This is a genomic window from Asticcacaulis sp. AC402 (genome assembly GCF_000495835.1).
GTDB lineage: Bacteria > Pseudomonadota > Alphaproteobacteria > Caulobacterales > Caulobacteraceae > Asticcacaulis.
The window spans coordinates 1-56716 of the sequence record NZ_AWGC01000022.1 but is presented as its reverse complement, the minus strand read 5'-3'; the positions used below and the strand labels follow the sequence as shown (position 1 = coordinate 56716).

52 protein-coding genes (1 of these 52 cut by a window edge) are annotated in these 56716 nt (G+C 60.9%); 33 read left to right on the top strand and 19 right to left on the bottom strand.

What is annotated here, in order from left to right:
* Positions 1 to 140, bottom strand: the 5' end (the start) of a protein-coding gene (locus ABAC402_RS33550) for a UrcA family protein (protein ID WP_023450221.1). It extends 220 nt beyond the left edge of the window; only the first 140 of its 360 coding nucleotides appear in the window; its start codon is at positions 138 to 140; the stop codon falls past the left edge of the window.
* A gap of 182 nt (positions 141 to 322) precedes the next feature.
* Positions 323 to 670: a UrcA family protein gene (locus tag ABAC402_RS33545; protein ID WP_023450220.1), complete on the bottom strand. Its 348-nt coding sequence runs from the start codon at positions 668 to 670 to the stop codon at positions 323 to 325.
* 239 nt (positions 671 to 909) lie between these two features.
* Between ABAC402_RS33545 and ruvX the strand changes: the two genes are divergently transcribed.
* The 3 genes from ruvX (at position 910) to ABAC402_RS33530 (ending at position 3560) form a co-directional block, all read left to right on the top strand.
* Entirely contained in the window at positions 910 to 1383 is a 474-nt protein-coding gene (gene ruvX, locus ABAC402_RS33540; protein ID WP_023450219.1) for a Holliday junction resolvase RuvX, read from the top strand.
* A 109-nt stretch (positions 1384 to 1492) separates the two neighbouring features.
* Complete coding sequence (locus tag ABAC402_RS33535) at positions 1493 to 2431, top strand: AEC family transporter (protein WP_023450218.1); 939 nt, start codon at positions 1493 to 1495, stop codon at positions 2429 to 2431.
* Positions 2432 to 2516: 85 nt separating this feature from the next.
* On the top strand, positions 2517 to 3560 hold the full coding sequence (locus ABAC402_RS33530) for an NAD(P)-dependent alcohol dehydrogenase (RefSeq protein WP_023450217.1): 1044 nt from the start codon (positions 2517 to 2519) through the stop codon (positions 3558 to 3560).
* Between the two features lie 18 nt (positions 3561 to 3578).
* Here ABAC402_RS33530 and ABAC402_RS33525 read toward each other — a convergent pair whose 3' ends face one another.
* Positions 3579 to 4391: an isocitrate lyase/phosphoenolpyruvate mutase family protein gene (locus tag ABAC402_RS33525; protein ID WP_023450216.1), complete on the bottom strand. Its 813-nt coding sequence runs from the start codon at positions 4389 to 4391 to the stop codon at positions 3579 to 3581.
* Between the two features lie 69 nt (positions 4392 to 4460).
* Here ABAC402_RS33525 and ABAC402_RS33520 point away from each other — a divergent pair, with 69 nt between their 5' ends.
* The 3 genes from ABAC402_RS33520 (at position 4461) to plsY (ending at position 7531) form a co-directional block, all read left to right on the top strand.
* Positions 4461 to 5444: an aspartate carbamoyltransferase catalytic subunit gene (locus ABAC402_RS33520; RefSeq protein ID WP_031235752.1), complete on the top strand. Its 984-nt coding sequence runs from the start codon at positions 4461 to 4463 to the stop codon at positions 5442 to 5444.
* Positions 5445 to 5565: 121 nt separating this feature from the next.
* Positions 5566 to 6864: a dihydroorotase gene (gene pyrC, locus ABAC402_RS33515; RefSeq protein WP_023450213.1), complete on the top strand. Its 1299-nt coding sequence runs from the start codon at positions 5566 to 5568 to the stop codon at positions 6862 to 6864.
* A 16-nt stretch (positions 6865 to 6880) separates the two neighbouring features.
* Complete coding sequence (plsY, locus tag ABAC402_RS33510) at positions 6881 to 7531, top strand: glycerol-3-phosphate 1-O-acyltransferase PlsY (RefSeq protein WP_023450212.1); 651 nt, start codon at positions 6881 to 6883, stop codon at positions 7529 to 7531.
* A gap of 32 nt (positions 7532 to 7563) precedes the next feature.
* On the opposite strand, the gene ABAC402_RS40940 is transcribed toward plsY, so the two are convergent.
* The gene (locus ABAC402_RS40940) at positions 7564 to 10356 is read right to left on the bottom strand and encodes a calcium-binding protein (protein ID WP_023450211.1); all 2793 of its coding nucleotides are present in this window, start codon (positions 10354 to 10356) and stop codon (positions 7564 to 7566) included.
* A 221-nt stretch (positions 10357 to 10577) separates the two neighbouring features.
* Here ABAC402_RS40940 and dprA point away from each other — a divergent pair, with 221 nt between their 5' ends.
* From dprA to rnr, 3 genes are all read left to right on the top strand, one after another.
* Positions 10578 to 11711, top strand: a complete 1134-nt coding sequence (gene dprA / locus ABAC402_RS33505) for a DNA-processing protein DprA (protein WP_023450210.1) — start codon at positions 10578 to 10580, stop codon at positions 11709 to 11711.
* 240 nt (positions 11712 to 11951) lie between these two features.
* Positions 11952 to 14570, top strand: coding sequence for a type I DNA topoisomerase (gene topA / locus ABAC402_RS33500; protein ID WP_023450209.1), 2619 nt, complete (start codon positions 11952 to 11954; stop codon positions 14568 to 14570).
* Positions 14571 to 14795: 225 nt separating this feature from the next.
* On the top strand, positions 14796 to 17174 hold the full coding sequence (rnr, locus tag ABAC402_RS33495) for a ribonuclease R (protein ID WP_023450208.1): 2379 nt from the start codon (positions 14796 to 14798) through the stop codon (positions 17172 to 17174).
* 344 nt (positions 17175 to 17518) lie between these two features.
* Here rnr and ABAC402_RS33490 read toward each other — a convergent pair whose 3' ends face one another.
* Genes ABAC402_RS33490 through ABAC402_RS33480 form a run of 3 tightly spaced genes read right to left on the bottom strand, consistent with a single transcriptional unit; the run spans position 17519 to position 19430 of the window.
* Positions 17519 to 18079, bottom strand: a complete 561-nt coding sequence (locus tag ABAC402_RS33490) for a hypothetical protein (protein ID WP_023450207.1) — start codon at positions 18077 to 18079, stop codon at positions 17519 to 17521.
* 26 nt (positions 18080 to 18105) lie between these two features.
* A complete protein-coding gene (locus ABAC402_RS33485) occupies positions 18106 to 18933 on the bottom strand; it encodes a helix-turn-helix transcriptional regulator (RefSeq protein ID WP_023450206.1) in 828 nt (275 codons plus the stop codon).
* Positions 18930 to 19430: a cupin domain-containing protein gene (locus ABAC402_RS33480; RefSeq protein WP_023450205.1), complete on the bottom strand. Its 501-nt coding sequence runs from the start codon at positions 19428 to 19430 to the stop codon at positions 18930 to 18932. The genes ABAC402_RS33485 and ABAC402_RS33480 overlap by 4 nt, the downstream gene beginning before the upstream one ends.
* A 177-nt stretch (positions 19431 to 19607) precedes the next feature.
* On the opposite strand from ABAC402_RS33480, the gene rpmG reads away from it, so the two are divergent.
* Both rpmG and ABAC402_RS33470 read left to right on the top strand, forming a co-directional pair.
* A complete protein-coding gene (rpmG, locus tag ABAC402_RS33475; RefSeq protein WP_006274996.1) occupies positions 19608 to 19775 on the top strand; it encodes a 50S ribosomal protein L33 in 168 nt (55 codons plus the stop codon).
* 175 nt (positions 19776 to 19950) lie between these two features.
* The gene (locus ABAC402_RS33470; protein ID WP_023450204.1) at positions 19951 to 20406 is read left to right on the top strand and encodes a hypothetical protein; all 456 of its coding nucleotides are present in this window, start codon (positions 19951 to 19953) and stop codon (positions 20404 to 20406) included.
* 221 nt (positions 20407 to 20627) lie between these two features.
* On the opposite strand, the gene ABAC402_RS33465 is transcribed toward ABAC402_RS33470, so the two are convergent.
* Together ABAC402_RS33465 and ABAC402_RS33460 are read right to left on the bottom strand one after the other, a co-directional pair.
* Positions 20628 to 21995: a PleD family two-component system response regulator gene (locus ABAC402_RS33465; protein ID WP_023450203.1), complete on the bottom strand. Its 1368-nt coding sequence runs from the start codon at positions 21993 to 21995 to the stop codon at positions 20628 to 20630.
* 3 nt (positions 21996 to 21998) lie between these two features.
* Complete coding sequence (locus tag ABAC402_RS33460; protein ID WP_162148526.1) at positions 21999 to 22364, bottom strand: response regulator; 366 nt, start codon at positions 22362 to 22364, stop codon at positions 21999 to 22001.
* 250 nt (positions 22365 to 22614) lie between these two features.
* Here ABAC402_RS33460 and ABAC402_RS33455 point away from each other — a divergent pair, with 250 nt between their 5' ends.
* On the top strand, positions 22615 to 23082 hold the full coding sequence (locus tag ABAC402_RS33455) for a RidA family protein (RefSeq protein WP_023450201.1): 468 nt from the start codon (positions 22615 to 22617) through the stop codon (positions 23080 to 23082).
* Here the strand turns inward: ABAC402_RS33455 and ABAC402_RS33450 are convergent.
* Complete coding sequence (locus tag ABAC402_RS33450) at positions 23079 to 24092, bottom strand: hypothetical protein (protein ID WP_155847413.1); 1014 nt, start codon at positions 24090 to 24092, stop codon at positions 23079 to 23081. The two genes, ABAC402_RS33455 and ABAC402_RS33450, sit on opposite strands and share 4 nt — an antisense overlap.
* 118 nt (positions 24093 to 24210) lie before the next feature.
* Between ABAC402_RS33450 and ABAC402_RS33445 the strand changes: the two genes are divergently transcribed.
* From ABAC402_RS33445 to ABAC402_RS33425, 5 genes are all read left to right on the top strand, one after another.
* On the top strand, positions 24211 to 25914 hold the full coding sequence (locus tag ABAC402_RS33445) for an Hsp70 family protein (RefSeq protein ID WP_023450199.1): 1704 nt from the start codon (positions 24211 to 24213) through the stop codon (positions 25912 to 25914).
* Positions 25911 to 27611 carry a hypothetical protein gene (locus ABAC402_RS33440; RefSeq protein WP_023450198.1) on the top strand — a complete coding sequence of 567 codons (1701 nt, stop codon included), beginning with the start codon at positions 25911 to 25913 and terminating at the stop codon, positions 27609 to 27611. The genes ABAC402_RS33445 and ABAC402_RS33440 overlap by 4 nt, the downstream gene beginning before the upstream one ends.
* Before the next feature lie 85 nt (positions 27612 to 27696).
* The gene (locus tag ABAC402_RS33435) at positions 27697 to 29121 is read left to right on the top strand and encodes a M20/M25/M40 family metallo-hydrolase (protein WP_023450197.1); all 1425 of its coding nucleotides are present in this window, start codon (positions 27697 to 27699) and stop codon (positions 29119 to 29121) included.
* Entirely contained in the window at positions 29105 to 30253 is a 1149-nt protein-coding gene (locus tag ABAC402_RS33430; RefSeq protein WP_031235749.1) for a GNAT family N-acetyltransferase, read from the top strand. Before ABAC402_RS33435 ends, ABAC402_RS33430 begins: the two co-directional genes overlap by 17 nt.
* A 16-nt stretch (positions 30254 to 30269) precedes the next feature.
* The gene (locus ABAC402_RS33425) at positions 30270 to 30602 is read left to right on the top strand and encodes a DUF962 domain-containing protein (RefSeq protein ID WP_023450195.1); all 333 of its coding nucleotides are present in this window, start codon (positions 30270 to 30272) and stop codon (positions 30600 to 30602) included.
* 85 nt (positions 30603 to 30687) lie between these two features.
* Here ABAC402_RS33425 and ABAC402_RS41130 read toward each other — a convergent pair whose 3' ends face one another.
* Positions 30688 to 30810, bottom strand: coding sequence for a hypothetical protein (locus ABAC402_RS41130; protein ID WP_255346313.1), 123 nt, complete (start codon positions 30808 to 30810; stop codon positions 30688 to 30690).
* Between the two features lie 100 nt (positions 30811 to 30910).
* On the opposite strand from ABAC402_RS41130, the gene ABAC402_RS33420 reads away from it, so the two are divergent.
* From ABAC402_RS33420 to ABAC402_RS33385, 8 genes are all read left to right on the top strand, one after another.
* The gene (locus tag ABAC402_RS33420) at positions 30911 to 31864 is read left to right on the top strand and encodes a DeoR/GlpR family DNA-binding transcription regulator (protein ID WP_235079975.1); all 954 of its coding nucleotides are present in this window, start codon (positions 30911 to 30913) and stop codon (positions 31862 to 31864) included.
* A gap of 459 nt (positions 31865 to 32323) precedes the next feature.
* Entirely contained in the window at positions 32324 to 35137 is a 2814-nt protein-coding gene (locus ABAC402_RS33415; protein WP_023450191.1) for a TonB-dependent receptor, read from the top strand.
* 73 nt (positions 35138 to 35210) lie between these two features.
* Entirely contained in the window at positions 35211 to 35849 is a 639-nt protein-coding gene (locus ABAC402_RS33410; RefSeq protein WP_023450190.1) for a sulfotransferase family 2 domain-containing protein, read from the top strand.
* Positions 35846 to 36469: an aspartyl/asparaginyl beta-hydroxylase domain-containing protein gene (locus tag ABAC402_RS33405; RefSeq protein WP_023450189.1), complete on the top strand. Its 624-nt coding sequence runs from the start codon at positions 35846 to 35848 to the stop codon at positions 36467 to 36469. Before ABAC402_RS33410 ends, ABAC402_RS33405 begins: the two co-directional genes overlap by 4 nt.
* The gene (locus tag ABAC402_RS33400; RefSeq protein ID WP_023450188.1) at positions 36466 to 38382 is read left to right on the top strand and encodes a sulfotransferase; all 1917 of its coding nucleotides are present in this window, start codon (positions 36466 to 36468) and stop codon (positions 38380 to 38382) included. The genes ABAC402_RS33405 and ABAC402_RS33400 overlap by 4 nt, the downstream gene beginning before the upstream one ends.
* Positions 38383 to 38385: 3 nt before the next feature.
* Positions 38386 to 39354, top strand: coding sequence for an aspartyl/asparaginyl beta-hydroxylase domain-containing protein (locus ABAC402_RS33395; RefSeq protein ID WP_023450187.1), 969 nt, complete (start codon positions 38386 to 38388; stop codon positions 39352 to 39354).
* A gap of 38 nt (positions 39355 to 39392) precedes the next feature.
* Positions 39393 to 41057: an alkaline phosphatase family protein gene (locus ABAC402_RS33390; protein WP_023450186.1), complete on the top strand. Its 1665-nt coding sequence runs from the start codon at positions 39393 to 39395 to the stop codon at positions 41055 to 41057.
* Between the two features lie 158 nt (positions 41058 to 41215).
* The gene (locus ABAC402_RS33385; protein ID WP_023450185.1) at positions 41216 to 41548 is read left to right on the top strand and encodes a DUF962 domain-containing protein; all 333 of its coding nucleotides are present in this window, start codon (positions 41216 to 41218) and stop codon (positions 41546 to 41548) included.
* 85 nt (positions 41549 to 41633) lie between these two features.
* Here ABAC402_RS33385 and ABAC402_RS33380 read toward each other — a convergent pair whose 3' ends face one another.
* From ABAC402_RS33380 to crcB, 4 genes are all read right to left on the bottom strand, one after another.
* Entirely contained in the window at positions 41634 to 42368 is a 735-nt protein-coding gene (locus ABAC402_RS33380; protein WP_023450184.1) for an ATP12 family chaperone protein, read from the bottom strand.
* Positions 42361 to 43023 (bottom strand): HAD-IA family hydrolase, encoded by a 663-nt coding sequence (locus ABAC402_RS33375; RefSeq protein WP_023450183.1) that lies wholly within the window; start codon positions 43021 to 43023, stop codon positions 42361 to 42363. The genes ABAC402_RS33380 and ABAC402_RS33375 overlap by 8 nt, the downstream gene beginning before the upstream one ends.
* An 83-nt stretch (positions 43024 to 43106) precedes the next feature.
* On the bottom strand, positions 43107 to 44111 hold the full coding sequence (locus ABAC402_RS33370) for an RluA family pseudouridine synthase (RefSeq protein WP_023450182.1): 1005 nt from the start codon (positions 44109 to 44111) through the stop codon (positions 43107 to 43109).
* Entirely contained in the window at positions 44108 to 44494 is a 387-nt protein-coding gene (crcB, locus tag ABAC402_RS33365; protein WP_023450181.1) for a fluoride efflux transporter CrcB, read from the bottom strand. The genes ABAC402_RS33370 and crcB overlap by 4 nt, the downstream gene beginning before the upstream one ends.
* Before the next feature lie 83 nt (positions 44495 to 44577).
* Here crcB and ABAC402_RS33360 point away from each other — a divergent pair, with 83 nt between their 5' ends.
* From ABAC402_RS33360 to ABAC402_RS33345, 4 genes are all read left to right on the top strand, one after another.
* Positions 44578 to 45006 (top strand): HIT family protein, encoded by a 429-nt coding sequence (locus ABAC402_RS33360; RefSeq protein ID WP_023450180.1) that lies wholly within the window; start codon positions 44578 to 44580, stop codon positions 45004 to 45006.
* Positions 45007 to 45636 (top strand): histidine phosphatase family protein, encoded by a 630-nt coding sequence (locus ABAC402_RS33355; protein ID WP_023450179.1) that lies wholly within the window; start codon positions 45007 to 45009, stop codon positions 45634 to 45636.
* 161 nt (positions 45637 to 45797) lie between these two features.
* On the top strand, positions 45798 to 47933 hold the full coding sequence (locus ABAC402_RS41125; protein ID WP_023450178.1) for an EAL domain-containing protein: 2136 nt from the start codon (positions 45798 to 45800) through the stop codon (positions 47931 to 47933).
* 49 nt (positions 47934 to 47982) lie between these two features.
* Entirely contained in the window at positions 47983 to 49695 is a 1713-nt protein-coding gene (locus tag ABAC402_RS33345) for a DUF4153 domain-containing protein (protein ID WP_023450177.1), read from the top strand.
* Here ABAC402_RS33345 and ABAC402_RS33340 read toward each other — a convergent pair.
* Complete coding sequence (locus ABAC402_RS33340) at positions 49692 to 50693, bottom strand: LLM class flavin-dependent oxidoreductase (RefSeq protein WP_023450176.1); 1002 nt, start codon at positions 50691 to 50693, stop codon at positions 49692 to 49694. The genes ABAC402_RS33345 and ABAC402_RS33340 overlap by 4 nt on opposite strands.
* A 219-nt stretch (positions 50694 to 50912) precedes the next feature.
* On the opposite strand from ABAC402_RS33340, the gene ABAC402_RS33335 reads away from it, so the two are divergent.
* The gene (locus tag ABAC402_RS33335) at positions 50913 to 51350 is read left to right on the top strand and encodes a hypothetical protein (RefSeq protein WP_023450175.1); all 438 of its coding nucleotides are present in this window, start codon (positions 50913 to 50915) and stop codon (positions 51348 to 51350) included.
* A 36-nt stretch (positions 51351 to 51386) separates the two neighbouring features.
* Entirely contained in the window at positions 51387 to 52295 is a 909-nt protein-coding gene (locus ABAC402_RS33330; protein ID WP_023450174.1) for a hypothetical protein, read from the top strand.
* 195 nt (positions 52296 to 52490) lie between these two features.
* On the opposite strand, the gene ABAC402_RS41120 is transcribed toward ABAC402_RS33330, so the two are convergent.
* Complete coding sequence (locus tag ABAC402_RS41120; protein WP_255346312.1) at positions 52491 to 52616, bottom strand: hypothetical protein; 126 nt, start codon at positions 52614 to 52616, stop codon at positions 52491 to 52493.
* 106 nt (positions 52617 to 52722) lie between these two features.
* Positions 52723 to 52875, bottom strand: coding sequence for a hypothetical protein (locus ABAC402_RS40275; RefSeq protein WP_023450172.1), 153 nt, complete (start codon positions 52873 to 52875; stop codon positions 52723 to 52725).
* Between the two features lie 492 nt (positions 52876 to 53367).
* On the opposite strand from ABAC402_RS40275, the gene ABAC402_RS0120445 reads away from it, so the two are divergent.
* The gene (locus ABAC402_RS0120445; RefSeq protein WP_023450171.1) at positions 53368 to 53595 is read left to right on the top strand and encodes a hypothetical protein; all 228 of its coding nucleotides are present in this window, start codon (positions 53368 to 53370) and stop codon (positions 53593 to 53595) included.
* A gap of 109 nt (positions 53596 to 53704) precedes the next feature.
* Positions 53705 to 54007 carry a hypothetical protein gene (locus tag ABAC402_RS33325; protein ID WP_155847412.1) on the top strand — a complete coding sequence of 101 codons (303 nt, stop codon included), beginning with the start codon at positions 53705 to 53707 and terminating at the stop codon, positions 54005 to 54007.
* A gap of 183 nt (positions 54008 to 54190) precedes the next feature.
* Here the strand turns inward: ABAC402_RS33325 and clpA are convergent, their stop codons facing one another.
* On the bottom strand, positions 54191 to 56509 hold the full coding sequence (clpA, locus tag ABAC402_RS33320; protein WP_023450169.1) for an ATP-dependent Clp protease ATP-binding subunit ClpA: 2319 nt from the start codon (positions 56507 to 56509) through the stop codon (positions 54191 to 54193).
* Positions 56510 to 56716: the final 207 nt, after the last annotated feature.

The following is a 56716-nucleotide window of genomic DNA, read 5'->3' as shown; positions in this document are numbered from 1 at the left end:
TCGCGCAGGTCGTTGTGATCGATAGAAACGGTTTTGACCGCGTGACCGTTTTTGATGCGCAGTGTCTCGGCGCTGGCCGAAACTGCGGAGAAGGTCAAGGTGGCCAAAGCCACAGTGGCAAGGATCGAATAGGCTTTCATGTTGGGCTCCTGTGCAAGTGTAAAACTCTACTTCCTCACTCATACACAAGTATTAAATTGAATAAAACATGATTTTTCTTAAATATTCTCCATATATTTAAAGTATTTAATGAACGACATTTAATAAAAAAAGAGCGCACCGTGCAAGGTGCGCTCTTCACTTCATCGGCGGATCAGACAGCTTATCTTTGCGACGTTACGGTGCGAACAGCCGCCACCTGGGTTGCTTCGGCATTAACTGCGTCGAGGCGGGCCAGTTCCTGGCTGCCGATCTGACCGACGGCCTCGCTGACGGCATCCTTGTCGCAGGTGCGGCTTTCGCCGACACAGACACGGGCCGCGGCGTATTGCAGGCTGCGGTAGAAGGCCCTGGCCTGCGCCGGGTTGTCGAGATTGACGCCATCGACGCTGATCACTTCCTGGCGGGGGCTATCGTCGCCCATGGTGACCTGGAAGCCACCGGCGAAGGCGGACGTCGCGGTCAGGGTGGCGACAGTGGCAAAAGCGAGCGCGGTAAAGGTGTGGGACATGGTGTAAATTCCTCAGTTGCTTGATGGTGGGTACTGAAGTCTGAATACACAAGCGTTCAAGCAAATGCACGATGATTATTATTAAATCGACTTCATATATTACAATCATTACAGACATTAACTTGCCGTAATGAATTAAATTATCGTAACATCAAGTAAAGAGATTGCTACTGCAATAATTGCACTTGCCGCCGGCCGCATTGGTTGACTCGGCTGGGGCTTGGCGTCAAACCGGCGCCATGGCCGTTATCGACATCACCGAACTAAGAGCCGCCCTCCCGCCGCGCCGCGCCCTGCTGGGTCTGGACCTGGGTGAAAAGACCATCGGCGTCGCCGTGTCCGATATCTCGCTGACCCTTGCCTCGCCCCTGGAGTTGATTCGCAAGACGAAGTTCACATTGGAGGCCGAGCGGCTCTTCCACCTGATGCAGGTGCGTGAGGTGGATGGCCTCGTTATCGGCCTGCCGGTCAATATGGACGGCAGCGAAGGCCCGCGCGCCCAGTCGTGCCGGGCGTTCGCGCGGAACCTCTTGCGCCTTCGTGACATCCCCATCGCTTTCTGGGACGAACGCTGGTCGTCCGCAGCAATGAACCGCTTTCTGATCGAAGAAGCCGACCTGTCGCGCGCCAAACGCGCCGAAGTCATCGACCGCAACGCCGCTGCCTATATATTGCAGGGCGCGCTGGACCGTATCAGAGGCGGTGAAGCATGAAGATGCTGAACCTGTTAACAGCGCCCACCAAAAGAACGTCCTGGGCGCCGGCGATCGTTCGCCGCCCCCGCGGAGGCGTGAGCGAAGCGAACTGCGGTGAGGGCAAACAATGACGCTGATGACGATCCTCAACGGGATTGTCCCGGTCTTCCTGCTGATCGTATTGGGTTATGGCCTGAAAAAGTCGGGTTTCCTGCCATCGAATGTATGGAGACCGATCGAGAAGTTCGCCGTCTATGTCCTCTATCCCGGCTTTCTGATCCCGGCCATCTGGCATGCCGACCTGGGCGGATTTGCTGCCGGTCCTGTCAGCCTGGCCGTCGTCGGCGCGCTGTTGATCGGCTCGGCCGTGGGCTTCGGTTTGAAACCCATCCTCAACCTGCCGGGTCCGACCTTCACCAGTGTCTTCCAGGGGCTGATCCGCTTCAATTCGTTCGTCTTTATTCCGGTGGCCGCTGTCATCTTCGGTGACCGCGCCACCGCCATCGCCGCCGTCGCTATCAGCGCGCTGATCCCGGCATCGAACATGATCAGCATCCTGGTCCTGGCCCAGTGGGGTGAGCCCGAAGGCGATCCGCCGGCGCGGACGCCGTTGTGGATGGCCAGGACCCTGATGACCAACCCGATCTTTGCCTCCTGCCTGATCGGCTTGAGCTTCAACGTCCTGAAGGTGCCATCGCTCCCGTTTGCCGAACGTTCGCTGACCATGCTGGGCCAGGCGGCCATTCCGACCGGGTTAATCCTTGCCGGGGCAGGCTTAAGCTTCGGCTATGTATTCCGTAAGCCCATCCTGGTAACCTCGGTATCGTTGTTCAAGGTCCTGGTCATGCCGGTCCTGGCCTGGGGCATCTGTTACGCCTTGGGCGGCGATGCCCTGGCGCAGGGTGTGGCTCTGGCGTGTGGCGCGGCGCCATGTGCCGCGGCGGCCTATGTTCAGGCGCGCCATATGGGCGGAGACGCCCCGCTGATGGCCGGCATTGTCGCCATGACCACAACTCTAAGCGCCTTCACCCTGCCGCTGCTGCTGACGGTGTTTCACCTGCAATAAATTCACAGCAAACTGCAACCGCCACCCTGACAAAGTGGCGCAGCCACACCATATGCGCGGAGTCCGAACACAAGGATCTCCCCATATGACAACCGCCAAAGCCTATGCCGCGCTTTCCCCCAAAGCGCCGCTGGAACCGTTTAGCTTCGAACGCCGCGCCCCCAACGAAGACGATGTCGTCATCGATATTCTCTACAGTGGCATCTGCCACTCTGACATCCACCAGGTCCGCGATGAGTGGTTCCCCGGCATCTACCCGATGGTGCCCGGCCATGAAATCGTCGGCAAGGTCCGACAGGTCGGCGCCAAGGTGTCGCGCTTCAAGGAAGGCGATACGGTCGGCGTCGGCTGCTTCGTCGATTCCTGCATGAAATGCCAGCAGCGCGACGTCGACCGCGAACAATATATGATGGACCAGCTGGCCCAGACCTATAACAGCCTCGACCGCGACGGCCTGCCGACCTATGGCGGCTATTCCGACCATATCGTGGTCAAGGAAGGCTACGTCCTGTCGGTGCCAGGCAACCTGGACCTGGCCGGCGCGGCGCCCCTGCTCTGCGCCGGCATTACCCTCTACTCGCCGCTGCGCCACTGGAATGCCGGGCCGGGCAAGAAGGTGGCTATCGTCGGGTTGGGCGGTCTCGGCCATATGGGCGTCAAGCTGGCCCATGCCATGGGCGCCGAAGTCACGGTGCTGAGCCAGTCGCTGTCCAAGAAGGACGACGCCCTGAGGCTGGGTGCCGATCACTACTATGCCACCAATGATCCGGAGACCTTCACCAAACTGGCAGGTTCGTTCGACCTGGTCATCAATACGGTATCGGCCCAGATCGACTGGAACGCCTATCTCAATCTGCTGACGATCGACGGCACCATGGTGCTGGTCGGCGTGCCGGAAAATCCGGTGCCCGTCCATGCCTTCTCGCTGATCATGGGACGGCGGTCGCTGGCCGGGTCGTGCATCGGCTCGATCAAGGAAACCCAGGAAATGCTGGATTTCTGCGGCGAGCACAACATCGTCTCGGATATCGAACTGATCGATATCAAGGATATCAACACCGCCTATGAGCGGGTTATCAAGTCCGATGTTCGCTACCGCTTCGTGATCGATATCGCTTCTTTGAAGTAGGTGCCAGAGCTCCGCCGGTCAGCCGGCGGAGCCTTTTTCCAGCAACCGATCCAGTTCGCCGCCCGAGGTCAGCCCGGCGACAAAGCCGAAGCTCTCGTCTGTCGCTGCTTTCAGGAAGGCCGTCATGGCCGCAGAATGCAGCAGACTGCCCAGGCTGATACGCCGGACGCCAAGGGCCGCCAGTTCCGACACCGTCAGCGGCACCTTCCCCATCCCGCCCAAAGCGTTGACCGGACGGTCGACCTCACGCAGCAGTGCAGCGAACTCTTCGGCTGTACTTAAGCATGGCGCATACAAGACATCGGCCCCGGCCTCCTGATAGGCTTGCAGGCGGCGGACGGTGTCGGCGAAATCGGGCCGGCCGCGCAGATAGTTCTCGCACCGCGCCACCAGTTGAAACGGAAAGTCCAGAGCCCGTGCCGCTTCGGCCGCGGCACGAATGCGGTCAGCCGCAGCTTCGATATCGTAGAAGGTTCCGTCGGCGCGCCAGTCCTCGATCGAACCGCCGACCAGGCCGGCTTGCGCACCCTGACGAATCGTCTCGGCGCAATCCTCCGGCGTCGGACCGAAGCCGTCCTCCAGATCGGCCGCCAGCGGCAGGTCGGTCGCTTCGGCCAGGTCACGGCAATGGGCAAGGACATGGTCACGGCCGGCCTTGTAATCGACCACCCCGATCGACCGGGCATAGCCCGCGCTGGTCGTCGTCAGGGCTTTGAAGCCCAGCCCGGCCAGCATCCGTGCCGAGCCACGGTCCCAGGGATTGGGAATCACGAAACAGCCCGTTTCATGCAGAGCTGTGAACTCGGCTGCTTTTTCCGACTGGCTTTTCATGAAACTGTCATCCTTCCGCTTGTGCTTTGGGTCATTATTGGCGAAAAGGCCGCAAACGTGGAATTCGAGATGTCCCCCAGCGACTCAAATGTCAACGACCTGATCGGCGCGCGGCTGACCGCCTTTCCCAAGCGCCACTTTCTGGCCGCCCAGGACCTGGATCCGCCCGACATCATGGCCCTGCTGGACCTGGCCGACGTCTTTGTCGACCTGAACCGTCAGACCACCAAGAAGCTGGACCTGCTCAAGGGCCGCACCCTGGTCAACATGTTCTTCGAGAACTCGACGCGGACCCAGTCCAGCTTCGAGATCGCCGGCAAACGCCTGGGCGCCGACACCATCAATATGAGCATGAAAAGTTCTTCGGTGGCCAAGGGCGAGACCCTGATCGACACGGCTGTGACCTTGAACGCCATGAAGCCCGACCTCCTGGTTGTGCGCCATTCAGCTTCGGGCGCGGCGGCGTTGCTGTCGCAGAAGGTCGGCTGTTCGGTGATCAATGCCGGCGACGGCCAGCATCAACACCCGACCCAGGCCCTGCTCGACATGTTGTCGATCCGCCGGGCGTTTGGCCATGTCGACGGCCTGACCATCGCCATCTGTGGCGATGTCGCCCACAGCCGCGTCGCCCGCTCCAACCTCATCCTGCTCAGCAATATGGGCGCCAATGTCCGACTGGTCGGGCCGCCGACCCTGATCCCTGGCGATGCCGACCAGTGGGGTGTTGAGGTTTTTCACGACATGCGCGAAGGCATTGCCGGCGCCAACGTGGTGATGATGCTGCGTCTGCAACTGGAGCGCATGGATGGCGCCTTCATCCCATCAGCGCGGGAATATTACCGCTTCTTCGGCCTCGATCGCGAAAAGCTGGTCGTGGCGGCGAAAAATGTCCGCGTCATGCACCCTGGGCCGATGAACCGCGGCATCGAGATCGACTCCGAAGTCGCCGACGACCTGTCGGTGTCGCTGATCCAGGACCAGGTCGAGATGGGCGTCGCCGCCCGCATGGCGGTGCTGGCCTCGCTGTCCGCCCGGCTGGAGAACGATCGATGAGACTCAACGGGGCTAAGTTCGAGGATACCTCGCCCCTTCTCCTCTCCACGCAGTGGGGAGGGGGAGTTTGCAACTTCGTTCTCGATAACCTTGCCAAAAGTGTGAAGTGGGGAACTGGACAATGACAACCTCCTCCGCGATTGCTTTCGTCAATGCCCGCCTGGTCGATCCGGCCAGCAATTATGACGGCCCCGGCTCGGTCATCATCGCCGACGGCGTCATCACCGATGTCATCCACGGTGAACAGCCGCCCGCCGGACAGGTCGGCATGAGAGTCATCGACTGCGTCGGCAATGCCGTCATGCCCGGTCTGATCGACATGCGGGTCAAGACCGGCGAGCCCGGCTCGGAGCCCAGGGAAACTCTCAAATCGGCCAGCCTGGCCGCCGCCGCCGGCGGCGTGACCAGCTTCGTCGTCCAGCCCGATACCGATCCGGTGATCGACGGACCGGCCATGGTCGACTTCATCCTGCGCCGGGCCCGCGACATCGAGCTGGTCCACGTCTACCCCGCTGGCGCCGCCACCAAGGGCTCCGACGGCAAGCACCTGGCCGAAATCGGCCTGATGGTCCAGGCCGGCGCGCTCTATTTCACCGATGTCGACCGCCCCGTCGTCAACAGCAAGATCCTCAGCCGCGTCCTGACCTATGCCAACGGGTTCAATGCCCTGATCGCCCACCGCCCCAAGGAGCCGTGGCTGTCCGAAGGCGCCGTCGCCACGTCGGGCGAAATGGCCATGCGCATGGGCCTGGCCTCGGTGAGCGCCCTGTCCGAGCGCATTGCCCTGGAGCGCGACCTGGCTCTGGTCGAACTCACCGGCGCGCGCTTCCTGGTCGACCAGATCTCGACGCGCGAAGGCCTGACCTCGCTGGAACGCGCCAAGGCCAAGGGGCTGGAGGTCTATGCCTCGGTCAGTATCAACCACCTGATGTTCAACGAGATCGACATCGGCGACTACCGCACCTTTTACCGGCTCGATCCGCCGCTGCGCTCGGAAAACGACCGCCAGGCCCTGGTGGCGGCGCTGGAAAACGGCTTGATCGATGTCGTCGTGTCCAACCATTGCCCGGCGCCGGCCGAGGACAAGCGCCTGCCCTTCTCCGAAGCCGCACCGGGCGCTATTGGGCTGCAAACCCTGCTGCCGGCCCTGATCGGCCTGCATCTCGACGCTGAGGTACCTTTGCTGGAGCTGATCCGCGCCGTGACCATTAACCCGGCCCAGATCCTGGGTCTGGCGGCCGGGCGGCTGGCCCAGGGCGCGCCTGCCGACCTGATTCTGGTCGACATTGACGCGCCGTTTGCGTTGCGCGAACGCGACATCCTGTCGAAATCGAAGAACTCGCCCTTTGAGAATCGCACACTACAGGGCAAGGTGCTCAAAACCTTTGTGGACGGACGTCTCGTCTACGAACACGGTTAACCAGGCAGGTCTCCTTTTGCAAACCCCTCCTGATCTTCTGATCTATGTTCTTGCCCTGGTCGGAGGTTATCTGCTGGGTTCGATCCCGTTCGGCTATGTCTCGACGCGGTTGGCTGGCATCGATATCCGAACGGTTGGTTCGGGCAATATTGGCGCCACCAATGTTTTGCGCACCGGCCGCAAGGACCTGGCCCTGATCACCTTTTTCGGCGATACGGGAAAAGGCGCAGCCGCGGTCGGTCTGGCCCTGCTGTTCACCTTCCTGATCGCCGCCGACATAGAAACCCGCCGCCAGGCCATGGCGCTGGCCGGCGCGGCCGCCTTCCTGGGCCACCTGTTTCCGGTGTGGCTGCGCTTTAAGGGCGGCAAGGGCGTGGCGACCTTTATGGGCACGCTGTTCGGCGCCGCCTGGCCGATGGGCCTGATCGCCGGCGGCCTGTGGCTGCTGACTGCGGCGATATTCCGTATATCCTCGCTGTCCGCCCTTGTCGCTGCGGCCCTGGTCGTGCCCCTGGCCTTTTTGCTCGACCAGCCCTACCCTTTCCTCGGTATGGCGTTGTTCATGGCCGTGCTGATCTACATTCGCCATCGCGACAACATTGGTCGCCTGCTCAAGGGCGAAGAACCGAAGATCGGCAAAAAGAAAGAAACCCCGGCTGGGGAATAGCCGGGGCTCTTCAGGTCGTCGTTGGACCGTCCTTACCAGATGATATGGCTCAGCAGTCCAGCGTCGTTATAGGCGACGCCGAGCACCGTGATGCTGTTGGCACCCATAGTAATCAGGGTGTTACCGCCGCCGGCGTCGGTGATGGTCACGCCCCCGCCATTGACCACGCCGCCGGAATAGGCGTTGATATTGATCCAGTCGTTCTGGCCCGCGTTGAAATCGGTGATCCGGTCGGCGCCGCTGCTGGTCTGGAACAGGAAGGTATCGGAGCCCAACCCGCCGGTCATGGTATCGGCCCCGCTCTTGCCGTTCAGAACGTTGTCGCCGTCGTTACCGATCAGGATATTGACCAGAGAATTGCCGGTAGCGTTGATATTGTCGACACCGGTCAGGGCCAGGGTCTCGACCGCGCCGAAAACGGTGTAGGTCACCGACGAATAGATGATGTCAGTGCCATTGCCGGTGGCTTCGCTGATCGTGTCGGTGGTGTTCTGGATGTAGTAGGTGTCGTTACCGGCACCGCCCGCTAATGCGTTGGTACCAGCATTGCCTGTAATGACATTGTTGCCGGCATTGCCTGTGCCGTTGATATTGGCCAGACCAGTCAGGATCAGGTTTTCCAGGTTGGCACTTAATGTGTAGGTAATGGACGCCTCGACCGTGTCAGTGCCATAGGCGGGCGCTTCACTCACCACATCACCGGCAACATCAACACCATAGGTATCGTTTCCGTTACCGCCGATCATGGTGTCAGCGCCGGCGCCGCCAATCAGGACATTGTTATAGGCATTGCCAATAATGACATTGCCAACGCCGTTGCCCGTACCGTTAATACCTGTATAGCCAGTCAGGGTCAGGTTTTCTATCACCTGACCGACCAGTGAATAGCTGATTGAGGACAGCACCGTATCCTTGCCTTCGCCGGCCGCTTCGATCGCAATGTCACCGACTTGGTTGACGAGGTAGGTATCGTCTCCAAGCCCCCCAGCCATCTGGTCAAGGTCATTACCACCGTCCAGGTAGTCATTGCCGTCGCCGCCGTTTAGCGTATCGTTACCATAACCACCAAAGATGCGGTCACGCCCACCCAGGCCGCTCAGGACGTTAATATAAGAGTTGCCGTTGATGACGTTGTCGAGCGCATTACCTGTTCCGTCCATATTGACGTTGCCGCCAAGGGTCAGGGCTTCAATAAAATCACCCAAGGTAAAGGTCACCGTCGAGTTTACCAGGTCGTAGCCACCTGTGTCGACACCGGATGCCGTTTCGGATGCCACATCGCCAATATTGTCGACCGAGAAGGTGTCGTCACCGGCACCGCCGTTCATACTGTCAGCGCCGTTTCCGCCATTCAGCGAATCATTGCCGGCCAAGCCCCACAGGCTGTCATTACCGGTTGCCGTCGTCAGGTTGTTGTTGGAGTGACTGCCGGTCAGCGAGACCCCTGGGGTAGCATCGACCAGAACACTGGCGGCATTGTAGTAGCGTTCCAGGACATCGATTGTTACGTTCTCGACACTTAGAAGAGCGCTGCTGTTGCCGCCAAACACGAAGGTACCGTTCAGCAAATTAACGACAATCGAGCCCAGGCTGCCGAAGCTGGATTGGTCTGCAGAGGTGTGAATAATCGTGAAGGAGAAGGTGTCATTACCGGCACCACCATCGAAGGTATTGCCCGAGAAGGTCAGGTCGGTAGCACCGGTGACGCCATCGAGTCCGCTGCTGACCCGCGTTGTCGTGCCCCCATTATATCCGCCCAGACCGCCAACGCCGCGCAGCCCCGATGCTATTGTAATGTAAAAATAAAGGGTTTCGGACGTTTGGTCACCGGTCAGGGTGTTGCCGGTATAGTTGATCACCGCTGCGCCACCATTGCCACCCTTGCCACCGATACCGCCAGTACCGTGGTCGAATGTCTGGCTGTAAGTGTACACACCGGGCGCCGTATAGTTGTAATTGTCCGTCGTCCCGGTGCTGGCATTGCCACCGTAACCGCCCGCTCCACCGGCCGCGCCAACAGCTTGCAGAGTGGTGTAGCCGTAAAAGTTGCCAAGGCTGTTGGTAACATTGACTGTTGCCTTGCCGCCATTGCCGCCGGCCCCGCCAATACCGCCGTCACCGCCATGGGCGCCACTGCCCCCGCCGCCGCCATTGCCACCGTAGCTGCCCGTGCCGCCATAGGAACGCACGGTCGTGTAGTAGCCCATAAAAGTAAGTGCATCGGCCGTCGTCGTGCCGTTGCCGCCGGTGCCGCCGGCCGAACCGGCGCCGCCATTGCCGCCCGTACCACCCGCCTGGTAGTGGTTAAAACCATAATAGTAGAGGGTGGGGCCGACATAGTAGCCGTTGGCGTAAGGGTTGTTGTTATAGTAGCCGTTATAGGTGCCGCCGCCGGTTCCGCCCGTGTACCCCCCCGTCCCGTTACCACCTGTTGACTGAAGATGCTGAGAGTCCAGGGCAATAAGGTTGGAGGCTGTCAGGGACGCGTGACCGCCGTTGCCACCCTTGCCGGCGGCACCGCCATGACCGGCGTCGGACACGGCGACATTGGTGGCAACCAGGTAACCGGGACCATTGTAGCTGTAAACGGTCGTATAATTGCCCGACCCGCCTCCGCCACCGGTCGAGCCGTAGCCCCCGCCGCCACCGAACAACTGAAGCGTAGGATCCCAACCGGCCTGGTCCATAAGATAGGTCAGGGATTGGCCCGAGGTCGCCGAAGTCCCAGCGGTACCGCTGGTTCCATTGACGCCGCCGTTGGGGGCATTCGTGCCGGCGACGCCGTTGACGCCGTTGGTGCCCGTGGTGCCGAAAATATTAGCCATACGAAAATCTCCTGAAAGCCAATGTCCATGCCTGAGCCATACGCTTTCAGGCGACGTGGGTACGCAACTGAAACTTATACTCTTCTCTTAGACCGAGTTTGTGACAAATCAAGCCACACCTCGCCAGAGAATCACAAAGCAGAGATGTTTGGCAAGACGCACCTCCGTCTTGAGCTAAATGCCGGCGCCTGTTAGCGTGGAACGACTCGGAGTTTCCGCCCTTGCCTTTCGAACGCATCGCCGCTGCCGACAGTGACGCCGAACGTATCGCGCGGCTGCGGCTGGCGCGCACAAACCGTGTTGGGCCGGTTGCTTTCGCTCAACTGCTCAGCCGTTTTGCCTCCGCCCAGCGCGCCTTGGAAGAACTCCCAAACCTCGTTAAACGCAGCGGCGGGTCCTTTGTCGCCGCCCCGCAAGGCCAGATCGATCAGGAACTGGCCCGGGCGCAGGCCGCCGGCGCCCGGATGGTGCTGCTGGGGGACGACGACTATCCAGCCCTGCTGAGCCAGGTCGAGGCCGCCCCGCCCGTCCTGTGGACCCTGGGGCCGCTGAAGGCCCGCACACGCGCCATCGCCATCGTCGGCGCGCGCAACGCCTCGGCCGCCGGTCAGAAGATGGCGCAGAGCCTGGCGCACGACCTGGCTGCGGCCGGTTTCCAGATTGTTTCTGGCCTGGCGCGCGGCATCGACGCCCGGGCTCACGACGCTGCCCTCTCGCGCGGCACCATCGCCGTCCTGGGCGGCGGGGTCGAAGACGTCTATCCGCCCGACAATGCTGCTCTTTATGACCGCATCCGGGAGCACGGCCTGATCGTGTCGGAGAGTCCCATGGGCTACCGCGCCCAGGCGCGCGACTTCCCGCGACGCAACCGCATTATCTCCGCCCTGGCCATGGGTGTGGTGGTGGTCGAGGCGGAACTGCGCTCAGGCTCCCTGATCACGGCGCGGCTGGCGGCCGAACAGAATCGCGAAGTCTTCGCCGTGCCGGGCTCACCGCTCGACCCGCGCGCGCGCGGTGGCAACGACCTGTTGCGCCAGGGCGCCAGCCTGTGTGAGACGGCCGAGGACGTGATCCGCGTGCTGGAAAGCCAGCTCGGCTTGTTTGCGCCCCAACCCACGCCGATGGCGCTCTCGACGACGACGCCGCAAGCCAGGGCTGAACCCGCCGGCGACAGCGAAGACCAGATTTACGTCGCTATCCGTACCTTGCGCGACCTGGTTGGGCCGACGCCGGTTGGCCGGGACAGCTTGCTGCGCCTGGCCGGAGTCGCGCCGCACATAGCGCTGGGGGCCTTGTCGGAGCTGGAAATTGCCGGCGTGATCGCGGAAACCGATGCCGGCTATGTCCGCACCTGATACGAAATGTCGCTGTTTCCCAACTGCCGGCGCGCTCTCTACGCAACTGATTTTATAGAATATTATTCCTAATCACCACGCCTTTTCCCAGCACTGGGGGACTCCACCCCCTGCCTATAACCGTTGACAGAGGCGGAATCGATTAGCATGTATGCCTGCCAGTGGTGGCCTGATTTGGCTGCCAGGGCGCCGCGTCGCCTCCTCCCCTCCCGCGCGAAACCGCCTGTATAAAGAGACTTCATGACCGTCGTTATTGTTGAAAGCCCGGCCAAGGCCAAAACCATCAACAAGTATCTCGGCAAGGGCTACACGGTGCTGGCCTCCTATGGCCACATTCGCGACCTGCCTTCCAAGGACGGATCGGTGAAGCCCGACGAGGACTTCGCCATGACCTGGGACATGGATCCCAAGTCGTCGAAGCGACTGAGCGACATCGCTGACGCCATCAAGTCTGCTGACCGCGTTATTCTGGCCACCGACCCCGATCGCGAGGGTGAAGCCATCTCCTGGCACGTCTTGGAGGTGCTGAACAAGAAACGCGTGCTCAAGGACAAGGTCGTCCAGCGCGTTACCTTCAACGCCATCACCCAGTCGGCGGTCCAGGCGGCCATGGCGGCGCCGCGTGACCTCGACATGGAACTGGTCGAGGCCTATCTGGCCCGCCGCGCCCTGGACTACCTGGTCGGTTTCACCCTGTCGCCGGTGCTGTGGCGCAAGCTGCCGGGCGCCCGGTCGGCTGGCCGCGTGCAATCGGTGGCGCTGAAGATCGTCGTCGACCGCGAAATCGAAATCGAAAAGTTCCGCACTGAGGAATACTGGACCGTAGAGAGCGAGGTTTCGGCTGAGTCGCCGCCATTTACCGCCCGACTGGTGCAACTGGCCGGCAAGAAACTGACCAAGTTCGACCTCAATACCGAGGTTTTGGCGCACGCCGCCCGCGACACGATTCAAAGGTCGTCCTTCGCCATCGACGACGTCGAGCAGAAGCCAGGCCGCAAGACCCCGCCCCCGCCCTTCACCACCTCGACCCTGCAGCAGGAGGCGTCGCGCAAGCTCGGCTTCTCAGCCTCGCGCACCATGCAGACGGCGCAAAAACTGTACGAAGGCGTTGACCTCGGCGGCGAAACCACCGGTCTGATCACCTATATGCGGACCGACGGCGTCTATATCGAACCCAACGCCATTGCCGAGAACCGTCGCATGATTGGCGAGCGCTTCGGTGCCGCCTATGTGCCCGCCGAACCGCGCCACTACAAGGTCAAGGCCAAGAACGCCCAGGAGGCCCACGAAGCCATCCGCCCGACCTCCATGTTCCGCCGGCCGGATACCCTGCGACTGGAGGGAGATCAGGCGCGGCTTTACGAACTGATCTGGAAGCGCACGGTCGCCTCGCAGATGGAGGCCGCCCGCGTCGAAAACACCGTCATAAGTATCCTGTCCAGCGATAGGCAGACGGGATTGCGCGCCACCGGCCAGGTGATCACCTTCGACGGCTTTCTCGCCGTCTACGAGGAAGGCAAGGATGACCGTGGAAGCGGGGATGGCGAGGACGAAGACGGCGGTCGCCTGCCGGCCGTCCGCGCCGGCACCGCCACGCAGGTCCATGAGATCAAGCCGGCCCAGCACTTCACCGAACCACCCCCGCGCTATTCCGAAGCCACCCTGGTCAAGAAGCTGGAAGAACTCGGCATCGGCCGGCCGTCGACCTATGCCTCGATCCTGACCGTACTGCGCGACCGCGCCTATGTCCGCATGGACAAGAACCGCTTTATCCCGGAAGATAAGGGTCGCCTGGTTACCGCCTTCCTCGATCAGTTCTTCCACAAATACGTCCAGTATGACTTCACGGCCGACCTCGAAGAGAAACTTGATCTGGTTTCGGCCGGCGAGTTGAACTGGAAGCAGTTACTTCGCGATTTCTGGAAAGATTTCCACGCCGCCGCCGACGGCATGACGGAACTGCGCGTCACTCAAGTGCTGGATACGCTGAACGAGGCGCTCGGGCCGCATATCTTCCCGGACAAGGGCGACGGGACAAACCCGCGCGCCTGCCCGACCTGTTCGACGGGTTTGCTGAGCCTGAAGACCTCGCGGTTCGGCGCCTTTATCGGCTGCTCCAACTATCCGGAGTGCAAGTTTACCCGCCCGGTCGGATCGCCCGACGCCGAAGGCAATGCCGAGGCTTCCGGCGATCGCGATCTGGGTCCCGATCCGGAAACCGGCAAGATGGTGTCACTGAAGATCGGCCGTTTCGGTCCCTATGTGCAACTGGGCGAAGCCGAATCCAAAGACGAAAAGCCGAAACGCTCCAGCCTGCCCAAGGCGTGGCCGCCGGCCAGTATCGACCTGGAGCGGGCACTGAAACTACTCAGCCTGCCGCGCACGGTCGGGATCAACCCGGAAGACAGCAAGCCGATCACGGCAGGCCTGGGACGTTTTGGCCCCTTCGTCGAATCGGGCGGCACCTATGCCAACCTTTCTGGTTTTGACGAAATATTCGAAGTCGGTCTGAATCGCGCGGTGACCCTTATCGCCGAGAAACGCGCCGGTGGCGGACGCCCCGGCCGCGCCGGCGCAGCGGCGGCGCTGAAGGAACTGGGCGACCATCCCGAAAGCGGCGACAAGATCCAGGTGATGGCCGGGCGTTACGGGCCCTATGTCAAGTGCGGCAAGGTCAATGCCACCCTGCCCAAGGAGATGACGCCCGAGACGGTGACGATCGAGCAGGCCCTGGCCCTGATCGCGGCCAAGGGCGGTGTGACGAGCAAGAAGGCGCCAGCGAAAAAAGCCGCGGCCAAGAAACCGGCAACGAAGAAGCCGGCTGTCAAGAAGGCACCCGCCAAGAAGGCCACAGCGTAAGCGGCGCCCCCTCCGCTTCGACGCGCTACAGCCTTCGGCTTTCGCTTGCTCAGCACCTCCCCCGCAAGCGGTGGAGGATAAGCAGAACCATCCTCCACCGCTTGCGGGGGAGGTGTCGAGCAAGTGAGCCCTCTTTAGGGGCGAAACGCATCGAGACGGAGGGGGCGTTCACTCGCTGTCGAATTGCTATAGCGTCCCGGCCCGCGAATCCCTACATTGCGGGGAATGAAACAGAAGAAACCTTTTCGCGCGGTCAAGGCAGATGCCCCGCGCGCCCCGTCCGGACTGCCGGACGATAAAACCCTCCTGGAAGCCTTGCAGGCCTCGCGCGAAGTCGATGTCGGTGACCTGGCCAAACAGTTCGGCCTGAAAGGCGAAGACCGCCGTGCCCTGCGTCAGCGGCTGAAGGCCCTGGCCGACGGCGGCCAACTCGACAAGCGCGGTCGCAAGACCTTCGGCGCCATGGGGCAACTTCCCGACACCGGCGTCGTCGAGGTCGTCGAACAGGATATCGACGGTGAACTGTGGGCCAGGTGGGGGAAGCCCGATGCGCTCAAGCAGCGAAGCGGTAGCGCAACGCAAAATGAGGCTGTTCCTTTGGCCCGTCTGGCGCCACTCAAGAAATCTGTCCAGCAAACCCCGCCCAAGCTGGGCGACCGCCTGTATGTTCGCTTCGAAAAGACCGCCGACGGTTGGATTGCCCACCTGATCAAGGTGCTGGACCAGGGTGCGCCGAAACTGGTCGGCGTCGTCCGCATCGGCAAGCGTGAAATCCGTCTGGAATCAGTCAACCGCAAGGAAAAGGACAGCTACATCCTGACTGGCTCAAACCTCGACACGCTGGAAGACGGCGATGTCGTGCTGGCCGCGCCGGTCGGCGGCACCCATCGTTTCGGCCCCAAGCCGGCGCGCGTCCTGGAGGTCATCGGCAAGGAGGATTCGCCCAAGATCGCTTCGGTCATGGCCATCCACAGCCATGGTCTGCCGATCGGGTTCCAGACCTCGACCGAGGATGAGGCCAAGTCGGCCCAGGCGCCGGACCTCGGCAAGCGCACCGACCTGCGCGACCTGCCTTTTGTGACCATTGATCCTGTTGACGCCAAGGACCATGACGACGCCGTCTACGCCCATGCCGACGATGACGCCGCCAATCCCGACGGTTGGGTAGTATGGGTCGCCATTGCTGACGTCGCCCACTATGTCACGCCGGGCTCCAGCCTGGATCGCGACGCCCGCGACAAGGGCAATTCGACCTACTTCCCCGACCGCGTCGAGCCGATGCTGCCGCACGTGCTGTCGAGCGGCCTGTGTTCGCTCCAGGAGAGCGAGAACCGCGCCGCCCTGGCCGTGCGCATGGTCTTCGACCGCGAAGGCCGCAAGATCAGCCATAAGTTCGTCCGCGGCCTGATGCGGTCGGCGGCGAAACTATCGTATGAGCAGGCACAGGCGGCGATTGACGGTACGCCCGACGACAAGACCGGCCCTATCCTGGACAGCCTGCTGAAGCCACTGTGGGCTGCCCACGCCTGCCTGACGCGCGGCCGCCAGGTCCGCCAGCCCCTTCAGATCAACTCTCCGGAGCGTCGCGTCTATCTCGACAAGGATGGCAATGTCGAACGGATCGAGCGGCGGGTGTCGCTCGACGCCATGCAGTTGATCGAAGAGATGATGATCCAGGCCAATGTCTCGGCCGCCGAGACCCTGGAAAAACACAAGACGCCGTTGATCTACCGCGTCCACGAGGCGCCCAGCCTGGAGAAGATCAACAACCTGGCCGACTTCCTGGCGACCTTAGGGCTGCCGTGGGCCAAGGGCGAGCCGCCGCGCACGCCGCGATTCAACCAGTTGCTGGAATCGCAGAAGGAAGGACCGCACGCCGAGATCATCAACGAGGTGGTGCTGCGCACCCAGATGCAGGCCCATTACAGCCCGGAGAACTTTGGGCACTTCGGGCTGAACCTGGACCATTATGCCCACTTTACCTCACCTATCCGGCGCTACGCCGACCTTGTGGTGCACCGGGCGCTGATCCGGGCCTTGAAGCTGGGCGATGATGGCCTGACCGACTACGAGATCAAGACCTTGCAGGATACGGCGGAGCACATCACCGCCACAGAGCGGCGGTCGATGCAGGCCGAGCGCGAAGCGATCGAGCGCTACATAGCATCCTATTTGCACGACAAGGTCGGCGCGACCTTCCAGGGCAGGATCGTTGGCGTGACGCGGTTCGGGCTGTTCGTGAAGCTGACCGATACCGGCGCGGACGGGATCATTCCGGTGTCGTCCCTGCGCGACGACTACTATGTCCATGACGACGTCCAGCATGCCCTGATCGGCGAGCGGCACGGCTATCGCTGGCGGCTGGGGGCGACCATCGACGTCGAGCTGATGGAGGCGATGCCGATTACCGGCGGGCTGGTGTTCAAGGTGCTGAGCGAGCCTGAGGTTGGCGAGCCCGGAGCTCCGCGACCACGCCTGGGCCTGCGCAACCGGCCGAAATCACCGAATGTGCGCGGCAAGCCGACGAAAAAGCCGGGCTTCCGCGACGAACCTAAGGGTGCGAAGCCCGGCGTCAAGAACATGAAAAAGAAGAAGAAAAGGTAGGCCTGCAATGGCGCCGCAGGCGCATTCCGCGCGTTTCAACCCGAAACGTTCCCGGTCATCCTGAAGTTCGTGGTGTTCGTGTGGTTCGTGGTGAATCCCTTACCATCGTTGGTCTGACATCCGACGGTAAGAATTTTGACCACGAACCACACGAACACCACGAACTTCAGGATATGCCTGCCCCCTCAGAGGCGCGCGCAGGCACGGCGAGCGCTGTGCGCTAGAGCGCAATCCGATAAAGTGTGACGCACTTTTCGGATAAATTGCGCGACAAAACAAAAACTTAGAGCGGGATTTTGATTCCAGCAAAACTCATCCCGCTCTCGTGATTGTCATGCAAACCTCTACGGCATCACCGCCCCAGCGGCCGGCCATTCGGTCTCCGACACGCGCTTCAGGTTCATTTCGAAGATCTTCCGTGCCGGCTGGCCTTCAGCAACATATTCCTGGACTTCCTGCCAGGTATCGCCGCTGAGCGTGATGGTGTTGACCACGCGGGCATTCGGTCCGGCCGGGAGTTCCCATACGGCTCCGGTCGGAGTCAGATCGAACTTGAACGTCCCCGAACGGCCGGCATTGTAGGCCTGAAGCTCGTATTTTTGCTTTTCATTGCTCCACGACAGGATGGCGAAGGCGTTGAATTGCAGCGTGCCGGTCGGATCATAGCCCCGGCCTTCGATGACCAGGACATCGCCGCCCAGCATGGTGCCGACGCGCTCGGTCTGGGTCAACTTGAACGGGCCGCTCTGGTTGAAGCCCTGCGCCTCGCCCTTCCACACCCCCTTCATGCCGTTCAGCTTGGCGATGGCGGCAGCGTTGGTCGCCGGTTTGGCAGACTCCTGCGCCTGTACAGCAGAAACACTTAAGACCGCAAAGGCGGCGGCGCAGATAATGGCTTTGAACATAATTGTCTCCTGATGACGGCGGCACGTTACTCTGCCGCGTTACGCCTGGCTTGAAGGTTTCGGACATGCTCGACGTCTTCGACGTTGAACAACCGGATCTGATGGAGATAGTCCATCAACTGATGTGGCGACAGGCCGAAAACGGCCTTCAGTTCGCGGGTGAAATGCGGCTGGTCGGCATAGCCGTGGTCGTAGGAGACGGCCGCAACCTGTTTTGAATGACCGTAGGCCAGATCGATACACGCCCGGCGTACCCGCCGCAGCCGCGCATAGACCTTGGGCGTCAGGCCCGTTTCCTTCAGGAAGCGGCGGCGAAGCTGGCGCTCGCCGACGTCAAACCCGGCCATGATCTCCGCCAGGGGCGTAAAGCCGTCACCCGAATGTATCCGCCGCACCACCTCGCAGACGGCCGGGTCCAGCTGGTCAGGCTGAACATGACGGCGCCCCACGGCTTCGAAACGGCCGGCGAAGTCGGCCAGGGACGACGCACCACAGCAGGCTGCCATCATCTCCGCCCCAAGGACCGGCACGGCGTCGAGCAGATAGAACATGCCGTTGGTCAGGGTTTCCGCCTTCAGCCCGAGCACAGCCCGCACGGCGCCAGTACATAGGCGCACGCCGAAATAGCGCAGGCCGCGCTGGATCGGCACACGCACCGCCGTCGCGGCCGGGCCAGTAAGACTGATGAAGGCGCCGATCTGCGGGATAGGCTCGATCAGGCACAGGCCGGCCGTGCCTTCAGGCACGATGATGTGCTCGTAGCTTTCGGGATCGTGGGCTTCCGGTTCGAAGAACCAGAAGCGCTCGATCACAGCGGAAAACTCCGGCGAAGGCGCCTGTTCGCGGAAGATCATGAAAACGCCGTGCCGTCCTTATGGGTAAAGACCCACTGGCCGTCGACGTGGTTGGCCTGAATGTCGTCGTCGGGATAGGCGGCGGCGTCACCCGGTGTGCGGTCGCCGGCTTCGAGATAGACGACCTCCTCGTCGGTGCGATTGATCAGGACATGACCGTCGGCCACCCCGGCCTTGAACCCGGCGCACATGCCCGCTTCCAACTGGGTTTCGCCGGCGTCGGTGACCAGGACTGGCCGGCCGGAGACGACATAGACGAACTCGTCCTGGCGGGTATGCCAGTGGCGCAGGGCCGACTGACCGCCGGGCAGGAGGCGCACGAGGTTGACGCCGAAATTGGTCAGGCCGAACAGGTCCCCAAGAACGCGCTTCTCGCGCTTCTTCATCATCGAAAAATAGGGTTCAGGATAGATGGACGGTTTGGCGCGCGGCGCGACCTCCATGGCCATGACGGCGAAAGGTTTTGGTGGGGTCTGGGCGGGGGACGGCGTATCCATTGGTGTTTCTCCTGCTGGGGTAGTCGTGCAGACGATCAGATCGCGCTGTCAATGTCCGTCAGTGACAAAAAATCCGCTGGGGCGCGGATTCGCGGTTGACTTTGCCCGTTCCGTGCGTATGTTCCGGCCTCTTATTTTACGCGCACCCTCCGTGCGACCGCAACAAGGACTTTAGCCATGGCGAAGCCCGCCTCCATCAAGATCCGCCTCAACTCTACGGCGGACACCGGCTTCTTCTACGTGACCAAGAAGAATGCCCGTACCAAGACCGAAAAGATGGTCCTGAAGAAGTACGATCCGGTCGTGCGCAAGCATGTCGATTTCAAGGAAGGCAAGATCAAGTAGCATATTGGCATTTTGCGAGAAAGCCGGCAAAGCACCCCCCCCCCCCCTCGCTTTTGCCGGTTGACGGAGCCGCGTCCTTGAGTGTCTTCACTCGGACGCGGCTTTTTCGTATTGGGATAGCGCCGACTGGATTTCATCGCAGCGGTCAGATAGTAATAGGGTGAGGACCATTGTCATGAAATCTCTTTGCTTATCGGCCTTCGCCCTGGCCGCCACGTTCGGCTTTGCGCCGCAGGCGTCAGCTCAGACGGCGGGCCCGCCCGTGACCTATCAGGATTACGCGGCGAAACTGCCCGACGCGATGGTCAACGTCATGATGGTGACCTATGCCTGCCAGCATTTCCAGGGCACCGACACCTACACCGAAGCGCGCAAGCTGGTTCAGGGCGTGACCCTGGCCCTGACCGATACGGCCAATGCGGACGCTTTCACGACGAGCGCCGATGGCATGGCCAGGGCGGCATGTGCGGACACGGCGATATGCTGGCACGACTTGCTCGACGAGGGTGTCGCCAGGACCGAAGAACAAGGGGCGTCTGTTTGCGGTGACTACACCGCAAAATCGCTGGCCCTGGTCAAATACCTGGTGGATGGCCTGGGCAAGACCAAGCCGGCGACACCAGCCGGTTAGGCGGCGGTCTCGGACATTGCTTTTAACTCATACTCCAAAGCCACGCGGGGGTGTATAATACCAACCCGCGAAAATCTTGACTCATCGTGGGTTGGCAAGCGCGACTGCGCGCCCGAGCTTTTGCGAGGAGCCATGCGGCGCTTGAGCTGAAAAAAAACGAATACCAAGCGTCATTCTTTATGAGGCTTGGTATAAGAAGTCAGGAATTCCCGTCCTTGACCTCAAGCCGCGGCCCTTACCACGACCTTGTTGCGGCCGGACTGCTTGGCCTCGTAAACGCCTTCGTCGGCGCGCTTGATCAGGCCTTCGGGCGAATCACCCACCCCCTGCGACGTCGACACCCCAACCGATACCGTCACCCTGATCTCGCTGCCCTCGGCCAGGGTAAAGGGCTGGTCAGCGATCTGTGAGCGCACCCGCTCGGCAATGTTCAGCGCATCGCGCTCTTCCGTTTCGGGCATCAGCACGACAAATTCCTCACCGCCATAGCGGCAGGCCATGTCAATGGCGCGCACCGACAGAGAGACCCGGCGGGCGAATTCGCGCAGGACTTCGTCGCCGGCATCATGGCCGTAGCCGTCATTAATTCTCTTGAAAAAGTCGATGTCGAGCAGCAGCACCGAGACCACCGGTCCGCCCTTGATATGGCGCGACATGTGAACACTGAGCTGATGGTCGAGAAAGCGACGGTTGTTGAGGCCCGTCAGCGGATCGGTCACGGCCAGTTCCAGACTGCGGTCCAGTATATTTCGCAAAAAGTCGCCATAACGCTTGCGCCGGATCTGTGTCTTGGCACGGATACGCAGTTCCTGCATGTCGACCGGACGCGGCACGACATCGTTGACCCCCAGTTCCAGCCCCTTCAGCATCTGTTTGCGCTCTTCGGAATTGACAATGGCCAGGACCGGCCGTTGCCGCGTAGCTTCCTGCGAGCGCAGTTGCGCTACCCAGCGCAGAGGATCGAAAGATTTGGCCAACAGGTTCAGCACCACCAGGTCGACGCGGCCGGCGGCGATCCTGAGCGCCTTAACCGGATCGGTTTCATAGGCGCAGCGATGGTCTTCGCCCAGTTGCACCATCAGACGCTCGGCCTGGCGGACATTGTCATCGAGAACCAGGACGTTGCCGGTGGCCGATATCTGACGATGGTAAACATCGTTGTCGATCAGGCCGGCGCGACGCGACGAGGCCTCGCGCGCGCGCAGGTCGTCGGCCATCTGTTTCAGCCGGACCAGGGCGTGCAGCCTTGCCATCAGTATGATGTCGTCGACCGGCTTGGTCAGGAAATCGTCGGCGCCGGCCTCCAGACCGGACAGGCGATCGTCGCGGCCGTCCAGGGCGGTGATCAGAATGATCGGGATATGGCGGGTTTCCGTGGCTTCTTTCAGCCGGCGGCAGACCTCATAGCCGTCGATTTCCGGCATCATGACATCGAGCAGAATTATGTCGGGCTGGTGCTCGACCGCCATATCCATGGCCAAGCGGCCATCGTGGGCGGTCAGGACTTCGTAATACTCGGCCTCGAGCTTCGCCTGCAGCAGGCGGACATTGGCCGGAATGTCGTCAACGATCAGGACGCGCGCGGTCATGGCCTATCCCAGGTACTTGCGCACCGTTTCAAGGAAATGGGTGACCGAGATCGGCTTGGAAATGTAAGCCTCGCAGCCGCCATCGCGAATACGCTCCTCGTCCCCCTTCATGGCAAAGGCCGTTACCGCCACGACCGGGATGTGCGACAACTCGTCGTCTTCCTTCAGCCACTTGGTGACTTCCAGGCCCGAGATTTCAGGCAGCTGGATGTCCATGAGAATCAGGTCCGGACGGTGCTGACGCGCCAGGGTCAGGGCGGACAGGCCTTCGCCGGTCTGAAACGTTTCATAGCCCTGCGCATCCAGCAGGTCATGAAACAGTTTCATATTCAGCTCGTTGTCCTCGACGATGAGAACCTTCTTGTTGATCATCCGCGGTAAACCTGTGTAACCCCAAAAACCATCACGCATGCCGACACGGCAGCTTCATGGCGGCCCGGCTTTTTACTGTTCCCGTTCTACACGGTTAGTCTTAAGCCGAGGTGAAGGGAAAGGTAACAGAAGGTAAAAATACCCTTTCAAAACCCTTAAGAAACAAGGTATAGAGCGCCAAATTGCAACTGCAATGGAGTCGTTGGACGACTCCGTTCAACCCTTAGAGACTCATTGGGGGACTCACATGTCGAAAGCCGAAATCAACCTCGCCGCCCTTGGATTCGTCCTGCCTGTGGCCGCGGCGCCGGTCGCCAACTATGTCCCTTTTGTGCGCACCGCAAACCTGATTCATATCTCCGGCCAGGTATCGAACGACGGCAAGGGCGGGCTTAAAGGCACCGTCGGCGTGGACCTGAGCATCGACCAGGGCGTCGAGGCGGCGCGAATCTGCGGTCTCAACCTGCTGGCCCAGATGAAGGCCGCCGCCGGCGATCTGGACAATATCGTGCGCGTGATCAAGCTGAACGGTTTCGTCCAGGCGGGCCCGGACTTTTACGATATCCCGCAGGTCATCAACGGCTGTTCCGACCTGATGGTGGCGGTGCTGGGCGATGCCGGCCGCCATGCCCGTTCGGCCGTGGGCATGTATAAAATTCCGCTCGGTTTCGCGGTCGAGATCGACGCGGTGATCGAGGTTATGGATCGGCGCTAACGCGGGATCATCTGAATTTCGTCGGAAAAATAGGCGTCATCGCGTTCCCGGTCACCGGCGATAAGGACAACGCCGGGTATCTCGAAGCTGATCCGATACCCATCGATGCTTTCGAACTCGGGAATGGGAAGGATTGTTGCCTTGCCATCTGGCGAAATTCGGTAGAGCCCGTCCATGCCAAGGGCCAAAAGGTCGTCGCCGTCGCCGATGACGTCGTAGAATGGAATGGTATCATAAGCTTCGGATTCCGGAATGGCCAAGTTGGCAAACCTTTCGCCGAATTGCCTGGCATAAAGTGTCTGGATCGCATCACCGCAGATGGTCACAATTCGGCCGTGAATCCCCAAATGTAGCAGTCCCACGGCTACCGCCACGCACTCGGGCTTCCACGGCGGGACAGCTATACCAAGAACGGGATCGCAGTCCGCGTTCAGAGGTCCGCCGCACAGGTCTCCGGACTCGTTTTTCCCGATGGAGCGTATACGGCCATCCTCACGCCGAATGGCCTGTAACCCGCCGCCCCATTCACCCCGGCCATAGCCGATAAAAATGTCGTTCCGGGTGCCCAAAAGGGTCTGTTGTCCGTAGGAGAATTTTCCGTGAAGCGCGATCTGTCGCGTCCCCCCTTTCTCTACTGTAATCAATTTTCGTTTCGTCACCACAAGGACGCTGTTCTCAACGCACAGCATCGCCACCAGTTCAGGTCCAGCTCCTGCCAGGGTGGCCGCCTTCCCCCAATGTCCTTCACCTCGTTGGTACACCACTAAAGTGCCGGTTTGGCCAGGGGCCTCGGTTAAGGCCGTAAGTCGCCCGGTTGCTTGGCACAGGCTGATCACTGGACCACCTAGCGCTTCCGTGCGGCCGCTAGCTTCTCCCTTGGCAAGACTGTATATCTGCTTGTCTTGGATAATCCACAGGCGCTCGTCAGCGAAGACCGCGCCGTCCGCCAGTGCCGCGACCGGCCAGCAGAACAGAACAGCCGCAACAATAAGTCTCAGACATGGCTGCATCGTCCCCTCCATCAGGACGATGCTAGCATTGTCGATACCAGTCCACAACTTTCGTGCATGATCCTTGCCTGACTTTCTCACCTCCGCTAAGCAGCGGATATCGGAGGGGGAAACGACAGTGATAATCGGTATCGACCTGGGCACGACCAATTCTGCCGCTGCGGTGTTTCGCGATGGCAAGGCCGAGCTTATTCCCAACAGCCTGGGCCACAATCTGACGCCATCGGCGGTCGGGATCGACGACAGCGGCGAAGTCCTGGTCGGCCTGCAGGCGCGCGAACGCCAATCGACCCATCCGCACCTCACGGCGACCGCCTTCAAGCGCTATATGGGCGCCAAACGCGAAACCCGGCTGGGCGACAAGACGTTCTCACCTGAGGCCCTGTCGGCCCTGGTCCTGGCGTCGCTGAAGCGCGACGCCGAGGCCTGGCTCGGCGAAAAGGTGACCGAAGCTGTCATCACTGTGCCGGCCTATTTCAATGACAAGCAGCGCAAGGCGACGCGCCGGGCCGGGGAACTGGCCGGACTGAAGGTCGAACGCCTTTTGAATGAGCCGACCGCGGCGGCGCTCGCCTACGGCATTCATCTGCTCGACAATGAATCGCAGTTCCTGGTCTTCGACCTCGGCGGCGGCACCTTTGACGTCTCGATCCTGGAAATCTTCGAAGGCGTCATCGAGGTTCGCGCCTCGACCGGCGATGCCAGGCTGGGCGGCGAAGACTTCAACGATTTGCTGGTCAACGACATGCGTTACCGTTTTCGCGACGACTGGAAACTGAAATCCGGCGAAGAGGACGCCCTTCGCGAAAAGCTGCGCGCCGCCGCTGAACGCGCCCGCCGTGCCCTCACCCATGCCGGCGAAGCCACGATGGACCTCATCTGGCGCGACAAGGCCTACAACCACACCGTCACAACGGAAAGTTTCGAAGCCCTGTCCGCCCCCTTGATCGAGCGTCTGCGCGAACCCGTATTGCGTTCCCTGCGTGACAGCCAGATCAACGCGGCGTCCCTGGGCGAAATCGTCCTGGTCGGCGGCGCGACACGCATGCCGGTTGTGCGCAAGGCGGTAACGCGCATGTTCGGCCGCTTTCCGTCCCAAACCGTTCACCCGGACGAAGCCGTGGCCCTGGGCGCCGCCGTCCAGGCCGGTCTGAAGGCGCGCGACGCCGCCTTGAAAGAGGTGGCCGTCACCGATGTCTGCCCGTTCAGCTTGGGGGTGGCAACGGGCGAACGTGATGCATCAGGCAATGTGCGGTCGGGCCTGTTTTCACCGATCATCGAACGCAACACGACCGTACCGGTCAGCCGGGTCGAGATCCTGTCGACGCTGCAGGATGCCCAGTCGGAGATCGAGATCGAAATCTATCAGGGCGAGTCGCGCTATGTCAGCGACAATGTCGCCCTGGGCAAGCTGCGCGTACCGGTGCCGCGGCGTCCGGCCGGAGAGGTCTTTATCGAGGTCCGCTTTACCTACGATATCAACGGGCTGCTGGAGGTCGATGTTCACGTGCCGATGACGGGAGAGCGGAGGCAACTGGTTATTGTCGATGAGGACGGCCCGTCGGGCGCCGACCTGGAAAAGCAGCGCAAGGGCCTGGAGGCGCTGAAGGTTCATCCGCGCGACACCGACGCCAGCCGTGCCCTGCTGGCCCGCGCCAACCGCGCCTATGAAAACCACCTCGGCGATGTCCGCGACCACGTCGCACGCCTGATCAGCCAGTTCGAAGCGGTGCTCGACAGCCAGGACCCGCGCCTGGTCGAACGGGCCCGCGGCGAACTGAGCGCCCATCTCGACTCCCTGGAAGGCGAGACCTGGTTGTGAGTCGGTCGATCTGGCAGACCCTGGGCATCAAACGGACGCGCGATCAGAAAGACATTCGTCGTGCCTATGCCCGCAAGTTGAAGGAGACCAATCCGGAAGACGACCCGGATGGGTTCAAGGTCCTGCGCGCGGCTTATGAACAGGCCCTGGCCGGAGTCGACGACGATACGCCCAGCTTCGCCATGGTCATACCTTCGCGAAAAGACGAGGTCGATCCGGTTGATACCGTGCCGGTCGATGAACCGGCTGCTCCGGCACAACCGGCCGAGCCCGATCCGCGTCAAATCCATGCCGACCTGCAAAGCCAACTCGAAGCGGTCCTGCGCAAGCCTAATCCTGACCCGGACTCTGTTCTGGCTGCTTACAATGTCGTCATCGCCTCGCCCGCGATGGCCATGGTCGATATTCACGCCGCGACCGAGGACTGGCTGGCCTGGCTGATCGCCAGCCGTTCGCCGAAATCCGACGTGCTGATCCGGCCGGCCATCGATCGTTTTCACTGGGGCGGGCGCAGCCTGCGTCAGCAGAATGATCGCGACATCCAGCAGATTCTGGCACGTCAGCGCGATATCGCCTTCCTAGATGAGACGCGCAGACATCCCTCGGAGCATAGTGGCGCCTACCGCGTCCTGACCGCGCCGCCGAAGCCGATCACGCTCACCCGCCGGCTGTTCTCGCCGACCCAGCCCAGTCATATCAAGGCATTTCTGGACACCCTGCGGTGGAGCCATCCCACGGCCATAGTTGATATGAATAGCGACGCCGTGACCCAATGGGACGGCTTTCTCGACCGACCGCATCTCGGTGGCTGGGGCCTGTGGGTGACGCTTTTGTCGCCGTTGTCCCTGCTTGGGCTGCTCCTGAGCCAGGTGTTTCTCCCCGAAGAATGGCGCGCGCTCAGCATTTTGCTCGGCCTGCCCCCCGTCTTTGCGGCGGCGGCACTGGTTAATCTGTACGGCTTCGAGATGCCGCGCAGGTTTTGGCAGATGTCCCATGTTTACGGTGCGCCGGCCTGGATGCGTTACGGCTGGGGCCTGGCCATACTGGCCGTACTGGCGGTCGCGGCCCTGCCGGCCAGCCCTGCCCTGGCCGTCATTGTCGGTATCCTGTCACTGCTTGTCGCCGTCTGGGTACGCACGACGGGCCGCGCCGACACCAGCACAGGCGAACTGTGGCAAATTCGCTCGCTGCTGGGCGAAACCTATCTGGTTGGATTTGCCGTCATCGCAGCCTTTACCATGCCCTTGATGTCGACGATCCAGATGTCGCTGGCGGTGCTGGCGGCCGTGGTCGTCAGCCTGTACGGCAGCCGGCCGATGTTCGACCTATGGCTGTCGCTGCAGCCCAGATGGCGGCTGGCATCCTGTCTGATGGTGCTTGGCCTGACCGTCGCGGCTGCGGTGCTGTTCTTCCGCATCACGGCGGGCTTTTCCCCCGCCAACGGGTGGGCCAATCCGCTGTGGCACGCCCAGGCCGTCGCCCTGATTGCCTCGCTGACCCTGCTGCATCGGCCGATGGCCCCGATGCTGGGCGAATGGAGCTTCCGTCTGAAGTGGTACAGCATGATGGCGTTGATCTGGTTCGGATTGAACGGCGGATTGAAGTCCCTGTTTATCGTCAGCGGAGCCCTGTTGCTGTTCTGGATCGGCGTATCGATGATCGTCGTCATGGTACGCGACCTTCAATCCAAGGCCTGATGGTCGCACGGCGACGATTGTGCACCCGCAAATAGGATGCTAGCGTTGATGCTTCCCTGTTGCAGGAGCCGACCCGGAGCCTCCCATGAAAACCAGTCTTGTCGCCCTTGTCACCGCCCTGTGTCTGACGCCTGCGGCCCTGGCCGCCCCCGCTGTTGCCGCCGACAAATCCGGCGACGGCTGGCCCGCCTTCCGAGCGCTTTACGAAGAACTGGTCGAGACCAATACCCAGCATTCCGATGGCTCGTGCACTCTGGCGGCCGAACGGATGGCAACGCGCCTGAAGGCCGCCGGCTACAGCGACGCCGACCTTCATCTTTATGCGCCTGCTGATGCGCCCAAGGACGGGCTGCTGGTGGCGACGCTGCACGGCACGGACAAGACCGCCAAGGGTATTCTGTTGCTGGCCCATATCGACGTCGTCGAGGCCAGGCGCTCGGACTGGGTCCGCGATCCCTACACCCTGATCGAGGAAGATGGCTATTTCTATGGACGCGGCACGACCGATGACAAGGCCCAGGCGGCCATCTTTGTCGACACCCTGATCCGCTACAAGCAGGAGGGCTACACGCCGAGAAAGTCAATCAAGGTCGCCCTGACCTGTGGTGAAGAGACTGAAGGCGTGTTCAACGGCGCCCGCTACCTGGCGAACGAGCGCAAGGACTGGATCGACGCCGACTTCGCCATTAACGAGGGCGCCAGCGGCGAACTGGATGCCAGCGGCAAACGCGTGGCGATGAACATCGAGGCAGCGCAGAAGGTCTATCAGGACTTTACTTTGACGGCGACCAACAGCGGCGGCCACAGCTCGCGGCCGCGGCCGGACAACGCCATCTATGCCATGGCCGATGCCTTGAAGAAGGTGCAGGCCTACCGGTTTCCGGTGATGCTGAATGACGCCAACCGCGCCTATTTCACGCGCACAGCCAAGCTCAAGGGCGGCGAGATCGGTGCCGCCATGTCCGCCATCGTCGCCAATCCCGAAGATGCAGCCGCCGAAGCTACGCTAAGCAACGAACCTAACCTGAACGCCACCCTGCGCACCACCTGTGTCGCTACCCTGATCGATGGCGGCCACGCCCATAACGCCCTGCCGCAATCGGTCACGGCCAATGTCAATTGCCGCATCTTCCCCGGCGTCCCCGTCGAAACCGTCCAGGCGGGGCTGATCGCGGCGATCAATGACCCGACAGTCAAGGTCGAGACCGACGGCCACCGCAGCCCGGCGACGCCCACGCCGAAAATGCCACCGGAAATCCTGGGACCGATCGAAAAAGTCAGCGCCGATATCTATCCCGGCGTACCCGTCATTCCGGTCATGACACTGGGCGCCACCGACAGTATCCACACCTCGGCCGCCGGCATCCCCAGCTACGGCTTCCGCGGCATGTTCGTCGATCCGGACGGCGGCAATGCCCACGGCCTGAACGAACGCATCCAGGTCCAGTCGGTCGTCGACGGCCGGCGTCTGTTCTACAAGCTGATCAAAATCTATGCCGGTGGCAAGTGAGCTAAGGCTTCGTTTGCACGAAGCCATTTCCGAGATCGGCGAGACCGCTTGGGACGCTTTGCGTCCGGACGGCAACCCGTTTACCGCGTTCGCCTATCTCGATTCCCTGGAACGCAGCGGCAGTGTCGGCGCCGGCACGGGCTGGCAGCCGGCACACCTGTCGCTGTCGGACGGTGATGCCGTCGTCGGCGTCATGCCGCTGTACGTCAAGTCGCATTCGATGGGCGAATATGTCTTCGACCAGTCGTGGGCGCAGGCCTACGCGCGGGCCGGAGGCGCCTATTACCCCAAGCTTCAGGCCGCGATCCCGTTCACGCCGGTGACAGGGCCGCGGCTTCTGTCACCCGATCCCGCTGTGCGCGCGGCGCTTGCCGAGGCGGCGATATCAGTGTGCGATCGCAATGAGCTGTCGTCGCTGCATGTTACCTTCCCGACGGTCGAAGAATGGGAGATGCTGGGGGAAAACCGCTTCCTCCAGCGACAGGATCAGCAATTCTGGTTCGACAATCCCGGCTACGGGTCGTTCGATGATTTTCTGGCGGCGCTGTCCGCGAACCGGCGCAAGGTTATCCGGCGCGAACGCCGCGATGTCCAGGCGGCGGTCGATGTGCGCCAGATCACCGGCAACGACATTACCCAGGGCCACCTCGATCAGCTCTATGCCTTTATCGCCGACACCTATGAACGCAAATGGGGCACAGGAACGCCCTATCTGACGCGGGACTTCTTTCCCATGGCGGCGGAGACGCTGCGCGACAAGATGTTGCTGGTCTTTGCCTATGACGAAGACACGCCAGTGGCAGGGGCCGTAAATTTCATCGGCGACGACGTGCTGTATGGCCGGCAATGGGGCTGCCATGTCGACCTGCCCTTCCTGCATTTCGAAGTCTGTTATTACCAGGCGATCGACTTCGCCATCGCACGCGGCCTGAAGCGGGTCGAAGCCGGCACCCAGGGCGAGCATAAGCTGTCGCGCGGCTACCTGCCCCACCCGGTCTATTCAGCGCACTATATTCGCGATGCCCGTCTGCGGGCTCCGGTGGCCGACTATCTAAGCCAGGAACGCCAGGCCGTGCTGGAACATATGGCTGTTCTGGGCGACGAAGCATCGCCGTTCAAAAAGGCGCCGTGATGTGGTAGGGTGGTTTATGACCCGACACACCACCTATTCCGCCTTCTTCGATTTCTATCTGAGCGAACACAGCGTACCGCTGACCCGCGCCCTGCACTATATCGGTTCGACATGCGGGATTGCGGCTTTGGTAGCTGTAGTATGGACCGGCAATCCGGTGTGGATACTGGCAGGCTTGGTGGCCGGATACGGGTTTGCCTGGATCGGGCATTTCTTCGTCGAACATAACAGGCCGGCGACATTCAAGTATCCGCTGTGGTCTTTCATGGGCGACTACCACATGTTCTTCCTGTGGCTGACCGGTCAGTTGGGCAAACGCCGTGCCCTGGCAGCGGAGAGGCTTTCCTGAAGTTTCGCCGCGAAGCGTTTCCCTCAAAAGAGGATCCACAGATTTCACAGATTTTTCAGTGTCGTAATCTGTGAAATCTGTTGACCTACGTCTTCCTCAGTGCGCCAAACCAGGTTTCCAGGCTGACGGCCCGGGCCTTCATGCCGTTACGGCGCTCCTCCGCCTCAGCGTCCTGGCCCCAGATTCCGGCCTGAAAGGTTTCTCCCACCGTCGCGGTCGCGAAAGCCGCCTCTCCACTGTGCGCCAACCTATTCGTGGCAATCGTCGCCCCCCGCCTTGGCTGGCGTTTCGCCCAGGTCGTGCACCATATGTCCGACGTCTTGCAGCAGCGCGACGACGATCACGGCCGCGGACAGGCCCTGAGCATGGGCGTGCGTGAGATGATGGAGGAACGACCGGTCGCGCTTCACGTTGAAGCAGTGTCGCCACGACTTTTAAGTGGCATTACCCGGCAAGCGGTTGTAAAGCCACCACATCTCGACGAGCCAGGAACACTGTCCAGGGGACGCATGCTGCAGGAAACCCGTCAGTCCGAAATCTACTATCTGCTGCAGTTGCATCGGACCTGCACCATTGCGGATCTGGCGCAACGGTTCGACGTCAGCGACGAAACCATCCGCCGCGACATTCGCCAGTTGGAGGCCGAAGGTCAGGCCTACCGCGTGCGCGGGGGCGTTACGCTGAAGGAAACCGCCGCTGAAGCGCCATACCTGACCCGCCGCAACCAGAATGCAGAAAAGAAACAAGCCATTGCGCTCAAGGCAGCACAGCTTGTGGAAGATGGCATGACGATCCTGATCGACTCCGGCTCCACCTCCTATTGGCTCAGCCGGGCTTTGTCGAAGCAGCGCCACCTCAACATCATTACAAACGCCCTGGAAGTCGCGCGGGAAATGTCCGGCAAGAACGACTGCAGGGTGTTTTTTGGCGGCGGCGAGATCGATGACAACTACCAATCCTGCTTCGGCGCCGCCACCGAAGCCTTCATGAGCCAGTTTACCCCGGCGATCGCGTTTTTTTCCATCAGCGCCATCGATTCACGGCGTGGTCTGCTGGATATTCATTATCCGGAGGCGACTTTGAAGGCCAGATTGTTCCCCTTGGCGTCCCGAGTCGTTGTCCTGGCGGACTCGACCAAGTTTGAACGGCAAGGCATCGTCAAGGCGCTTGATTTCAAGGATATCGACATTTTTATCACCGACACCCCGCCGCCAGCGCAACTGCTCGAAGCCTTGCGGGATGCCGAAGTCCAGATCGGCTGAAACCGCGTACGCCGCCCCTCCTGTTGAAAAGATAGTCTCCGACGCGGCCGCCCGCTTCGTCGCACATCTCTCTGCGTGGCCTCAGGACGGTCGCGCAGAACGAGTAATGCCGACCCGCGAAATTCTTGGCACACCGCGGGTTGGCAAGCGCGCCAGCGTACGTTTCGGCGCGCCCGAGCTTTTGCGAGGAACCATGGGGGGCGCCTAGTCCGGCGCTTGAGCTGAAAAAAAAGTGAATACCCGGAGTTATTCTTTACGAGGCTGGTATTACGCCGTGATCTGATGAATTGCATCTCCGCAGCAACACATTCGCAACAGAAATTCACAAAATCTCACATTTTTGCCCACAAAGAACACAATTGTCACAAAGCAGCGCTATCGCTCCGCCTGAGGTCGTCTGCGGAGCATGTCCCGTGCATCGCGATCGTCCCGCCCCCTTATCATCCCCGGAGAGATCTGATGAAGAACATGCTCATGACGGGCGCAGCCGCCGGCGCCCTCCTCCTGATCGCTGCGCCTTCTTTCGCGCAAACAGACACCACGACGTCATCGCAAACCGAGTCGTCGGCCACAGAGACCGCGCCGGTCGAAGTCGTCATCACCGGTTTTCGCAAATCGCTTAGCGATGCCCGCCGACTGAAGCGCAGCTCGAATATTCAAATCGATGCCATCGTCGCCGAAGACATGGCGAAGTTCCCTGAACTCAACCTGGCAGAGTCGCTGCAACGCCTGCCCGGCGTGCAGATCACCCGTGAAGCCGGTGAAGGCCGCCGCATCTCCTTGCGCGGCCTGGGGCCCGATTTCGCCCGCGTTCAACTCAACGGCATGGAGGTGCTCGGCAATGTCGACTCGGCCCAGGACAGCCGTGGCCAGCGTTCGCGCGACCGCGCCTTTGACTTCAACATCTTCGCTTCGGAACTGTTCTCACGCGTAGAGGTCGAAAAGACCTTTGAAGCCGCACAAAAAGAGGGCGGCATGGGTGGAACGGTGGGCCTCTATACCGGCAAGCCCTTTGACTACAAGCCGGGCAGCAAGGGTGCGCTGTCGGTCAAGATCGGCACCAATGAATACACCCAGGATGTCCAGCCGCGCATCGCCGCGCTGTACAGCTATAACTGGGACAACCGCTTCGGCATTGCTGTATCGGCTGCCTACAGCACGCGCGAGACCACCGAGCAGGGCCACAACACCTACAACTACGAGCAGCCCAGCGCCGGCAAGATGGCGGAACTGGTCGCCAAGGGTCTGAACATCTCCAAACTGACCACGGCTCAGCAGGCTAAGTTCCTGTCCGGCGACCTGTATTTCGCCGACGGCAACCGCATCTCGTCCTGGAACTCAGACCAGGAGCGCCTGGGCTTGACTGCCGCCGTGCAGTGGCGTCCGATCGAGAACATGCTGCTCACTCTGGACGTGCTGCATGGCGAATACACCACAGAGCGCAGCGAAGTTCACCTCGCGACACGGCCGCTGGCCTCGTCCGGTTCGGTTGCCTTCGACACGCCCGCCAGCACTGTTTGGCCGACGTCCTTCCAGACCGCTTCGGTCATCAACAACCTGCGCTGGGACAGCAGCAACTACGTAACCATGACCGACGTCACAGGTACGACTTTTGGCAGCGAACATCGCCGCTCGCTGAACGAGAACCGCTTCGATCAGATTGCCTTGACTGGCAAGTGGAACCTGTCCGATCGCCTCACCCTCGAAGGCCATATCGGCTATGAGAAGTCGACCTATGAGACGCCCTATGACGACAAGCTGTACATGCGCGCCAGGGGCAACCTGATCGCCGACTATGGTAGCGACGGGCGCTCGGCCTCCTTCCAGTATCCGGGCTGGGACACGACCGACGCCGACAACTACGTCATGGACTCGTTCTACTACCGTGGTTTCAACAACCAGTCCGAACTGCGCGAAGCTGAGTTCAACGCGAGCTATGCCCTGTCGAACGTGTGGACCCTGCGGGCGGGTGTTGCCTATCACCGCTTCTCGCAAGGCGGCATCGACAAGTTCTATGACGACAACGTCAACGGAACCCGCACCAAGACGCGCGGCACGTCAGTCGCTGACATCACCTCGGTCTATACCAACGAGTTCGGCTCCTGGCTGATCGGCGACTATGACAAGGCCTTTGCCAAGTATAACGAATACCACCGTTTCGGCCCCAACAAAGACGGAACGGGCGGCGCACTCCAGGACATCGAGAACGTCTACGACACCACGGAATCAACGATCTCGGAATTTGTTCAGGCTGACTGGGACAGCGAACTGTTCGGCAAGCGTTTCCGCGGCAATATTGGTCTGCGCGGTTACCAGACCGACACCCGCAGCGTCGGCTGGATTCAGGGCGACAGCTACGCCTATCTCGGCACAGCCGACGTCGAAGGCAGCTATTCCGGCGTGCTTCCAGCCCTTAACACGGTGCTGGAGATGACTCCGGACGTGCTGGTGCGTTTTTCCGCCACCCAGAACCTGAACCGTCCGGGTCTCGGCTCGATGGCCGCCAAGGGCAGCGCCTTCCAGTCCAACGACGACTGCGATTTCAGCAAGCCAGACGCCGAAAACAACTGCGAAATCTCGGCCTCGCGCGGCAACCCGGACCTCAAGCCCTACAAGGACGATACGCTCGACCTGTCGGTAGAATACTATTTTGGTAAAACAGGTCTGGTCTCGGCCGGCGTGTTCCAGAAAAAGATTACCAACTTCATCGGTTCTCAGACCCTCGAAAACATCCCGTTCAGCGAGACGGGCGTGCCTTCCGGCACCATCCCGGGCGCCAATGAGAACACGATCGTCGATGAGTTCTCGATGCCAGTCAATATTTCCGGCACGAAGACGCTCACCGGCTTCGAACTGGTGGCACAGGGTCAGTTGACCTTCCTGCCCGCCCCCTTCGATAACCTGGGCGTGGTCGCCAACTACACCTCCGTCGATGCCCCGATCGAGATCACGGGCATCTCCAAAACCAGCTACAACGCCACGGTCTACTATGAGACCGAGGTCTGGGGCGCGCGCGCCTCGCTCAGCCACCGCAGCAAGTGGTACTCGGGCCGCAGCAGTGAAGTTATGAGTGCCAGCACGCGTGGCTTCCAGGAATCGACCTATATCGACGCCGCGGCCTTCTACAATATCAATCCCAAGCTGCAACTTTCGCTGAATGCGATCAACCTGACCAACCAGAAGGATACGCAGTTCTGGGGTCAGAACGAGTATCTCTACAATCAGAACCAAAGCGGGACGACCTACATGTTCGGCCTGGCCTACAAATTCTGACGTAAAACTGTGTAATGACGACGCGCTCCACCTCCCTGGAGGTGGGGCGCTGTCTTTACAAGTGTTGAGCCCTGTGATCATTTCCCATCATCATCGTTTCATTTTCGCAGCGGTTCCCAAGACCGGCACCCATTCCGTGCGCCAGGCGCTGCGCGAACATCTGGGGGACGACGACGTCGAACAGGTGGGGCTGTTCGTCAACAAACGCTTCCCTTGGCAAGATCTGGCCGCTATCCAGCACGGCCATCTGTCGTTGCGGCAGGTGCGACCTTATCTCGGCGACGACGCCTTTGCCGCCTATTTCAAGTTTGCCTTCGTGCGCAATCCGTTCGCGCGTTTCGTTTCCTACTGCGCCTTCATGCTGCGCGACAGCGACGCCTTTCAGCGTGCCCCCCGCGAGGTCATGCACCACTTCCTGTTTGTCGCACCACCGCAGGACCATATCCTGTTCAAGCCCCAGGCCTCCCTGCTCGTTGATGACGACGGGAATACCCTGCTGACGGATATGGTCGGCCGAGTCGAAGACATGCAGGGCTCGTATGACCGCATCTGCGCCCGTCTTGGCCTGCCATCGCAGCCACTTGGCCACGTTAATGGCAGCCGTCATGGCGATTATCGTCAGTATTATGATGACGCCCTGATTGCGGGGGTTGCCGCGCGCTACGCTCAGGATCTCGACCTGTTCGGCTATGGATTCGAGGGCGCGAGATGACGATTGACCCTCTGCCCGCCGCCAACCCGCGCAAGACAAGGGGCGTTCGCCATCTCGGTCCGGTCGATATCGCCCCTCTTCGCGACGCTGTCATGGCGATCCCACAGACAGTCTGGCGCGAAGAGAATGCCTGCAAACCGAACCGGTTCGAGGCCTTGGGTGAAACCCGCCACATGGTTTTCCGCTTTGTCGACAGCGTCCTGGACTGGCGCCGGTCGCACGATCGCAGCGCCTGGCCGCAGTGGCGCGACCTGGTGGAACCGGTACTGGCTCAGGCCGTAGCGAGCTATGGCTACCGACAGGCCGCCTTCCCCAGGGTCATGTTGGCCGCCATGCCGCCGGGGGGCGTCATTCACCCACACGTTGACGCCAACCTGGCCGCCAAATGGCCGCACAAGATTCATGTTCCAATCCTGACCAACCCCAAGGTGGTGTCCTTCTTTGGCGGCGCGCCACACTTTTTTCCGCCCGGAGAGGCGGTCGAGGTCGACAATCTGGGGCCGCATTGGGTGCGCAACGATGGGGACACGGACCGGGTCCATCTGATCTTCGAATACTATGACACCGAGCAAGCTGAGCCTGCCTGGTTGGCCAAGCCCGCAAGGGACACAGTAAGATGACGGCCGATCGCGATGCCCAGCTCAAGGCGGCCCAGATGGCGCGCCAGCAAGGCCGCATCGACGACGCCCTCGCAAGGCTCGCCCGCCTTCAGACGCTTTATCCGCGGTTCAGCCGCCTCTATCAGGAGCAGGGCCACTGTCACGTGGGTCTAGGCGATGCTGCCTCGGCCATTGCTGCGTTGCAGGACGCGGTGCGTCTCAATCCGACTCTACCCGCAAGCTGGGACATGCTGGAACAGCTCTACCGGCTGACAGGCGTCCCCGCCCAGGCGGCAGCGGCCGCTCAAACCCTGGCCCATTTGCGTAACCTGCCGCCCCAGGTGGTGGTTGCTAACAGTCTACACGCCGACGGCGACCTGAAAGAGGCTGAAAACGTCATCCGGGACTACCTGGACTGTGACGCGGACAATATCGGCGCGGCGCGGCTGCTGGCCCGAATCCTGAGCGATGGCGGCCGGCTGGATGAGGCCGAAGCCCTCCTCGACGCGGTGCTGGCCCGCGCCCCCGATTATCACGCGGCGCGTCTGGACTACGCCCTGGTCCTGTTGCAAAGCCAAAAGCCCCTGCCGGCACGGCAACAGGCGGAACACCTGTTGGCCCAAGACCCGGACCACCGTGACTACCTCAAACAATATGCCGCTGCCTGCGTCGCGCTCGGCGATTATGAACCGGTGATCACTGTGTACGATCGGTTGCTGAGCCCTGGCGGACCGGTACTGCCGGCGGCCGAAATCGCCGACCTGCGCTACTGGCGGGCGCATGCGCTAAAGATTACCGGCCGGTATGAAGAGGCCCTTGCCGACTATCACGCCGCCCTGGCGGCGAAGCTGGACTATGGCGTGGCCTGGTTTGGCCTGGCCAACCTCAAAACCTATCGTTTCAGCGACGCAGACATCATGCGGATGCGCGCCGCCCTGCAAAAACATGACCTTCAGGATATGGACCGGATCTACCTCGGCTTTGCCCTGGGCAAGGCGCTTGAGGACAGGGGTGAGTACGAACCGTCGTGGCGCAGTTACGCGCTGGGCAACGCGCTGCGCAAACGCACCAGCACCTACAACCCTGAGGGCGCTGAAGCCTGCGCAACGCATCTGAAACAGGTCTTTACAGCGGAATTCTTCGCCCAGCGCAGGGACTGGGGTTTGGCGGCCCCCTCGCCCGTCCCCATCTTCGTTGTCGGCCTGCCGCGGTCCGGATCAACACTTATTGAACAGATTCTGGCCTCACACTCTTCCGTCGAAGGCACCCAGGAACTCACGGAGATTGAGCGTTACGCCGCTGAGCTCTTTGGCCGTGACCCCGCCTGCTACCTGCCTGTCGACCTGGCCGCCGCACTGCGGATTACACCCGAGGCCGCGCGGCGACTGGCCCGGCGTTACCTCGATGACACCCACACCTATCGCCGGGAGGGCCGAGCCATGTTTGTCGATAAGATGCCGAACAATTTCTGGCATATCGGCCTGATCCATCTCCTTATGCCCAACGCCATCATCGTCGACGTGCGGCGCGAGCCGATGGCCAGCGGCTTCAGCAACTTCAAGCAGTTGTTCGGTGGATCGAACCAGATGTTCAGCTACGATCTGGTGGACATCGGCCGGCATTACCGCACCTATCTCGATGCGATGGGCCATTGGGATCGCGTACTGCCGGGCCGGGTCCTGCACATTCAGTACGAGGACCTGGTTCAGGATCTCGATGGCCAGGTCCGGCGTTTGCTGGCCCATTGCGGCCTTCCCTACGAAGCCGGCTGCCTGGCCTATCACGCGACCCAACGCAGCGTCCGCACGCCCAGCTCCGAGCAGGTGCGCCGGCCCATCGATCCGCAGGGGACGGTACAATGGCAAAACTTCGCCCCCTGGATGTCGCCCCTGCGCGACGCCCTGGGTGACGCTCTCACCCGCTACAGAGCGTGACGCATGCGCCTCTCCAAGCCCTTCTTTCAACTTCCTATCCTGTTTGATGTGCCGCGCCTCCAGGCCGAGGTTGCCGCCCTGCCGCCTCAGGCCTGGGTGCCGCATCCCGATCAGGTGCCGGGCAACAGCGCCGCACGGCTCATCAGTGTGCATGGCCAGGAGACGGACGCCGTTCATGGTCAGATGCTGGCAACGGCGTGGCTGGATGCCTTGCCCTATGTCCGTCAGGTTCTCGCCGGGTTTGGCGTTGTGTGGGGCCGATCTCGGCTGATGCGTCTTGGCGCCGGTGCCGGGGTGCCCGAGCACGCCGACATCAACTATCACTGGCATACCCGTGTCCGCCTCCACATTCCGATCACCACGCAGCCGGCCGTTCGCTTTCACTGCGACGGCCAGTCGGTTCATATGGCCGCCGGTGAAGCCTGGATCTTCGACAACTGGCGCCGCCATCATGTCGAGAACAATTCGGAGGTCGAGCGTATCCATCTTGTTGCCGACACCTCCGGAACGGCAGCATTCTGGAGATTTGCCTGCGACGCCCCGCCCCCGCGTGAGGAGTGGCGGACCTTGGCCTGGGCGCCGGAGTCCCGCCCGCGGCTTTTGACCGAGACCCATCGGCCATCGCCGGTCATGCCGGCCGCCGAGGTCCAGTTCCTGGTCGAGGACTTGCGATCGGAGCTCGTACTGGTCGGCGACAAGGCTGAGGGCAGCGGCCGCCTGACGCGTTTCAACCAACTGATGGAAGCGTTCGTCCAAGACTGGCGGCAACTGTGCGCCCTGCACGGCATCGGCGGCCCGGGCAGGCCGGAGTTTCTGCGTCTGGCCGATGCCGTTCGCGCCGCCGCCGCCCCGCTCGCCGCCGGTTTGGTCATGCGTACCAACCAGGTCGACGCCATGTTGGTGCTCGAAAAGCGCGTCCTTCAGCACCTCGTTACCGACAGCCCACCGCCATCCCCTGGCCGACAAACATAATCTCGGTCTCCCCCCGATCCCACCCTTTGGAGCTCCCCATGACAAACCCGATCCGCAGACTTTCGCTGCTGTTCGCTCTTCTGACCTGCCTGCCGGGCGCGGCCCTGGCTGATGCCGCAAACTCCGCCAAACCCAGCCATGTCGTCATCATCGGCATCGACGGTCTGAGCCCAGACGGCATCCTGAAAGCGGACACGCCCGTACTGCACGACATGATGAAAAACGGCACCTGGAGCCTGCATGCCCGCGGCGTATTGCCCACTTCCAGCAGTGCCAACTGGGCCTCTATGATCGGCGGCGCCGGACCAGAGCAGCATGGCGTGACCAGCAACGACTGGCGGGTTGGCGAGTTTGGCTTTCCGACATCAGTCACCGGCTCCGGCGCCTTTTTTCCTTCTATCTTTCAGGTGATTACCGACCAGCACCCGGACTGGGAGGTCGGCGCGATCTATCACTGGAGCGGTTTTGGCAACCTCTACGACCACCGCTTTGTCGACTACAACGTCAATGCTGCAAACGAAGACGCCACCACCGCCCTGGCCGTCGACTATATCAAGGCCAAACGTCCGCAGTTCCTGTTCGTCCATCTCGATCATGTCGATCACGCCGGGCATGAATTCGGTCACGGCACACCTGACTACTACGCCTCGGTTAGCAAGGCCGACCGGCTGATCGGCCTGATCCGTCAGGCGGTCTTCGACGCCGGCATCGCTGACGACACCGCTATCATCGTCTCCTCTGACCATGGTGGCGTCGGCAAGGGCCATGGCGGTGAAACCCTGGCCGAACTGGAGATTCCATGGATCGCTTTTGGCCACGACGTAACGCCAGGCCTCGAACTGGACCTGCCGATCAACACCTTCGACACGCCGGCGACGGCGGCCTGGCTTTTGGGCGTCGACATTCCCTATGCCTGGCTGGGCCGTCCCGTCCGGCCTGTTCTTAAAGGCGAGTTGATGCCCAGACAGGCCTATCGCATCAGCAGTTTCTATGCCTCGCCGGTGATCGAGCCAACAAACGACGGCAATACGCCCTCGGGCGGCCTGTTTATCAACCGGTCAGCGCAGATGACGTTGCGCAATCCCAACAGTGTCGGAGAACTGCGCTACACGCTCGACAACTCCGTTCCGACGCAGGATTCGCCGCTCTACACTGGCCCCGTCGAGATCCGCAAGAGCACCATCGTACGCGCCACCCTCTTCGTCGACGGTCAGCCCGCCAGCGTTCCGGCCACCGGCTATTTTCGCATCCTCGAGCTGGGCGCCGCCAAACCACAAGGCCTGACACACAAGGTCTATCTGTTGCCAGAGTCCCCGGTCCGCCTGCCCGACTTCTCGCGTATCGAGCCCGTCGCTTCAGGAACCTCTTACGAATTCACCATCGACGGTCTGAACCTGCCGCGCGCCGATGCCGTCGCGGTTGTCTTCGAAGGCAAGATCCGCATCGACACGGCCGGCGCCTATGACTTCTTCCTGGCGTCGGACGACGGCAGCAAACTGTATATCAACGGCGCGACAGTCGTCGACAATGACGGCGACCACGGCGTCATCACGGCGACCGGCAGTGTCGAACTCCAGCCCGGGCAGCACGTCATTCGGGTAGAGTATTTCAATGGCGGTGGTGGGTCCTGGCTGGGCGCCTGGTTTCAGGGACCAGGCATTCCGCGCCAGTTCATCGATCCTAACCTGCTGACGCAGAAATAGCCTGTCTTTAGAGCGCAATCCGATAAAGTGTGCAGCACTTTATCGGATTGCGCTGTAGCGTCCACCTCCCTTTGAAGGTCCCGCACGGTCGGCCGCGGGACAGCCCAGGGGGACGAGGCTCGCTGTTCAGAAAACGCCGTAACCTGGCAGGATGGGGAATGCCCCGACACCCCGCCTATTCCGCCTTCTTCGATTTCTATCTGAGCGAACACAGCGTACCGCTGACCCGCGCCCTGCACTATATCGGTTCGACATGCGGGATTGCGGCTTTGGTGGCTGTGGTATGGACCGGCAATCCGGTGTGGATACTGGCAGGCTTGGTGGCTGGATACGGGTTTGCCTGGATCGGGCATTTCTTCGTCGAACATAACAGGCCGGCGACATTCAAATATCCGCTATGGTCTCTCATGGGCGACTACCACATGTTCTTCCTGTGGCTGACCGGGCAGTTGGGCAAACGCCGGGCCCTGGCAGCGGAGAGGCTTTCCTGAAGTTTCGCCGCGAAGCGTTTCCCTCAAAAGAGGATCCACAGATTTCACAGATTTTTTAGTGTCGTAATCTGTGAAATCTGTGGACCTACGTCTTCCTCAGTGCGCCAAACCAGGTCTCCAGGCTGACGGCCCGGGCCTTCATGCCGTTACGGCGCTCCTCCGCCTCAGCGTCCTGGCCCCAGATTCCGGCCTGAAAGGTTTCTCCAACCGTCGCGGCCGCGAAAGCATCTTCGCCGCCGAGACGCCCCCGCCAAAGCGCCAGGGCCAGAACCACCGACCCCAGCAGCGGGATGGCCGTCATCAGTCCGGCCTGTTCGTGGGGCGTCATGGCCAGGACCAGCGCTCGCAGTCGATCGGTCGTTTGCGCCGGTTGTGCCTGATGGGTCAGGGTCAGGTTCTGATAAAACACCAGGTCGAGTTCCTCGCTGGCCCATAGAAGTATCGGGTCCCAGGCCTGTGCTTCGCGCGCGATCAAAGATTCCGGATATTCGGAAGGGTAGCAGATCAGGTCGGTTTCGGCATAGCGCAGAACCTCGGTGACAATCTCGTCCCGGATGTCTGGCATGCGGTCGATGGCGGCGAAGCCCAGCCGTGTTAAAGGCATGGCGTCATAGTCGACATGTTCGCCGACAGCAGCCCATTCGGCCGCCACGGGATGCGCCAGGGCGTGAACCGGCAGGACCAGGTGGGCGCCCGACGGCGTTTTCACCGGGCGGCCGTCCAGGGCAATACCAAGACCCTGCGTGACCGTAACCTCTTTCCAGAAGCGTTTGGGGCGGTGGCCCAACTGGTCTGCGCGCTTGGCCGGCTTGTCAACCATGGGATACGACTTTGCTGAAGGCGCCTAAGGCTGCCGTTAGCTCATTGAAATCGTGGACAATATGGTCTGCCTGCTCCATTTCTTCAACCGTGTGGAAGCCCCAGGAGACCCCGATAAAGTGGACCCTGGCCTCACGCGCCATACGCATGTCATGGCCGGTATCGCCGATCATCACCGCCTGGTGCGGATCAAGCCCAAGGGCCTTGAGATTGGCCTGGAGCATGTGCGGGTGAGGTTTCGACGGGCCGTCATCGGCGCAGAAGGTGACGTTGAACAGGTCATGCCAGTCGTAAGAGTCAAGGCAGCGGTTTACGCCGCGACGGGATTGTCCGGTCGCCATGCCAAGAAACCAGCCATCACTTTTGAGACGCCGCAGGAGGTCGTCGGCGCCGGCATATAATGCTTCGCAAAATTGAGAATTCTCATGCATCCGAACATAGCTGGCCTGGAACGCCTCAAGGTAGGCACGATGGGTCGCCTCGTCGTGATCCGGCAACATGTGCACAATCGCTTCGAACAAGGAGATGCCGACAATGGCGCGAACCTGGTCATAACTGGGCGGCGTCAGGCCGGTCGCCTCGGCGGCTTCGGTGGCAGCGCGGAAGATGCTTGACCGGCTGTCGACCAAAGTGCCGTCGACATCAAAAACAGCCATTTTTATGCGCTCAGGTGCCGCGCGGGCTCCTCGCAAAGGCTCGGGCGGGCAGTCGCCCTTGCCAAAGCCAAGAGGCTTTGGAGTCATCTCTTCCTCTTTTTGACTTTGACAAACGGGTCGGGCTCAGCATCGTGCTGTTCGAAACCGAAACGGTCAAACCCGGCCTTGATCACCGGGTCGAGTGGCGCTTCGACGATCAGCGTGCCCTGGGTCGGGTGCGGCAACTCGATGCGACGATGGTGCAGTTGCAATCCCAAGCCTTCCGAAAGGCTACGGCTTTCGTCATTGCCGTATTTTGGATCGCCCAGGATACTGTGGCCGATGGCCTGCATGTGGGCACGCAGTTGGTGTGTCCGGCCGGTGTGCGGGCGCAGCCCCATCCAGGCTACGCGGGGACCGGCGCGGCCTATGGTGACGTATTCGGTCTCGGCCGGCTCGGCGCCCGGCTCCTTGGGATCGGCCGGCTGGACGATCTCGCGATCGTGGAAGCCCTTCTTGATCAGGGGCGTGTCGATATAGCCTTCCTCTGGCTTGGGGTTGCCGACGACCAGGGCCCAATAGGTCTTGTTGGCGCGGCGCTTGGCGAAGGATCCGGCCAGGCGCGCCGCCGCCGACGGGCTCTTGCCCAGCAACAGGACGCCAGATGTATCGCGGTCCAGGCGGTGGACCAGGCGCGGGCGCTCCAGCCCCTCGCCCCAGGCCGAAAGAAGACGGTCGACGTGGTTCTTGGTTTTCGTCCCGCCCTGGACGGCCAGACCCGACGGCTTGTTGATGGCGATGACGTCCTCGTCCTCGTACAACACCAGCGAGCGGGCATAGCGGATTTCCTGCGGCGACAGTTCAGCGCGTTCGCGCTTCTGCTGGTCCTGGTCGGGCACGGCCGGCAAGGGCGGTACGCGGACCGTCTGGCCGGTGGCCAGGCGCGTATCGGCCTTGACCCGGCCACCGTCGACGCGGACCTGACCCGAGCGCAGCAACTTGTTCAGTTGCACGTGGTTGACGTGCGGCCAGCGGCGCTTGAAGAAGCGGTCGACACGGATGCCGTCTTCGCCTTCGGCGACGTACAGGGTTTTGACTTCATTACTCATGCAGCTACCTTGCGGACAATCATCATGCCGACGAAGACAGCGAAGACCGACAGCACCACCGACAGGCCGGCATAGGCCATGGCCTGAAGGTAGTCGCGGCGTTCCAGCATCTGCACCGTCTCCAGCGAGAAGGACGAGAAGGTGGTGAAGCCGCCCAGGACGCCGACGCCGAGCAAAAGACGCAGGCGTTCGCCGTCACCCTTCAGCGGACCAATCAACAGGGCCATAAGCACCCCCATGAGCAGGCCGCCAACCACATTGGCAACGAAGGTCCCCAGAGGCCAGGCGCTGTTCAGTCCCCTGTTCGAGAGATATTGGCCAAGACCGTAGCGGGCCACAGAACCCAGGGCGCCGCCCACCATGACAAGCAAAACATTGTTCATGGCGCGGTCATACCCCTCTTGGCGCGCGGTTCATAGTCCTCTAAGTTCGAAAAATCCTGAGAAAAACAATCGGATTTCCGACGATGACCCTCAATGCAAAATATGCGCCCGATAACATCTTCGCCAAGATCCTCAGGGGCGACATTCCAACCGTCAAGGTCTACGAGGATGACCGGATCTTGAGCTTTATGGACGCCTTCCCTCAGGCGCGCGGCCACACCCTGGTCATCCCCAAGGTCGCCGCCTGCAACCTGTTCGATATCGCCTCCGATGACCTGCGCAACCTGATCGACCATACCCGGCGCATTGCCACAGCCGTCCGCGACGGTCTTCTGCCCGACGGCATCCGCATCGCCCAGTTCAACGGCGAAGCCGCCGGCCAGACGGTGTTTCACCTGCATTTCCACATCATCCCGGCGTTCACCGGCAACCCAATCCAGGCCCATGGCGGCCAGATGGCGGACCTGGGTGACCTTCGCGAACTTGCCGACAAGATAAAGGCTAAGCTGTAAGTGCAACCGTTTTACGTTCTTCGCCACGGTCAGACCGACTGGAACCTGCAGCTGCGATTGCAGGGTTCGACTGATATTCCGCTGAATGCGCAAGGCCGCAACCAGGCACGCACAGCAGCGGAAATCCTTACTGGGCAAGGTATTACAAAAGTTATATCCAGCCCCTTGTCACGTGCCCTGGAGACGGCGCATATTGTCGCCGGGCGGCTGGCACTGGAACCGGTCATCGATGCCCGGTTGATCGAGCGCAACTTCGGCCTGTTCGAAGGTATGACCATTGACGAGGTTCATCAGCATCGCGACGAGATGCGCGACCACATGAATCCAGCTGTCGACCTGGACGGCAAACACTATCCCCACAATGCTGAACCCCTGGGCGAAGTCATTGAGCGCGTGTTTACCTGCGTGAATGAACATCGTGAAACTGGTGACATCTGTCTGTATGTTTTCCACGGCATTCCCTTTCGCGCCGTGACGCGCAAATTCATTAACGAGATGTACTCCAGTCCCAATGCCTGTCCCGTCCGGTTCGAGTCCGAAAACGACGCGTGGCGGATGGTGGCGCTCGATCCCGACAATGCCCCCATCGCCCAGATCTTCAATGCCCAAAGCACCATGGGGCGGATCTGAATTCGTCCGAACTCGGACTGATTTCAGAATAATGCATTGAAAAATAATAAAATTTTTTTCGGAAGGTTAAGGCTCATTTTACCTCTCTCCCATAGTGTGCATCGAAATACAGTCCGCGTGTTCGAGTGAGGTTGCGTCCGTCTATGGTGAGGTCCTACAGCATGCACAGCCTGCAGATTTCCGACATAGCCGATCCGATTGCCCCCATATCGCCCGGCGTGAAGGCGTCTTGCGTCTATGAGCGCTTCCGTGACACGCCCGACCTGATGGTGCTGGCGGTGGCCGACGACATCGGCCAGGTCCTGGGCCTGGTTGAACGCCATACCTTCAATCTGAAAATGGCCGCCGAGTTCGGCAGGGCGCTGTATGGCCGCAAGCCGATTTCCGCTCTTATGGACCGTGAACCGCTGATGGTCGAGGCCGATACACCGTTGAACGATTTCACCGGCGCCATGCTGCAGGACTGCCCGTCCGAACTGATGCGCGGCTTCATTGTTACAAAAAACAAACGTTATTACGGCGTCGGGACGTCGCTGGCAGTTTTGCGAGCGATCAGTGCTGATCTGCAGCGTGCCTTTCACGTCCAACACGAGATGACACAAGACCTGATCGCCCTGGGCGCCGAAGCACAGCGTCACCAGGGCTTTCTCAACATGGTCATCCAGAACATTCCGGCCATGGTCCTGGTCAAACAGGCCCAGGACCAGACCGTTGTGCTGCTCAACCAGACCGGCGAAGCCCTCCTGGGCGTAAGCTCGCAATCTGCTGTCGGCAAGACAAGCCACGACCTGTTCTCACCGGAGCGCGCGGCCTTGTACGATGCCTACGACCGGCAGGCGCTGCAGAGTGACTGCCCGGTTGTGCTGGAGGAAGAGCGCATTATCGACGGCCGTGGTCAGGAGCGCATTATTCAGTTGAAGAAGACGGTGCTGCGCAAGCCCAACGGTGAGGCCGACAGCATACTGACCCTGGGCATGGACCTCACCGAACAAAAGCATGCAGAGGCTCAGATCGCGCAGTTGGCCCACTATGATCCGCTGACCGGCCTGGCCAACCGCACCCTGTTCACCGAAGACATGGAAAAGGCTATGGCACGCGCCGTCAGGCGGCGTCATGGCCAGACCGCCCTGCACTGTCTGGATCTCGACCGTTTTAAGGCCGTCAACGACTCCTACGGCCACCTGGCCGGCGACGAACTCCTGATCGAGGTTGCCCGTCGACTGCGCAAATGCGTGCGCAAGGGCGACGTCGTGGCGCGCATGGGCGGCGACGAATTCGCCATCATCCAGGATATTGAGCGCCCTTCCGACGCGCAGGGGCTGGCGGGCCGTATCGTCGAGGCGATGCGCGTCCCCTTCTCCCTTACCAATGCCCAGGTCGAGATCGGAGTGAGCATTGGGATCGCCCTGTCACCTGGCGACGCAAAGGACATGCATAACCTGATGTCGCGCGCCGATATGGCGCTGTATCGGGTCAAGTCGGAGGGACGAAACAACTGGTGCTTCTACAGTGCCGAGATGGACGAAAAACTACTGCATCGCATGGAACTGGAGCACGACCTGAAGCAGGCGCTCGAGCGCGACGAGTTCGAACTCCACTTCCAGCCTCTGCTGAACCTCAAGACCAGCGAAATTGTGTCTTTCGAAGCTCTGCTGCGCTGGCGGCACCCCAGGCGCGGCCTGGTGTCGCCGGTCGATTTCATCCCCGTAGCCGAGGAGAGCGGGCTGATCGGGCCAATCGGCGAGTGGGTGTTAAGGACGGCCTGTCGCAGCGCTGCGGCCTGGCCATCCCCATGGCGGGTAGCCGTCAACATCTCACCCGTCCAGTTCCGTCACAAGTGCCTCACCCAACTGGTCAAATCCACGCTGAAAGAGTCGGGTCTGCCACCGCGGCAGCTGGAGCTGGAGATCACCGAAACGGTAATTCTCAACCATGAGACGCACAATATCACGGTTCTGAACGCTATCCGCGGCCTGGGCGTGCGTATCGCCATGGACGATTTCGGCACAGGTTATTCTTCACTGAGTTATCTGCGCGCCTTTCCGTTCGACAAGATCAAGATCGACCAGTCCTTTATCCGCGACCTGCCGCATGACCGCAACGCCCTGTCGATCGTCCGCGCCATTATCGACATGGCGCAGACCCTGGGTGTTCATATCACGGCGGAAGGGGTCGAGACCGAAGCTCAGCTCGACGCCCTTGAAAGCTTGAACTGTGACGAGGCCCAGGGCTATTTGATTGGCCGCCCGGCGCCCGGTATCGAAACCTATTTCACCGCAGTTAAGCGATACGTTTAAACGCCGCGGATTTCATGCTACACCCCTCGCGACACGCAGGGGGACGCCGATGAAGAACGAAGTATTGTCACCGCAGCAGGCGCTGAGTCTGCGCCTTGCCGTGGGTGTGGTGTTCGGTCTGGGGCTGGCTTACCTGTTCAACAACGCCATGAACGCCAAGGGGGAGATAGCCCTGTGGATGCGGATTCTGACGCCAACCCTGGCGTTGGGCGCTTTCGTCATCTGGGCCAGCGCCGCGGCCATGCGTCGGATCAGCTTAAGTCTATGGAGCGCGATCGCCCTGGGCCTGATCGCGCTGGTGGCGTGGAACGCCCTGGTTCACGGTAACAAGGATCAGTACAACCCCGTTCTCATCGGCCTGGCCTTCCTGATCTATCCGTTCCTGTTCATCGCCAACGAACTGGTCAGTTCCGGCGACCAGGCCGGCAAGCCGATCGCGCCTTACGCCCTGTATTTTGACGAAGCGTGGAAGCGTGGCGTGCAACTGGCCCTGGCGGTTATCTTCACCGCCCTGTTCTGGGGGATATTGTGGCTGGGTGCCGTGCTGCTGGGCTTTATCGGCTTCGAGTGGTTCCGTGAGATGATCAGCAATGAATATTTCGCCTGGCCGGCCTCGGGCCTGGCCATTGCGGCCGCAGTTCATCTGGGCGACGTCCAGACCAAGCTGATGCATGCCTTCCGGTCGCTGGTTCTGGGCGTGCTGTCATGGCTGTTGCCGGTTATCACCCTGATCGGGCTGATCTTCGCTGTCAGCCTGTGTTTCAGTGGCCTGGCGCCGTTGTGGTCGACCAAGGCGGCGACGGCGTCGCTGCTGGCCGCCTGCGTCGCCCTGGTGCTGCTGATCAATGCCGCCTATCAGCAGGGTGACGAAGAACGCCCTGTCCACGTTGTCTTGAAATGGTCTGCCCGGTTGGCCTGTGGCCTGCTGTTGGTGTTTTCGGTGCTGGCCGCCTACAGCCTGTATCTGCGCATCCATCAGTATGGCCTGACACCGGAGCGGGTTCTGGCGGCGGTCGGCGTCTTTATCGCCGTGCTTTTCGGCTTGGGTTATGGCTATGCGGCGGTGTTGCCGCGCGGCCGCTGGTTAGCGACCCTAGAGACGATCAACATCTCCCTCGCCTTCGTCAAGGTGGCGGTCTTCCTGGCGGTGCTGACGCCGCTGGCCGATCCGCTGCGGCTCAGTGCCGACTCGCAGGCTTCTCGGTTGGAAAGCGGCGCCGTCGCGCTCGACAAGTTCGACTGGCGGGTCCTGCGTTATGAGACGGGGAGTTATGGCCTCAACGCCCTGGGACGACTGGCGAAGTCCGGCAAGACCGACGCTATCCGTGCCAAGGCCAAGGAAGCCCTGGCCTGGAACGACGAGGACCGCTGGGAGCATAGCGCCCCGGCAGAACCGGTCGCGACTTTCAAGCCTAACGTCTTGCGATTTAATATGGTGCAGCCCGGAGCCACCCTTCCGGCCAGCTTCCTGGATCAATCTTTCAGCGAGGATGACGACCACGCGATCTGCTACAAAGATAGCAAGTTATGCGACGTCCTGTTGCTCGATCTGAACGATGACGGCAAGGCCGAGTTGCTGGTCCTGGATAACTACCGCGTGCGCACGATCTATGAAGAGGCAGGCGTCTGGAAAATCGCCCCGATCACCTTCATTGTCGATTCGGATGACGTTACCGCTTTCAAAGCCGGCAAGGTCAAACCCAGAAAACCGCAATGGAACGACCTCGATATCAATGGCAAGGTAACGACGGTCGGTCGTTAGGCCGCTGCGCGCAGTTTCGGTTGAAGGTCGGCAAACAGCCCCAGCGAGTGCAGCCGCGCGTCGATATCATGGATCGGCATGGAGATGATCAGTTCATCGGCCTGGGTCTGATCCAGAAACGCGCCCAGACGTTTTTCGATCGTCGCAGTTGAACCCACCATGGCGTAGCGCAGCATGTGATCGATCATGGCCGTCTCGTCGGGGCTCAGGTCGGCGATGGCGTCATAGGACGGCTTCGGGAAGGGTTTGCGGACATTACGGCGCAGGTTGGCGAAGGACTGCTGCATCGACGTATAGAGGAACTCTGCCTCGGCATCGCTGTCGGCCGCCACGCCCATGACGCCAACCATGGTGTGAGGCCTGCCCAAATGTACGGATGGCTGGAAGCGGCTGCGATAGATGTGCAGGGCTTCGAACAACAGTTCCGGCGCAAAGTGCGAGGCGAAGGCATAGGGCAGTCCGAGTTGCGCTGCAAGTTGCGCACTGTACAGCGACGAGCCTAGCAGCCAGATCGGCACTTTTGCATTCATACCCGGTACGGCCAGGATGCGCTGCCCCTCTTGCGGCGTGTCCATCAGGGCCTGGAGTTCAAGCACGTCATTGGGGAAGCTGTCGACGCCGGAGTCCATGTTCCTGCGCAGGGCGCGTGCCGTCATCATGTCCGTGCCCGGCGCCCGCCCCAGCCCCAAATCGACCCGGCCGGGGAATAGCGCTTCAAGCGTGCCGAACTGTTCGGCGATGACCAGCGGCGAATGGTTGGGCAGCATGATGCCGCCGGAGCCGATACGGATGGTCTTCGTCGCCTGACCGACATGGGCGATGACAATCGCGGTTGCCGCTGAGGCGATGGCCGGCATGCCGTGATGTTCGGCCAGCCAGTAGCGGTGGTAGCCGGCGGCTTCCGCCGCCTGGGCCATGCGGGCGGAATTGGCCAGAGCATCGGAGACGGAGCCGCCCTCGCTGATCTGCGACAGGTCGAGGATGGAAAAGGGGATCATCACGCGCACTCCGGAAGGCGTGGCTTATGTGGGTAGTACGGTTACGATTGGAAAGGTTTGTCGGTCAAGATTGCTGCCCCACCGGCATGTGATAAATCTACCATCCGTTAATTTATTTTCCGCGAGACAAGCAAGGGTTGACGATTTCTATTGTTAACACTGTTCTTTGGGCGCTTCATGCCGTCGGGCGTGCAAAATGCGCCGTTGGGGAGATACGTTATGACGTTTTTTGGACGATTGGTATCCGCCTTTTTTATCGTTTTTGCGCTGGGGTGCGCCCAGGCAGTTTTCGCGCAATCCCCGGGCCATGTTTCCCAGGGATTGAACTATACGGCAACATTTGGCCTGCCCACCGATCAATCGCAATACAAAGTCGACAATCCCGTCTATCTGAGCACCTACAGTGACGGCAGCACGACCGCGACCCCCTACAGTTACGATCCCACCAGCCCTACGGGTTTTACGCTTGATATCGGTGACCTTAACGACGAACAGGCAGGAGAGGATGCTGCCAACGGGTTTGCTCCGAATGGGATCGGAGAGGGAAACCTAACCCTGAAATTTGACTGTCCATCCAACCTGACGGAATTCACCTTTTACAACAACATTGTAAAGAATGGCGGATTGGGTGTCAGCAGCTTTGTCCTGCATTTCTAAGATGCCAATGGGAACAAGGTCGGGACACCAATCTTCGTGGGACTGAGTGGTGCCCAGCCGCCCGCCACCGATATCGCCATACTTGCCGACCCGACGAAAACCCTGGACAAATCGATCATGGCCATCGATGTCGCCCCCATCGTAATCGATCTGACTCAGGAAGGGTCGCATAACTACAACGGTGTAGTGAGCATTCGTATGGAGATTCTATCCAGCCGAACCCAGATAGAGATCCGCGAGATCGTCGTCGATGGCACATCGAATTGCGCGACGGAGGCAACGGACATTGCACCCTCGGTTCTCAAGATTTGCAAGGTCGCAGGTCCCGGCGTTACGCCCAAAACAGGCTTTACCTTTGCGACGTCGACGTCCATCGGCATTGACGGCAGCGTAACCGTACCCGCGGGTCCCGGACCGGGCGGCTATTGTGCAATCGTCGGAGGTTTCCCCATAGGCACCGTGGTCACAGCAAAGGAAACCAGCCCTGGCGGCTATGCCGTTACCGATATCTCCATTGCGATGCCGAAAGATTCGGACCAGGTCGATCTCCCCGGCAAGACCGCTTCAATCGTTACCGTCGCTGGCGTGAACGAAATCACCTATGTCAATGAGTTGCGCACAGGTTTCATCGAAATCTGCAAAAAAGGCGACGTCTCCGGCGATTTTATATTTGAAATTGATGACGTTCAAGTAACGGTCCCCGCGCAAGCCTGTTCTCCCGCCTTGCAGGTCAGTTCAGGTATGCACACAGTTGTCGAGACGACAACCGGTGCGAACATAATGAGTTGCGAGGCCTACCCTAACGTAGCCGTCGCATGCCCGCCGGGCGGAAATTCGATAACCGTCGAAGTGAGACCCGGCGATATTGCGAGCCAAACCATACTGACGGTAACCAACGCGCCCACAGTCGCCACGCCGTCTAATGCCAAGCCTCATAAAAAATGACGCTTGGTATTCGTTTTTTTTCAACTCAAGCGCCGGACCAGGCGCCCCCCATGGCTCCTCGCAAAAGCTCGGGCGCCCCAGAAACTTACGCTGGCGCGCTTGCCAACCCACGATGAGTCAAGGTCATCGTGGGTTGGTATAAGGCAATGTCCGCTGTTCCATAAACGTGTTCAACGTCTCCAGTTTCGGACTGGTTTAGTTTGAGCGGTGGTAACCGGCGGCTTCAGCCGCCTGGGCCATGCGCGCCGAATTGGCCACGGCATCGGAGACGGACCCGCCCTCGCTGATCTGCGACAGGTCGAGGATGGAAAAGGAGATCATGACGCGCACTCCGCGAGCCTCATGTTAAAAAGTGGATACCACTTTTTAACATGAGGCGTTACATAGGGGCTATTCATGTAGGGGAAGCGGTTACGATGGGTAGGGTTTAGCCGCCTCGGACCCAGGCCTTAAAGTCGTGCAAGCCGGTCACCAGGCCGTTTCCAACGCCGTCGAACGCGGTCGGAAACAGGATTCGGACTGCGACCACCGTCACCAAAATCCCAACCATAACAAGGCCATGACGCTTGAAATCAGACATGACGTCTCCTTCATTCCCTTCACAATGATCGTGATTTGGCCGTTTAGCAAGGGAATATGGCGATATTGTGCAATGCAGCATGAGAAAGGTTAAGGCCAGGGGCGTCAGGCCCCTCGCCTTTTCTTACTCTACTGCCTCAGCCTTGGCACCGGACATGCCGTCTCCCCCGCTGCAGTCACAATGCGCGTGGTGAGGGGATTTAGCGAGTGAATATGGCGAGATTGTCCAAGCGCCATGACTGCCCGCCGGCTCCGGCGTTTATACGAACGGCCGTTGATCATCACTCTTAAGAAAGGCCCCGCCCGGCGCTTCGCGCCAACCTCCCCGTAAACGGGGTGGGCAAAGAAGATTAGGCCTTACTGCCGTTAGCATTACACGGTAACACTCGGCAATCAAGAAGCAGAGGGCGGCGACATGCTGACGGCAGTAGGAACGGTTCTTGGATCTCTGGTAGTGCTCATTGTCGTGTGCGCCGCCACGCGATGGGTCGTCATGGACCGCTTGAAACTCCGCGACACGCTGCTGAGGTTGTTCCTCGCGAACGGTTTGTCGCTGCTCGTCTGCCTGGCCTTTGCGGGTTTGAAATCTCTGGACCGCGATGGCGGCTTTCAGCCGATCCTCATTGTCATTTACCTCGGAGGACAGGGAATCGTTCTCGCCGCCGATGTCTTTTTCTATAACCGGCGGCGCGGCAACCGGTTCATATCGTCCCGCCGCTAAAGTCGGCTTTAGCCGGCTCCGGATGCCTCTTGCGAGGCGCCGCAAGGGCTTGAAATCGTAGCCGCCTATGGCACAAACTGAGGGCGTCAAACGGCTGTGGGAGGCCGGGATGGATATTATACCTTATGCACTGGGCGCCCTGTTGGCCTGCGGCATCGTCAGCCGTATCCTTTTGTGGCTGATGAAGAGGTTTCCCGACGACGTTATCCGGCTGGCGCTCGCAAACGGGCTTACTGCGGTCATCGGCTTTGTTATCGGCGGCTTTGGCGCTGCGAATGGCGGACCGTTTGAGCCGGCCGGTGGCCTGATCTATCCTGTCGTCCAGATCGTCGTTTTCGGTATCGACCTCCTCGCGCTGAAAGGTCGGCGCGCCGCCAAGGCGGCCGCCCGGGCAGAGCGTGAGGAAGGGTAAGGCCTACCAACGATGATGGTGACACATTGCAATAAAGAGGCCCCCTCCGTCTCGACGCGCTTCGCCAATGGCCTGCGGCCTGGCTCGCTTGCTCGCCACCTCCCCATCTTCGATAGGGAGGAGAAGCAAGGAAAACCCCCAGACTGGAATCCGGGGGTTTTGCACATCAATACTTGAGTTTCCCTACTCCACTGCCTCAGCCTTGGCACCGGACTTGTCGGCGCCTTTTTGCGACGGAGTGATGTCGAAGGCGATCTTGCCGTCTTCCAGCTTGACCAGAATGTGGCCACCCTTGACCAGCTTGCCGAACAGGATCTCGTCGGCCAGCGGCTTCTTGATGTTTTCCTGGATGACGCGGGCCAGAGGACGCGCGCCATACAGCTCGTCGTAGCCATTCTCGGCCAGCCACTTACCGGCATCCTGCGTCATTTCGATCGAGATATGGCGATCAGCCAGTTGCATTTCCAGTTGCAGGATGAATTTCTCGACGACCTTCGAAATCACTTCCGGCTTGAGCTGACGGAACGTGACGATGGCGTCCAGGCGGTTGCGGAATTCCGGCGTGAACAAACGCTTGATGGCCTGTTCGTCCTCGCCGGTGACTTTTTCACGGCCGAAGCCGATACTGTTCTTCTGGTTGTCGGAAGCGCCGGCATTGGTGGTCATGATCAGGACGACGTTGCGGAAGTCGACCTTCTTGCCCACGGCATCCGTCAACTGGCCATGGTCCATGACCTGGAGCAGGATGTTGTAGATGTCCTGGTGCGCCTTCTCGATTTCGTCGAGCAGGACCACGGCGTGCGGTTGCTGATCGACGGCATCGGTCAGCAGGCCGCCCTGGTCGTGACCGACATACCCCGGAGGGGCGCCGATCAGGCGCGACACGGTGTGACGCTCCATATATTCCGACATGTCGAAACGCAGCAGGTCGACGCCCATGGTGTTGGCCAGTTGCTTGGCGACTTCGGTCTTGCCGACGCCAGTCGGCCCGGAGAACAGGTAGCAGCCGATCGGCTTTTGCGGGTCGCGCAGGCCGGCACGCGCCAGCTTGATCGCCGTCGACAACTGCTCGATAGCCTCGTCCTGACCGAAGACGACCCGTTGCAGGTCGGACTTCATGTCGCGCAGGGCCTGGGTATCGTCACGCGACACCGTCTTGGACGGGATGCGGGCGATCTTGGAAACTACGTATTCGATTTCCTTGGGCCCGATGACCTTGCGGCGCTTGTTCTCCGGCAGGACCATCTGGAGGGCGCCGGCCTCGTCAATGACGTCGATAGCCTTGTCCGGCAGCTTGCGGTCGGTGATGTAACGCGCCGACAGTTCCACGGCCGTCTTGATGGCAGCGTCGGTGTATTTCAGGTGGTGGAAGGTCTCATAGTAGGGCTTCAGGCCGCGCAGGATCTTGATGGTGTCGTCGAGCGACGGCTCATTGACATCGATCTTCTGGAAGCGACGGACCAGGGCGCGGTCCTTCTCGAAGTGCTGACGATATTCCTTGTAGGTCGTCGAACCCATGCAACGCAGGGAACCCGCAGCCAGGGCCGGCTTCAGCAGGTTGGACGCGTCCATGGCGCCACCGGATGTGGCGCCGGCACCGATAACGGTATGGATTTCGTCGATAAACAGGACGGCGTTCGGATGGGCTTCCAGTTCCTTGACGACCTGCTTGACTCTCTCTTCGAAGTCGCCACGGTAGCGGGTGCCGGCCAGCAGCGTGCCCATGTCGAGCGAGTAGATGGTGGCGCCGGCCAGGACTTCGGGGACTTCGCCGTCGACGATCTTCTTGGCCAGGCCTTCCGCAATCGCGGTTTTGCCGACGCCCGGATCACCGACCAGCAACGGGTTGTTCTTGGTACGGCGGCACAGGATCTGGATGGCACGCTCGACCTCGGCCGAACGGCCGATCAGCGGGTCGACCTTACCGTGGCGCGACTTTTCGTTCAGGTCAACGCAATAGGCGGTCAGGGCGTCGGTCGAGCCGGCCTTGGCCTTTTCTTCCGACGAGGTGCTGTTGCTGTCTTCGGTGGCGCCGCGGACGGCACGCGGCTCGGACGCACCCGGCTTCTTGGCTATGCCGTGGGCGATATAGTTGACCGCATCGTAACGCGTCATCTCCTGCTCCTGCAGGAAGAAGGCAGCGTGAGATTCGCGTTCGGAGAAGATGGCGACCAGGACATTGGCGCCGGTCACTTCGTCGCGGCCCGAAGACTGGACATGGATGACGGCGCGCTGAATGACGCGCTGGAAGCCGGCGGTCGGCTTGGCTTCTTCCGACTGCGGTTCGACCAGGGACTTGAGATCGGTCTCGATATAGGCGTCCAGTGCCGTGCGCAGCTTGGGCAGATCGACATTGCAGGCCGTCATCACTGCGGCGGCGTCGACATCGTCGATCAGGGCCAGCAGCAGGTGCTCAAGGGTCGCATATTCATGATGATGCCCATTGGCGTGCCCAACGGCACGATGCAGAGTTTCCTCCAGAGCACTTGAAAACGATGGCATGACGACCTCCTAAAACCTCGAACTCACGACCTATGCAACGCAAACCTAAGACAAAACTGCTAACTTATGGTTTAGGTCACTTTTAACCATACGCTTGTGAACAGAACCTGAACCTCTCTTTTCACCTCTGTTATGAAAACTCGTATATCTTTGATTTTGCTTCTCTTTCATTCCCGACCAATCTGGCGGAAATGAAACAAAAACGTT

Excerpts from the sequence above, each read along its gene's own strand:
- crcB (WP_023450181.1), bottom strand. The coding sequence starts at position 44,494 with ATGAACAATGTTTTGCTTGTCATGGTGGGCGGCGCCCTGGGTTCTGTG.
- ABAC402_RS33455 (WP_023450201.1), top strand. The coding sequence starts at position 22,615 with ATGTCGAAAGCCGAAATCAACCTCGCCGCCCTTGGATTCGTCCTGCCT.
- ABAC402_RS33485 (WP_023450206.1), bottom strand. The coding sequence starts at position 18,933 with ATGATCTTCCGCGAACAGGCGCCTTCGCCGGAGTTTTCCGCTGTGATC.
- ABAC402_RS33325 (WP_155847412.1), top strand. The coding sequence starts at position 53,705 with ATGGATATTATACCTTATGCACTGGGCGCCCTGTTGGCCTGCGGCATC.
- ABAC402_RS33335 (WP_023450175.1), top strand. The coding sequence starts at position 50,913 with ATGACGTTTTTTGGACGATTGGTATCCGCCTTTTTTATCGTTTTTGCG.
- ABAC402_RS40940 (WP_023450211.1), bottom strand. The coding sequence starts at position 10,356 with ATGGCTAATATTTTCGGCACCACGGGCACCAACGGCGTCAACGGCGTC.
- ABAC402_RS33430 (WP_031235749.1), top strand. The coding sequence starts at position 29,105 with ATGCCGGTGGCAAGTGAGCTAAGGCTTCGTTTGCACGAAGCCATTTCC.
- ABAC402_RS33465 (WP_023450203.1), bottom strand. The coding sequence starts at position 21,995 with ATGACCGCGCGCGTCCTGATCGTTGACGACATTCCGGCCAATGTCCGC.
- ABAC402_RS33360 (WP_023450180.1), top strand. The coding sequence starts at position 44,578 with ATGACCCTCAATGCAAAATATGCGCCCGATAACATCTTCGCCAAGATC.
- ABAC402_RS0120445 (WP_023450171.1), top strand. The coding sequence starts at position 53,368 with ATGGACCGCTTGAAACTCCGCGACACGCTGCTGAGGTTGTTCCTCGCG.
- ABAC402_RS33450 (WP_155847413.1), bottom strand. The coding sequence starts at position 24,092 with ATGCAGCCATGTCTGAGACTTATTGTTGCGGCTGTTCTGTTCTGCTGG.
- clpA (WP_023450169.1), bottom strand. The coding sequence starts at position 56,509 with ATGCCATCGTTTTCAAGTGCTCTGGAGGAAACTCTGCATCGTGCCGTT.
- ABAC402_RS33400 (WP_023450188.1), top strand. The coding sequence starts at position 36,466 with ATGACGGCCGATCGCGATGCCCAGCTCAAGGCGGCCCAGATGGCGCGC.
- ABAC402_RS33370 (WP_023450182.1), bottom strand. The coding sequence starts at position 44,111 with ATGAGTAATGAAGTCAAAACCCTGTACGTCGCCGAAGGCGAAGACGGC.
- ABAC402_RS33385 (WP_023450185.1), top strand. The coding sequence starts at position 41,216 with ATGCCCCGACACCCCGCCTATTCCGCCTTCTTCGATTTCTATCTGAGC.
- ABAC402_RS40275 (WP_023450172.1), bottom strand. The coding sequence starts at position 52,875 with ATGTCTGATTTCAAGCGTCATGGCCTTGTTATGGTTGGGATTTTGGTG.
- ABAC402_RS33420 (WP_235079975.1), top strand. The coding sequence starts at position 30,911 with ATGTCCGACGTCTTGCAGCAGCGCGACGACGATCACGGCCGCGGACAG.
- ABAC402_RS33405 (WP_023450189.1), top strand. The coding sequence starts at position 35,846 with ATGACGATTGACCCTCTGCCCGCCGCCAACCCGCGCAAGACAAGGGGC.
- ABAC402_RS33545 (WP_023450220.1), bottom strand. The coding sequence starts at position 670 with ATGTCCCACACCTTTACCGCGCTCGCTTTTGCCACTGTCGCCACCCTG.
- ABAC402_RS33490 (WP_023450207.1), bottom strand. The coding sequence starts at position 18,079 with ATGTTCAAAGCCATTATCTGCGCCGCCGCCTTTGCGGTCTTAAGTGTT.
- ruvX (WP_023450219.1), top strand. The coding sequence starts at position 910 with ATGGCCGTTATCGACATCACCGAACTAAGAGCCGCCCTCCCGCCGCGC.
- ABAC402_RS33525 (WP_023450216.1), bottom strand. The coding sequence starts at position 4,391 with ATGAAAAGCCAGTCGGAAAAAGCAGCCGAGTTCACAGCTCTGCATGAA.
- ABAC402_RS33415 (WP_023450191.1), top strand. The coding sequence starts at position 32,324 with ATGAAGAACATGCTCATGACGGGCGCAGCCGCCGGCGCCCTCCTCCTG.
- ABAC402_RS33395 (WP_023450187.1), top strand. The coding sequence starts at position 38,386 with ATGCGCCTCTCCAAGCCCTTCTTTCAACTTCCTATCCTGTTTGATGTG.
- ABAC402_RS33390 (WP_023450186.1), top strand. The coding sequence starts at position 39,393 with ATGACAAACCCGATCCGCAGACTTTCGCTGCTGTTCGCTCTTCTGACC.
- ABAC402_RS33480 (WP_023450205.1), bottom strand. The coding sequence starts at position 19,430 with ATGGATACGCCGTCCCCCGCCCAGACCCCACCAAAACCTTTCGCCGTC.
- ABAC402_RS33520 (WP_031235752.1), top strand. The coding sequence starts at position 4,461 with ATGTCCCCCAGCGACTCAAATGTCAACGACCTGATCGGCGCGCGGCTG.
- ABAC402_RS33470 (WP_023450204.1), top strand. The coding sequence starts at position 19,951 with ATGAAATCTCTTTGCTTATCGGCCTTCGCCCTGGCCGCCACGTTCGGC.
- ABAC402_RS33435 (WP_023450197.1), top strand. The coding sequence starts at position 27,697 with ATGAAAACCAGTCTTGTCGCCCTTGTCACCGCCCTGTGTCTGACGCCT.
- ABAC402_RS33535 (WP_023450218.1), top strand. The coding sequence starts at position 1,493 with ATGACGCTGATGACGATCCTCAACGGGATTGTCCCGGTCTTCCTGCTG.
- ABAC402_RS33380 (WP_023450184.1), bottom strand. The coding sequence starts at position 42,368 with ATGGTTGACAAGCCGGCCAAGCGCGCAGACCAGTTGGGCCACCGCCCC.
- ABAC402_RS33345 (WP_023450177.1), top strand. The coding sequence starts at position 47,983 with ATGAAGAACGAAGTATTGTCACCGCAGCAGGCGCTGAGTCTGCGCCTT.
- ABAC402_RS33375 (WP_023450183.1), bottom strand. The coding sequence starts at position 43,023 with ATGGCTGTTTTTGATGTCGACGGCACTTTGGTCGACAGCCGGTCAAGC.
- ABAC402_RS41120 (WP_255346312.1), bottom strand. The coding sequence starts at position 52,616 with ATGATCTCCTTTTCCATCCTCGACCTGTCGCAGATCAGCGAGGGCGGG.
- rnr (WP_023450208.1), top strand. The coding sequence starts at position 14,796 with ATGAAACAGAAGAAACCTTTTCGCGCGGTCAAGGCAGATGCCCCGCGC.
- ABAC402_RS33340 (WP_023450176.1), bottom strand. The coding sequence starts at position 50,693 with ATGATCCCCTTTTCCATCCTCGACCTGTCGCAGATCAGCGAGGGCGGC.
- ABAC402_RS41125 (WP_023450178.1), top strand. The coding sequence starts at position 45,798 with ATGCACAGCCTGCAGATTTCCGACATAGCCGATCCGATTGCCCCCATA.
- pyrC (WP_023450213.1), top strand. The coding sequence starts at position 5,566 with ATGACAACCTCCTCCGCGATTGCTTTCGTCAATGCCCGCCTGGTCGAT.
- ABAC402_RS33530 (WP_023450217.1), top strand. The coding sequence starts at position 2,517 with ATGACAACCGCCAAAGCCTATGCCGCGCTTTCCCCCAAAGCGCCGCTG.
- rpmG (WP_006274996.1), top strand. The coding sequence starts at position 19,608 with ATGGCGAAGCCCGCCTCCATCAAGATCCGCCTCAACTCTACGGCGGAC.
- ABAC402_RS33425 (WP_023450195.1), top strand. The coding sequence starts at position 30,270 with ATGACCCGACACACCACCTATTCCGCCTTCTTCGATTTCTATCTGAGC.
- topA (WP_023450209.1), top strand. The coding sequence starts at position 11,952 with ATGACCGTCGTTATTGTTGAAAGCCCGGCCAAGGCCAAAACCATCAAC.